Source organism: Streptomyces aureocirculatus (assembly GCF_000720475.1).
GTDB classification, from domain to species: domain Bacteria; phylum Actinomycetota; class Actinomycetes; order Streptomycetales; family Streptomycetaceae; genus Streptomyces; species Streptomyces aureocirculatus.
Genome location: NZ_JOAP01000003.1, coordinates 115,343 through 171,659 on the forward strand (window position 1 = coordinate 115,343; position 56,317 = coordinate 171,659).

A 56,317-nucleotide genomic window follows, 5' to 3' on the forward strand; every position below is an offset into this window, starting at 1 on the left:
GTCGCGGTCGGGGTAGCCGAGCCGTGGCTGCTGCCAGCCGTAGTCGTCCTGAGGCTGCTGCGGCCAGGCGCCGGGGCGCTGATAGCCCGGGTAGGCCGGGCGGGCGGTGGGGAGCTGGTCGCCGCGCGCGCCGTGGTCGTCCGCGGGGCGGCGGCCGTAGCCGTCGTAGGCGTCGTGCGGGTCGCGAGAGTCGCGGGAGTCGCGAGGGGCGTGCGAGTCGTGCGAGTCGTGCGGATCGCGGGTGCCGCGGGTGTCATGCCCCTGACCGGACGAGGGCAGCTCCTGCTCCTCGTAGCGCTGCGGGTGCTCCTCGTACCGGGGAGGCTGGCCGTCGTAGCGGGGCGACTGCTCCTCGTACCGGGAGGACTGCTCGTCGTAGCGCTGCGGCTGCTCCTCGTACCGGGAAGGCTGCTCGTCGTAGCGGGGCTGCTGCTGTGCGGACGGGGCCGGAGGCGGCGCGGGCTCGCCCATGGAGTCGTCGACCGTGATCGCGATGCGGATCGGCCTGCCGCACTCACGGCTCAGCGTCTCGCTGACGACGGGGGCGAGACGGCCCTCGAGGACCCCCTTGGCGAACTCGTTCGGTACGGCGAGCAGGGCCGTGTCGGCGACGAGCGCCAGCGGCTGGCACCGTTTGATCCAGTGCTCGTCCTTCGCCTCTACGTCCTGCCCCCGCCCCTCTCCCAGAAGTTGTTCCAGTACCCGTGGCCACACTGCGGCAAGATCGGCAGGTACGTCAGCCACAGGGCACGCTCTCTCACGGGTCCCACGAACGTGTGGTTCTTGGGACGGGTAGTGACGGAAATCGGGAGGGGCAGGGGGAAGGGAACGAAGACGGAGTTCAGCCACGGTAGTCAGGGCGACGGGTGCGGTTCAAGTTGTTGTCCACAGCCTGTGCACAGTGTCTCTCCAAGGCTGCTGGTTTGACCGGATGGCGTAGCCCCGCGTACCGTAACCAGGTCGAGTTGTCGATGGCTGCTGCCGCCTGCCTCCGATGGGCAAAGATCACGATCTGTGATTGTGAAGCGGTGCACTCGGTGCGTATTCGCGAGCTTCTCGTGGGCGCACGGTGACAGCCAGGCGATGTCCCGCCATCACACACATCATTTCTGGAGCCCCCGAGTGAGCAAGCGCACCTTCCAGCCGAACAACCGTCGTCGCGCGAAGACCCACGGCTTCCGGCTGCGTATGCGCACCCGTGCCGGCCGCGCCGTCCTGGCGTCCCGCCGTAGCAAGGGTCGCGCCCGCCTGTCCGCCTAAGCAATCAGGTCATGACGTCGTGCTGCCTACCGAGCATCGGCTGAGGCGGCGCGAAGATTTCGCGACCGCGGTACGACGAGGTCGTCGGGCCGGCCGCCCGCTTCTCGTCGTCCATCTACGCAGCGGTGCAACGGACCCGCACGTGCCGGGGGAGAGCCTTCCCCCGACACGTGCGGGTTTCGTCGTGAGCAAGGCCGTGGGTGGAGCCGTGGTCCGCAATAAGGTCAAGCGCAGACTTCGCCACCTCATGAGCGACCGGGTGGCCGAGCTGCCCCCCGGTAGCCTGGTAGTCGTACGAGCGTTGCCCGGAGCGGGTGACGCCGACCATGCAAAGCTGGCCCGAGACCTGGACGCCGCTCTTGAGCGGCTGCTGGGAGGGGGCGCGCGATGAAGTACCCGCTGCTGGCGCTGATCAAGCTGTACCAGTGGACGATCAGTCCACTACTGGGCCCGGTCTGCAAGTACTACCCGTCGTGCTCCCACTACGGCTACCTGGCCATCGACCGCCATGGCGCGATCAAGGGCACGGCGCTCACTGCCTGGCGCATTCTGCGGTGCAACCCGTGGTCGCTCGGCGGTGTCGACCATGTCGCCCCGCGCAAGCGTCCGCGGTGGCACGAGATGCTGCGTACCGCCTGGCGCGAACGCAAGGGCGGGCCCTCCGCCGTAGGCGTGCCGTCCGGAGACCTTCCCCCGGCTCCCGCGAGCCCGGCCGCCGAGACCCCGTCCCATGCTCAAGGAGCCTGATTAGTGGACACGATTGCCGGTTTCTTCAGCTTCATCACGACACCCGTCTCTTGGGTCATCGTCCAGTTCCACTCGCTGTACGGTGCGATCTTCGGCCCTGACACGGGCTGGGCCTGGGGCCTGTCGATCGTGTCCCTGGTGATCCTGATCCGTATCTGCCTGATTCCGCTCTTCGTGAAGCAGATCAAGGCGACCCGGGCCATGCAGACGCTGCAGCCCGAGATGAAGAAGATCCAGGAACGCTACAAGAGCGACAAGCAGCGTCAGTCCGAAGAGATGATGAAGCTGTACAAGGAGACGGGCACCAACCCGCTCTCCTCGTGCCTTCCCATCCTGGCGCAGTCGCCCTTCTTCTTCGCGTTGTACCACGTGCTCAACGGCATCGCGTCCAACAAGAAGGTCGGCGTCATCGACCAGCAGTTGCTCGACAGCGCTCGTGACGCCCACATCTTCGGTGCTCCGCTCGCGGTGAAGTTCACGGACAGCGCGGACAAGGTCGCCTCCCTGGGCGCCTCGCTGACCGACGTGCGTGTCGTGACCGCGCTCATGATCATCATGATGTCGGCGTCGCAGTTCTTCACCCAGCGCCAGCTCATGACGAAGAACGTCGACACCACGGTGAAGACGCCGTTCATGCAGCAGCAGAAGATGCTGATGTACGTCTTCCCCATCATGTTCGCCGTCTTCGGCATCAACTTCCCCGTCGGTGTCCTCGTCTACTGGCTGACCACCAACGTGTGGACCATGGGCCAGCAGATGTACGTGATCCGCCAGAACCCGACGCCGGGCTCCAAGGCCCAGGCCGCGTACCTGGAGCGCCTGCAGAAGCACCTGACGGACACCAAGAAGACCCGCAGCCGTGGCCAGGTCCGCGCCGTCAAGGCCGTCGTCGCCAAGGGCCGCGACCGCAACGAGTACGAGCGCAAGTTCATCAACGGCCTGAACAAGGCCGGCCTCGCGGCCCAGCCCGACGGCACGGTCGTGGTCAGCGAGACCGCCGTCGCCACCGCCGAGGACGGCTCCCCCGCCACCGGCGGCGCGCCCAAGCGGCAGCAGCCCAAGCGGCAGAGCAAGGCCAAGCGCCAGGCCGGTCCCGCAGCCGGGGCCGCGAAGACGGACGCGGACACGGACACGGAAACGGACACGGATTCCGGCACGAAGACGTCGCTGAGCAAGTCCGATGACGGGGCCGCCGCCAAGGCCGAGGACAAGCCCGTCGCGACGGCCAAGAGCGCCAAGGGCAAGTCCGGCTCCGGAAACCAGCAGCCCGGCCAGGGCACCCGCAGCAAAGCCAAGTCCGGGCAGCGCAAGGGCCAGCAGCGGCCCAAGCACCCGTCCAAGAAGTAGAAGGAGTCCATCCCGTGACGGAAGGCACCACCACCTCCGCAGTTGAGGCCGGCGACACCCTGACTCGCCTGGAGCAGGAGGGGGAGATCGCGGCGGACTACCTGGAGGGTCTGCTGGACATCGCGGACCTCGACGGTGACATCGACATGGATGTCGAGGCCGACCGCGCCGCCGTGTCGATCATCAGCGACGGCGGCACCCGCGATCTGCAGAAGCTGGTCGGCCGCGACGGTGAGGTCCTGGAGGCCCTGCAGGAGCTGACCCGCCTTGCCGTGCACCGTGAGACCGGTGACCGCAGCCGCCTGATGCTCGACATCGCGGGCTACCGTGCGCAGAAGCGTGAGGAGCTGTCCCAGATCGGCGCCCAGGCCGCCGCCGACGTCAAGAGCTCCGGCGAGCCGGTCAAGCTCAAGCCGATGACGCCCTTCGAGCGCAAGGTCGTGCATGACGCGGTCAAGGCCGCCGGACTGAGCAGTGAGTCCGAGGGCGAGGAGCCGCAGCGCTTCGTCGTGGTCCTCCCGGCCTGATCACACACGTTTTCCCCGGCCCCGTCTGTTCGCAGGCGGGGCCGGTCTTTGTCAGCCTGATACCCAGCGATCCAGCGACCAGTGTGGTACGGAAGGACGGTCCCCGTGACGGAGGCAGCGGAGCTCCCCCCGGCGCCGGAGGAGGCGCGGACGGTTTTCGGCGAGCGGTTCCCGGATGCGGTCCGGTATGCGGAGCTGTTGGCAGAAGCGGGAGTGCAGCGCGGCCTGATCGGCCCTCGTGAGGTGCCCCGGCTGTGGGAGCGGCACCTGCTGAACTGCGCGGTGCTGTCCGAGGTGGTGCCCCAGGGCGTGACGGTCTGCGATGTCGGCTCCGGTGCCGGGCTCCCGGGTATCCCGCTCGCTCTCGTCCGTGAGGACCTGAAGATCACCCTTCTCGAGCCCCTGCTGCGGCGCACGAACTTTCTGAGCGAGGTCGTCGAACTCCTCGGACTCGACCATGTGACGGTCGTCCGTGGCCGCGCCGAAGAGGTCCTCGGCAAGCTGCCGCCCGTCCATGTCGTGACCGCGCGGGCCGTGGCGCCGCTGGACCGGCTCGCGGGCTGGGGTGTCCCCCTGCTGCGTCCCTACGGTCAGATGCTGGCTCTCAAGGGCGACACCGCGGAGGAAGAGGTCAAAGGTGCACGCGCCGCCCTGAACAAGCTCGGGGCGGAGACCGTATCCGTCGTGCACGTCGGTGAAGGCCTCGTGGACCCCCTGTCCACCGTGGTGCGGGTCGAGGTCGGCGAGAGCCCCGGCGGCGTACGGTTCGCCGCCAAGCGAGCCAAGGCCGCACGAGTCGGGCGCGTTCGCCGCCGCCGCTGATCCTTCCTGACGACGAGCCGTACTCCACACAAGCTGCCAAACGTACGCATACCGGGGTGTCGCGCCAGCGGCACCCCGGTCGCCGTGCATCGTGTTTCACGTGAAACGTCGCTCACTGCTGCATGGCATCATCAGTCGCGGCCGCGCTGCGGAACCTCGCGAACGTCGGCCGCTCGGTTCCCTCGATAAGGGCACGGAGTTGTCCACAGAGGGGGATTCGTCCACAGAAGACCGGGCCTCGCTGGTTCACGACCCCGAAAGCATGGGAGGCTCTGTTCATTGCGAGCCTGAAGTCGAGGAGAGTGAATCCTTGCGGTCCGACGCCAACATCGCGGGACCGATGACCGATCCGGTCCCCGGTCCCCGTACCGAGTCGGCGGGGGAGGATGTTTCACGTGAAACACCGAGCCCGATGGACGACACCCCCATCGGTCGTGCCGCCCAGTTGGCGGTGGAAGCTCTTGGCCGTGCCGGCGAGGGGCTGCCGCGACCGGAGCAGACCAGAATCATGGTGGTCGCCAACCAGAAGGGCGGAGTGGGCAAGACGACGACAACCGTCAATCTTGCCGCCTCGCTCGCCCTGCACGGCGCACGCGTTCTGGTGATCGACCTCGATCCGCAGGGCAACGCCTCCACGGCCCTGGGCATCGACCATCACGCCGAAGTGCCTTCCATCTACGACGTGCTGGTCGAGAGCAAGCCTCTCTCCGAAGTCGTACAGCCGGTCCCCGACGTCGAGGGCCTCTTCTGTGCCCCGGCAACCATCGATCTCGCCGGTGCCGAGATCGAGCTGGTGTCCCTGGTGGCACGAGAGAGCCGACTACAGCGGGCCATCCAGGCCTACGAGCAGCCGCTGGACTACATCCTCATCGACTGCCCGCCGTCGCTGGGACTGCTGACGGTCAATGCCTTGGTGGCCGGTGCGGAGGTACTGATCCCGATCCAGTGCGAGTACTACGCACTGGAAGGTCTGGGGCAGCTCCTGCGCAACGTCGACCTGGTGCGGGGACACCTCAATCCACTGCTGCGCGTGTCGACCATCCTGCTCACCATGTATGACGGCCGGACCCGACTGGCATCGCAGGTGGCGGACGAGGTGCGCAACCACTTCGGTGAAGAGGTGCTTCGTACGAGCATCCCGCGCTCGGTGCGCATCTCCGAGGCGCCCAGCTATGGGCAGACCGTACTGACCTACGACCCCGGCTCCAGCGGCGCCCTGTCGTACTTCGAGGCGGCACGCGAGATCGCCCTTCGAGGAGTCGGTGTGCACTACGACGTGCAGCACGCCCAGACGGGCAATCAGAACGAACAGCACAGCATGACGGAGGGGATCCAGTGAGCGAGCGACGGAGAGGGCTGGGCCGTGGCCTTGGGGCTCTGATCCCTGCGGCTCCCACAGAAAAGTCCGCTGCCCCGGCCGCGGGTGGCGGAGCCTCCACCTCCCCCTCGTCCGTGCCGGTCCTCACCGCCGAGCGAGGTGTGGCAGCCGCCAAGGTGACCGCTCTTCCGCAGAGCCCCGTTTCCCGTGAAACCGTTTCACGTGAAACGGAGGAGCCGGTGAACGGTGTCTCCGGGGTGGATCCGGCGAGCGCGGCGGGCGCGCACTTCGCGGAGCTCCCACTCGACTCCATCACGCCCAACCCGCGGCAGCCGCGTGAGGTCTTCGACGAGGACGCTCTCGCAGAGCTGGTGACCTCGATCAAGGAGGTTGGCCTTCTCCAGCCGGTCGTTGTGCGGCAGCTTGGTCCGGCGCGCTATGAGCTCATCATGGGTGAGCGGCGCTGGCGGGCCTGTCGTGAGGCGGGCCTTGAGCGCATCCCGGCGATCGTCCGGGCGACGGAGGACGACAAGCTCCTCCTGGACGCGCTCCTGGAGAACCTGCACCGCGCCCAGTTGAACCCGCTGGAAGAGGCCGCGGCCTACGACCAGCTCCTGAAGGACTTCAACTGCACGCATGACCAGTTGGCGGATCGCATCGGCCGGTCGCGCCCGCAGGTCTCCAACACCCTGCGGCTGCTGAAGCTTTCGGCGACGGTGCAGCGCAGGGTCGCCGCCGGGGTCCTCTCCGCGGGACATGCCCGTGCACTGCTGTCCGTGGAGGACTCGGAGGAGCAGGACCGGCTCGCGCACCGCATCGTGGCCGAGGGACTCTCGGTGCGTGCCGTCGAAGAGATTGTGACCCTCATGGGGTCGCGGCCCCAGAGCAAGCCGAAGGCGAAGGGCCCGCGGGCGGGAGCCCGGCTGTCCCCGGCGCTGTCCGGGCTCGCCAACCGGCTCTCGGACCGGTTCGAGACACGGGTGCGAGTCGATCTGGGGCAGAAGAAGGGCAAGATCGTCGTCGACTTCGCCTCGCTGGAGGACCTGGAGCGCATCCTGTCCACACTCGCCCCTGAGGAGGGCCCGGTCCTCAGGAACGGGATCGCGGAGGCCGAAGCCGCGGAGTCCGCTGAGGACGAGCAGGCGTAAGCAGTCTGGAGCCACGGAGCAAGCTTCCGTGGCCGGTGGGAGCAGGCCGTGTCCGGTGTATGCCGGAACACGGCCTGCTCTTTCCTTTCTTGCGGTATCGGCGCAATCGCTTCGTGGATACGATGCGATCGGGTATGGCGCATCCACCTGACGACACCTCTTAGGGGAGGCAGGAGCCATGCGATCGGTGGGCCGCACAGGACTGATGACAGCAGGGCTGGGGCTCGGAGCGATCGGAGGGTTCGTGGGCAGCCTGCTCCGAGAACGGAGCGCACTGACAGCAGCTCGTGGCGCCGCGAGCGAAGGAAGTGAGGAACCGCCTTCATGGGGCGACGGCTCGTACCGCTCACGCTGGACAACCTTCCGGACCTTCCCAAGCGTTGCCGCACGTGTGTCTTCTGGGAGCTCGACCCGGTCAGTGGCCAGGCCGCGGTAAAGGCCGGGACCCCGGAGCTGGAGAAGGAGGCGTGGATCTCCGCCGTCCTCCTGGAATGGGGATCCTGCGGCCGGGTCGTGTACGTCGATGACGTGCCGGTGGGCTTTGTGCTCTACGCCCCGCCCGCCTATGTGCCCCGCTCCACCGCATTTCCCACGAGTCCCGTCTCGCCGGACGCCGTCCAACTGATGACCGCCTGGATCATGCCGGGCTATCAGGGGCAGGGACTAGGCCGTGTCATTGTGCAGACCGTCGCCAAGGACCTGCTGCGCCGAGGGTTCAAAGCCATTGAGGCGTTCGGTGACGCCCGCTGGGAGAAGCCGGCCTGTGTGCTGCCGGCGGACCATCTGCTGGCGGTGGGCTTCAAGACGGTCCGCCCTCACCCCGCCTACCCCCGGCTGCGGCTGGAACTACGGACGACGCTCTCCTGGAAGGAGGACGTCGAGCTTGCCCTGGACCGGCTCCTTGGTGCGGTCCAGAAGGAACCGGTGCTTCGTCCGCTGTAAGGACCCAGACGACGAATGGGCCAACCCCACGGGGTTGGCCCATTCGTGTTTCACGTGAAACATCGCGCGACGTCATCGCGGTCGGCGCCGATTCACGGCGCCCTACTCGGCGACAACGCCTTCCGCGGTGTGCCCTACTCGGCGATGTAGTCCGCCAGGTCGCGCTCCAAGGCGGCCTTCGGCTTGGCGCCGACGATGGTCTTGGTGACCTCACCGTTCTGGTACACGTTCAGCGTCGGGATCGACATGACGCCGTACTTGGCGGCCGTGCCCGGGTTCTGGTCGATGTTGAGCTTGACGATCTGGATCTTGTCGCCGTGCTCGGCCGCGATGGCCTCCAGGGACGGCGCGATCTGCCGGCACGGGCCGCACCATTCGGCCCAGAAGTCGACCAGTACGGGCTTGTCGCTCTTGAGCACGTCCTCCTCGAAGGAGGCGTCAGTCACGTGCTTCACTACTCCGGCCACGGTGGGCTCCTATCTTGCTGGTGCTGTGAGGCTCAGGTGGGGTCAGGGGTCAGACAGCGGCGGCAGCGGCGGCTGCCTCGCTGTCCACGGAGGCGGCGAGGAAACGCTCGGCGTCGAGAGCGGCGGAGCAACCCGTACCCGCCGCCGTGATCGCCTGGCGGTACGTGTGGTCGACGACGTCACCGGCACCGAAGACGCCGGGTACGTTCGTCCGCGTCGACGGCGCGTCCACCTTCAGGTAGCCCTCGTCGTCGAGCGTGAGCTGGCCCTTGAACAGCTCGGTACGCGGGTCGTGGCCGATCGCGATGAACAGACCGGTCACCGGCAGCTCGGAGGTCTCACCCGTCTGCACATTGCGCAGCGTGAGGCCGGAGAGCTTCGGGTCGCCGTGGATCTCGGCGATCTCGCTGTCCCAGATGAACTTGATCTTCGGGTCGGCGAAGGCACGCTCCTGCATGGCCTTGGAGGCGCGGAGGGTGTCGCGGCGGTGGACCACGGTCACGGACTTGGCGAAGCGGGAGAGGAAGGTAGCCTCCTCCATCGCCGTGTCGCCACCGCCGATCACCGCGATGTCCTGGTCCTTGAAGAAGAAGCCGTCGCAGGTCGCGCACCAGGACACGCCACGGCCGGAGAGGGCGTCCTCGCGCGGCAGGCCGAGCTTGCGGTGCTGGGAGCCCGTCGTGACGATGACCGTCTTGGCGCGGTGCACCGTGCCGGCGGTGTCGGTGACCGTCTTGATCTCGTTGGTGAGGTCCACGGAGACCACGTCGTCCGGAACGAGCTCGGCACCGAAGCGTTCGGCCTGGGCCCTCATGTTGTCCATGAGGTCGGGGCCCATGATGCCGTCCCGGAAGCCCGGGAAGTTCTCCACATCGGTGGTGTTCATCAGCGCACCGCCCGCGGTGACGGCGCCCTCGAACACCAGGGGCTTCAGCGAGGCGCGCGCGGTGTAGAGCGCCGCCGTGTAGCCGGCGGGCCCGGAGCCGATGATGATCACGTTACGGACGTCGGTCACGGCTTGATTCCTCGTCTCTGGGGACTGCTGTGTACTGCCGGGGGCCTGTTCAGGACTCTCACCCCACCCAACGGATCCTACGGGGCGAGCATTCCCGACGTGTCCGAGCACACGGAAGCGGTACGTGCCGAAGGAGGCGAGGCAGGGAGGGGAGGAAGGGCGCATCCGTACGGAATGCGTGTCCGGCCCGACGGCGGGCAGTAGGTCAACACCGGCCGCAGGGTGTCACTGCCGGGGGTAGGACGCGGTGAGCAGCACCTTGCCGGTGGCGTCGGGCGCCGCGGAGGCACTGACGCAGGCGGCGTCGACGACGTAGGCAGAGACCTTGTTGCCGTCGGAGTCGTGCGGCACGACGACGAGGTAGGCGGCCTCGCCCTCGTATGTGCCCTTGTCGGCGGCGAGCGGCGTGCGACCGCCGAGCCCTCGCTCGATGCAGGGAGGCACCACGACGTAGTCCTCGCGCATCGTGGAGCCCTTCGAGGGGCTTCCCCCCGGGCTGGACTTCACGTCGTACGACGGCTGCGAGGGGCCGGGTTTCTTGGAGCCGCCCTGTTCGGTCGCGAGGAGCGTGGAGACCCGCTTCTCCAGCTTGTTCTTCGCGAACGTGCTGTCCGTGTCCGTCGCCGCGCTATTGGGGGACTCCTTCGAGTCATTGCTCCAGGGCTGGATCAGCAAGGTCCCCAGGCCCAGGGCCGCCGCGGTGAATACGGCACCGAGCACGGCTGTCCGACGACGGTGGCGTCGCAGACGGCCCCCACGGCCCGGCCCGGTCGCTGCACGGGGGTGCCCGGCGGGGCCGTTGGTGGCGGAGCCGGTGGGCGATGTTTCACGTGAAACATGCGTGGCGGGTCCAGCGTCCGCTGCGGTCGTCGCGTCCGAGGTGACCGTCGCGTCCGAGGTGACCGAGGCGTTCGAGGCGTTCGAGGCGTTCGACGTCGTCGTGGCGTTCGACGTGGCCGTGGCGTCCGACGTGACCGCAGTGGACGGGACGGAGGCGTCCAGGAGCGCCTCGGCCGCCAGGGCCGCGTCGATGCGCTCCGCGACATCCGTGGGCATCCGGGGCGGTCCTGGCAGAGTGCCGAGCATGCCGCGGATCTCTTCGAGGGATTCGTAGACATCCGTGCAGAGCGAGCAGCCGTCCAAGTGGCGGCGTACATCGTGGGTGCGGGACGGGGAGAGCAGGCCTTCGGTGAGGTCGGAGATCTCGGCGACGTCCGGGTGCCCCGCCGAGTCTGTCGTCGTGGTCACGCTCGCCCACCTCCGCCCTTCACTGCCGCTGAGTCGCTGGGTCCCGCATCCGGAGCAGACTCTGTGTCCTGGGGCTCCGCTGCGGGTGGGACGGTTGTCCCCTGCGTCCGGTTCCGTCCCGGGGCAGAGTTTCTGCTGTCTTCCCCGCCGCCGCTGTCCCCCGTGCCGCTGTCCTTACCGGCGGCACGGGTGTTCCCGCGCCGTGGCGGCGCCTCCGTGCGCAGATGCGTGAGGAGGGGAAGGAGCCTGGCCCGGCCCCGGGCACAGCGGCTCTTCACCGTGCCGGTCGGGATGTCGAGCACGTGGGCCGCCTCGGCCACGGGATAGCCCTGCATGTCCACCAGGACGAGGCAGGCGCGCTGATCGGGCGGCAGGGTGCCGAGCGCCTGCAGGAGCTCGCGGTGCAGATCGCCGCGCTCGACGGGTGCCGCGGCCGACTCGTGCGGTTCGAGGAGCTGGTCCAGGCGTTCGGCGTCGTCGACGGGAGAGGTCTTCCGGGACGCGGCCTTGCGCGCCCGGTCGAGGCAGGCGTTCACGGTGATGCGGTGCAGCCAGGTCGTCACGGCGGACTGCCCGCGGAAGGTGTGGGCGGCGCGGTAGGCGGAGACCAGGGCGTCCTGGACGGCGTCCGCGGCCTCCTCGCGGTCCCCGAGGGTGCGCAGGGCCACGGCCCACAGCCGGTCGCGGTGACGGCGCACGATCTCGCCGAAGGCGTCCTTGTCACCGTCCACGTGGCGCGCCAGAAGGTCATGGTCGCTCAGCTCGCCGAGCTCGGTGCCGTCCACTGCGCAACCCCCTCCCTCGCCCCTCGGCGTCCGCCGGAACAGTCAGCCCTTGAACTTCACTTCCGTGATGCCCTGCTTGTAGCCCGCGCCGTAGTAGCCGTCCGTGCCGGACTCCGGCACGTGCGTCATCCAGAGAAGCACGTACTGCGTCTTCACCGGCTTGTCGGCCTTGATCTTCAGGCTGCTGCCCGTGGTGGTCCCGTCGCCGATCTTCTTCAGCGAGCTGACCGGCCCTGAGGGCGACATCGAGTCGGCCGCGTACAGCTCGACCGTCGTGTCGGGACCCTGGTACTTGAGCCCGAGGGACGCGGTGGAGACGTTCTTCGCGGAGCCGAGGTCGTAGACGATGCCGACGCCCTTGCGGTACGGGGCCAGTCGCGGACCGTCCACGTACGACTTGGTGCGCCAGAGCGTGGAGGCGTCGCCGTCGTACGTCTTCGGGACGTTCTCCGGGTCCTGCGCCTTCCCGCCGAGCAGGGACTCCTGGGCGTTCTGGACGGCGATCGGCCTGCTGGGCTTCGGCTGCTTCTTGTCGTCGCCGTCGGTCGTCCTGGTCGTGCCGGATTCCTTGGACTTGTCCTGGTCGAGCAGGGCGTCGGCGAGCTGCCAGCTACCCAGGCCGAGGGCGGCGATGAGCAGCGCGGAGACGGCCCACTTGAGTGCCTTCCCGGTGCGGCTCTGCAGGGGCGGCGGCGGGGCCGGGACGGGCTGGGTGGCGCCGGGGGGCGGCGCGCCGCGGCCGTAGTTGCCCTGCTGGTACGTCGTGCGCTGGTACTCCGGCGGTGCCGTGAAGGCGGGCTCCGGCGGGCGGATGCGGGGGAGCTCGGCGATCGCCTTCACCAGGTCGTCCGGCGTGGTGCACGCGGGCTCCTGGCGGGACGCCGTCGCGCCGTCGTTGACGAGCGCGCGCATGGCGAGCTCCGACAGGCCGCGGTGCACCCCTGCCCGGACCTGGTCCGGCGAGATCAGGCCGATGTCCTTGGGCAGGCCGGACATCCCGTACGCGTCGTTGTCGTAGGGCCAGCGCTGGGTCAGCGAGGCGTACAGCAGGGCGCCGATGGCCTCGGTGTCGGTGCGCTGGGGCGCCTCGGACGTGATGCCCCGCAGCGCGGCGTTCACCGCGAGGCCGCGGATGCGGTACTGGCCCGAGGACGTGCGCAGAACGGCGCTCGGCGTCAGCCGAAGATGCGCGAGACCCTCCCGGTGGGCGGCGGCCATGGCCTGGCTGACCTGGCTGACGAGCTGGTAGGCGTCATGCGCCTCGATCGGACCCGCCGCGAGCAGCGCGGTGAGTTCCGTGGCGTCGGGGAGCCACTCGTGCACGACGTAGACGAGGTCGTTCTCCTCGACCGCGTCCAGGACCTGGACGAAGCGGGGGTCGCCGAGCAGCGCCGCGGAACGGGCCGCGGCGAGCACCGAGCGGGCCCGGGGGTGGTCGGCGGGGAGCAGGTGCACACCCACTGCCCGGCGCAGTTTCTCGTCGACCGCACGCCAACTGCTGAATCCGTCCAGACGGGTGACGCACTCCTCGAGGCGATAGCGTCTGGCGAGTTTGTGGCCGCTGTGCAGTTCGGGGGGTGTGGTCGCCCCGGACGGACTGGTGGGCTCGTTCGTCTTGGCTGTGCCGTCGTCCGCCGTGTCCCGCTCCCGGGTCTGGGCCTCCCCGTCGGCCGTGGACTGCCCCGCCTGCGCGGTCAGCGGCTTGTCGCCGCTGTTGTCGGCCACGTCGACGGCAGCCGTGCTCCGTTCCGCCACCGTCGTTCCTGCCTCCCCATCCGTTGCGCTTCGTCAGACGCCAAAGCCAATTGTGCCCACAGTCTGGCGCTATGCACGACACACGGTGGCCGACGATGGTTGTGCGGACTCCTTCACATCAGCGTCCCAACCGTCCGCGCACCATACCCACCAGGGAGTTCAGCTCCTGGATCCGCATGCGCCGTGCGGCGAGGAAGAAGACACCGAAGAGGACGGCGAAGCCGACGATCAGCGCGGCGAGGGAGCCGATGATGCCCTGACCGAGCGCCTTCGTGATCGCGTACCCGGCGGCGGCGCCGAGAATCGCCCCCGGAGCGGAGGCCATCGCGAGCCGGGCGTACGTACGGATCACGTTGGCGTCGTCCAGGTCGCCGCCGAGGCGTTTGCGCAGCCGCTGCCAGGCGACGCCCACGCCGATCGCGTAGGCGGCGCCGTACGAGAGCGCCATGCCCGCCACGGCCCAGCGGGCGGGCAGCACCAGGTAGCAAGCCCCGGAGGCGGCCGCGTTGAAGGCGGCCACGATGACCGTGTTGTAGAAGGGGGTGCGGGTGTCCTCGTAGGCGTAGAAGGCACGCAGGACGACGTACTGCACCGAGTACGGAATGAGGCCAAGACCGAAGGCCATCAGCATGTAGCCCATGCGGGTGGCGGCGTTGACGCCGGACGAGCCGAACATCAGGGTGCACATCGGGATGCCGAGTGCGACGAAGCTGAAGGCGATCGGCACGATGGCGACGGCCGAGGTGCGCAGGCCCTGGGAGATGTCGTCGCGGACGGCGCCGTTGTCCCCCTCGTGGGCCGAGCGCGACAGCCTGGGCAGCAGGGCGGCCATCAGGGAGACCGTGATGATGGCCTGCGGCAGCCCCCAGATGAGCTGGGCGTTGGAGTAGGCGGCGAAACCGGTGCCGTCCATGCCGCCGTGCTTGACCGCCGCGGTACCGAGCTGGATCACCACGATCGCGCCCGCCTGGTTGGCAAGGACGAAGAGCATCGTCCACTTGGCCAGCTTGGCGGCCTTGCCGAGTCCCTGGCCCTTCCAGTCGAAGCGCAGCCGGAGCCTGAAGCCGGTCTCGCGCAGATACGGAATCATCGCGAGCGACTGGACGACGAGTCCGAGCAGCACGCCGACGCCGAGGAGCTGCACGCCGTCGTCGGGGATGGACGTGACGCGCATGCCCGACTTCTCGGACGTGCCGTACACCCACAGGAACATGCCGAGCGTCGCGATGATGACGATGTTGTTGAGGACCGGGGTCCACATCATCGCGCCGAACTTCCCGCGGGCGTTGAGGATCTGCCCCATCACGACGTGTACGCCCATGAAGAAGATCGAGGGCAGGAAGTAGCGGACGAAGGTGACGGCGACCTCGTTGGCGGCCGGGTCGCTCGCCACCGGCGTGGAGAGCAGGTGGACAAGTTGCGGCGCGGCGAACCAGCCGAGCAGCGTGAGCACGCCGAGCGCCACCATGACGAGCGTCAGGAGCCGGTTGGCGTAGGCCTGGCCTCCGTCCTTGTCGTCCTTCATGGCGCGGACGAGCTGCGGCACGAACACCGAGTTGAGGCCGCCGCCGACGGTGAGGATGTAGATCATGGTGGGCAACTGGTAGGCCACCATGAAGGTGTCGCCGAGCAGGCCGATGCCCAGGGCCGAGACGATCATGGCCGAACGGACGAAGCCGGTGAGGCGGGACACCATCGTGCCCGCGGCCATCACCGCGCTCGACTTCAGCAGACCCGAGGCCTTACCACCGGACTTCCCCGCGGGGGCCGCGGGGGCGGGCGGCTTGGCCGGGGCGGGCACGGACGGGGCGCCGGCCGGCTCCGCGGACGGACGGGCGACGGTGGCTTGCGGGTCCTGGTGGTAGCCACCCTGATTCGGGTCCGGGTACTGGCCCGGATCCTGGTAGTACCCGCCGCCCTGCTGGTCGGCGTACGGGGCACCCTGCTGCTGGTGCGCGTACTGAGCCGCCTGCTGATGTCCGTAGGCGTCGTTCTGCGCGTACGGCGTGCCGTGCTGGTCGTACCCGGCCTGCTGCTGACCGGCGTACCCGGCCTGCTGGGGGTCCGCGTAGCCCGCCTGACCCTGACCCTGGAGGGGGTCCGCATAGCCTTCCTGGCCTGCCTGCGGGGGGCCCGGAAAGCTCGCCTGGCCGTGCTGCGGCGGATACGCGTAGCCGCCGCCCTGCTGCTGGCCCTGGTACCCGGCGTACTCCTGGTGGCCCTGGCCCTGATAGCCGGGCTGCTGTCCCTCGTAGCCGGCGTGCTGCTGTCCCTGATACCCGGCGTGCTGACCGCCGTGCTGCCCTTGGTAGTCGCCGTGCCCGCCACCCTGCTGGTCCTGGTGGCCGCCGTACGCCTGCTGTCCCTGGTCGGGCTGCTGGCCCTGGTATCCGGCGTGCTGCTGCCCGGGGTACCCGGGGGACTGCTGCGCGCGAGGGTCGCCGTAGGCACCGGCGCCCGGGTCCTGGTAGCCGCCGGCCTGCTGGTCGCGGAAGAGGTGGGCGAAGGCGTCCGGCTGGTGCCGCTCCTCGCCGGCCTGCGTGACGAGGTCGTCCACGCCCACGTACTGCGTGGTGCGCGGGTCGTCGCCGTACGGAAGATGACGGGTCGCGCCGTCCGGCTCGGGGGGCGGGGGCTGGGCCCACACGCGCGGGTCGGGCTGGTACTGCGACGACGGCGGCTGTCCGTAGAGCTGCTGCGGGTCGGGGTAGCTGCCGGGCGCGGGCGGGGGGTGTGCCGAGCGGTCGTAGAGCGCCTCGGCCACCGGGTCCTGGGCCGAGAGGTCCTGGGCCCGGTAGGGGTCCTGGGCGTACGCGTCCTGAAGATAGGCGTCCGGCGCGTGCTGCGGCGGCACCTGACCGTCCTCAGGAGTGCCGGGCGGCGGGCCCCCGGCCGAACCGGAGCTGCCCGCGCCCTGGCCGCGCTCACCGTCGTACGGCGCGTTCATGGTTTACCCCACCTCATGGTCCGCGGGCCCACCGGCCACGACATCGCTCAACGGTCCACTCTCTCACCCGTGTGCGACGGCTCGGTGCTTTCCGGTGCGGTGTCCGGGGTCGGGTCACTCGGCTGCTCGGGATCGTCCGAGCCGGGCTCGGGGTCGGGAGTGGTTCCTGAGGCGTCGCCCGCGTCCCCGTCGGGGCCGCCGTCCGGGCCCGCCTCCGCCCGCCGCTGCGCCGCGCGCTTGCGCTGCGTGTACATACGGAACCCGGCGAGGACGAGGAGCAGGACGCCGCCACCGATGACCAGCATCACGGTGGCGGTGAACTCGGTGACGTTGACGTCGAAGCGGACGGCGGCGCCATAGGGCTGTCCGTCCTCGGTGTAGAGCTGGGCCGAGACCGTGACGGGGCCGTTGGCGTTGGCCGTGGTGGTGAACTTCACGGACTGGGTGTGACCACCGCCGGTGATCTTGACCGGCTGCTCCTCGTAGAGCCCGTCGCCGACCTTCAGACGGGTGGGGTTGGTCGACGTGAGGCGCAGCATGAGGTGGTCGACGCCCTGGACCAGGTTGTTCTGCACCGTGACCGGGATGGTCGCGCTGCGGCCCGACAGTTTCACGTCGGACTTGTTGATCAGCTTCACCTGTCGGGTGAGGCTGGTCAGATAGCCCTGTACGCCCTTGCGGAAGTTCTGTGCCTCCGCCGGGCGGCCGCGCCACGACGCGGCCAGCTCACGGTCCATCGCCCGCCCGAACGGCGTGATGACGCGGTCGGGCTCGGAGAGGATCTGCTTGAAGCGGTCCAGCTTCTCCTGTGTGTCCTGGACCTCCTGGAAGGCCGAGCGGGGCAGCTCCTGCCTGCGCAGGTACGACGGGTAGGCACCGGTCGAGGGGACCTGCGTGGTGGCGGCCGGATCCGGCTGGGCCTTGGCCGCCGCCTGCAGGTCCTGCGGCTGCGACCAGCGCTTGTCGTCGAGGGCGGTCAGCGCCCGCGCCATCGACTGGGCCTGGCTGGCGGTGGGCATGCGCTGCGGCGCCACCACGATGCTGCGCTGCCTGCCCGGGTCCTGCAGCGTGACCATGAGGCTCTGGGCCAGGAACTCCTGGACGGCGAGCGTGGAGTTCTCGGCGCTCGTCATGTCGCCGCGGAAGGCGGTGGAGAGCCGGGAGTCGGCGACCACCGCGGTGGTGCCGCCGCCGATGGGCCGTGCCGCGTTGGGCGTGTACGAAAGGCCGGCCGTCTCACCCAGGCTGTCGCTGCGGGCGATCACCGAGTGCGCGCCCGCGGACGTGGCGATGTCGACGACCGACGGGTCGATCGCCCCCTCGGCCGGCCAGGCGAAGTCCGTGCTGACCTTGGCGGTGAGGATGTCCTTCACCGACTGGGCACCGACCTCGGTGGCCTCCTTGAGGTGGCCGAGGGAGCCGGTGACAGGCCTGCCGTTGTGGGCGAGCGAGGCGAGGTCGGGGTCCGCGAAGGGGAGCGCGACGACCTTCTTGCCCTTCACGGCCTTCTGGAGCTGGTTGAGCCACTGCTTCGCGACGGCCTGGTTCCTGCCCGCGACCGGGGTGCCGTCCGCGCCCTGGACGTCGTAGCTCGTCGTCATCGCATCGACGGAGACCAGCAGGTCGGGGTCCACGACCCAGGTGACGTCGAGCTGGGAGCCGAGCGTCAGAAGCTGCTGCAGGCGTCCGCCAGGCTGGAGCTCCTTGGCCAGGCTCTCGTCCTTGAAGAGCGGAGTCTGCTCCTCGTCCGAACGTGTCCGCGCGGTGAGGTGCGTGGACGAGATGAGCGGCCACAGGAACGTCGTCTTGGTCTTCGTGCCGGCCGCGCCGTCCTGCCACGGCAGGAAGGTCCGCTCGATGCCGAGCACCTGCGGGAAGGGCTGGGCCGCCGTCTGGCCGGTCAGCGTGACCCCGAGCTGGTAGACCCCGTCAAGGCCCAGGTCCAGGGCGCTCACGGGCACGGAGATGCTGAAGTCCTGCCGGACCCCCGGGGCGAGCCGGGAGAACTGCTCGGCGTACTTCCCACCGACCTCACTGCCCTCTGCGCCGGGCTGGTACGAGGTCCGCTTCGCGGCGCTGTCGATGGCTGTGCGGCCGCCGAGGGGGGAACCGATGCGAAGGCCCACCCGGGCGCCGGTGATCGTCTGGCGACCCTCGTTGGTGACCGTGCCGGAGACGGTGACGGTGTCGCCCTCGCGCGGTGCGCTGGGGGTGAGGGAGTTCAGGGACACATTGACGGTGCGGGATCCGGTGGCAGCGGTCTTCGGCCGCGAGGCGGTCTTCTGGCCGCTCACCGCGCCACTGGCCCGGTGTGTGGCGCCGGTCGCGGCCAGGCTCGCTCCGGGGGTGGCCGCGGACGCTGTGGGGCTTGCGGGCGCCTGCAGCAGACCGGCGAGCAGCGGTGCTCCGGCCAGCAGTGCCGCTGTGCGCCGGAACCACCGGCGGGCAGGTGAGGGGCTGGTCCCCGGGAAGTCTGCCGCCTCGGCCACGCGTCGCCCGTCCCTCGTCGTCGTCAGCTATGTCGGTGCTTGTCGTTCGCTGCGTCCACGCATGGTAACGAGGTGCGCCGGGCCTAAGTGCCGCGGACTGCTCCACAAGATCGCAACATCGGTCAGCCGCACCGGCGACGGCCGTGGTGAGCGGTGTGGACACCCCGGACGGGGGCCCTGGAAATCCGGGCGGCCGCGGTGGCCCGGGGCACGTACCCTTTTCTGTTGTGCCGAACGCCAACGAAGACAATCCCCGCGCCCTGAGTCAGGCGCAGCAGCGCGCCGTGAGCGAGCTGCTGCGGGTCTCCCCCGTCGCCGACGACCTCGCCCGCCGCTTCCAGGAGGCCGGGTTCTCGCTCGCCCTGGTCGGCGGTTCGGTCCGGGACGCGCTCCTGGGCCGGCTCGGCAACGACCTGGACTTCACCACCGACGCCCGTCCCGAGGACGTGCTGAAGATCGTCCGTCCGTGGGCGGACGCGGTGTGGGAGGTGGGGATCGCCTTCGGCACGGTGGGCTGCCAGAAGGACGCGCTGGTGGACGGCGCCGAGCAGAGCTTCCAGGTCGAAGTGACGACATATCGATCGGAGGCGTACGACAGGACCTCGCGCAAGCCCGAGGTCTCCTACGGCGACTCCATCGAGCAGGACCTCGTCCGTCGGGACTTCACCGTGAACGCGATGGCCGTGGCGCTCCCGGAGAAGGCGTTCATCGACCCGCACGGTGGCCTGGACGACCTGTCCGAGCGCGCGCTGCGCACGCCGGGCACGCCCGAGGAGTCCTTCTCGGACGATCCGCTGCGGATGATGCGGGCCGCGCGGTTCGCCGCGCAACTGGACTTCGAGGTGGCCCCGGAAGTGGTCGCCGCGATGAAGGCGATGTCCGGGCGGATCGAGATCGTCTCCGCCGAACGGGTCAGGGACGAGCTGAACAAGCTGATCCTGTCCGCGCACCCCGCCAAGGGTCTCGCCCTGCTCGTGGACACCGGGCTCGCCGGCCATGTCCTGCCGGAGCTGCCCGCACTGCGCCTCGAGCGCGACGAGCACCACCGTCACAAGGACGTCTACGACCACTCCCTGATCGTCCTCGAACAGGCGATGGCGCTGGAGACGGAGGGACCGGACCTGACGCTGCGGCTCGCGGCCCTGCTGCACGACATCGGCAAGCCGAGGACCCGCCGCTTCGAGAAGGACGGGCGGGTCTCCTTCCACCACCACGAGGTGGTCGGCGCAAAGATGACCAAGAAGCGCATGACGGCCCTGAAGTACTCGAACGAGCTCATCAGGGACGTCTCGCGCCTGGTCGAGCTGCACCTGCGCTTCCACGGGTACGGCACGGGCGAATGGACGGACTCGGCGGTACGCCGATACGTACGCGACGCCGGTCCGCTGCTCGACCGGCTCCACAAACTGACCCGCTCCGACTGCACGACCCGCAACAAGCGCAAGGCCACCGCTCTCTCACGCGCGTACGACGGCCTGGAGGAGCGCGTCGCCCGCCTCCAGGAGCAGGAGGAGCTGGACTCCATCCGCCCCGACCTCAACGGCAACGAGATCCAGGAGATCCTGGGCGTGGGCCCGGGCCCGGTGATCGGCAAGGCCTACAAGTTCCTCCTGGAGCTGCGCCTGGAGAACGGGCCGATGGAACGGGATGCGGCGGTGGCGGCACTCAAGGAGTGGTGGGCGGCGGAGGACTGATCCGCACGGTGAGGTGCGGAGGCTGACCGGCACGGTGGGGTGTGGGGGTCCGACCTGCGCGGTGGGCGGGGGGCGTGCTGTGTTTCACGTGAAACACAGCACTCTGCTCTGTACGCGTACGCCGAGGGGCGATGTTTCACGTGAAACATCGCCCCTCGGTAGCTGCGGAGACCTACGGCTGCCTGTAGGGCTCCAGGCAGAGCGTGAAGTCGTTGCTGCCACCGGTCTCCCGGTACGTCGCGTACTTCTTGATGTCGCAGGTGCCGCTGTCCTTCTTCTCGGCGACCTTGTACTTGGCGTCCTTGTCGCCGCAGTCCACGATCTTCAGATCGGGGTCCGTCGCGCTCTCCGGGTTCCCGATGCTCATGCAGTCGCCGACCTCGGCGGCAGCCGCCTCGTCCTGGCCCGCCCACACCGCGCCACCCACGATCGCGGCGACGGCCACGACCGCCACGATGCCGAATATCAGCTTCTTCTTGCCCTTACGGGGTGCCGCAGGGTCCGGGCCGCCCTGGTAGAAGGGGACGCCCTGCTGAGGGGCGCCCGGCTGGGGCGGGTAGGGCGCGCCGGGAGCCTGACCGTACGGCGCGCCGCCCTGCTGGGGCTGGCCGTAGGGGGCACCGCCCTGTGGCTGACCGTAGGGCTGCTGGCCCTGGGCGAACGGGTTCTCGCCCTGGGGCGGCGGAGTGGACACGGAAATCCCCCTAAAGAGAGTGCACGGCATGCGGGTTGGTTGCGCGATGGCGCGAATTGACCCCCCGTAAGCTATCGGCCTCCTGTACGCGGACTGAAGCCGGAAAAGGCTCTGTGGCACTGATGTGACACTTACTGATTGTCAAACCTGGTCATAGCGACAGCAATCGCTGCGTAGATCAAGGCCACCGTGACGACCAGCGGCGCCGACCTGCCGTCAGGGGGCAGCATCAACGCCGCCACTCCGGCCGCACTGACAAAGGCGACATTGAACAACACGTCGTACAGAGAGAAGATCCGGCCGCGGAAACCGTCGTTCACGGCCTCCTGGACGACCGTGTCCGTGGCGATCTTCGCGCCCTGAGTCGTCAGACCCAGGACGAAGGCGGCGACGAACATCGGCGCCGGTGCGAAGGGCAGCCCCAGCGCAGGTTCGAGGACGGCCGCGGCTCCCGCGCACAGCACGAGCCAGCCGTGCGGCCCGAACCGCCCGGCCGCCCAGGGAGTGATCAGCGCCGCCACGAAGAACCCGGCGCCGGAGACCGCCACGGCGACCCCGAGCAGCGCGAGCCCGTCGTCCTCCGTGGTCCCCCACGCGTACCGGCACAGCATCAGGACCATGACGGTCAGCGCGCCGAAGCAGAACCGCATCAGCGTCATCGACACCAGGGCGAGCGCGGCGGGGCGACGCGAGGCGAGATGGCGTACGCCCTCCAGCAGGCCGCGCGCGGTCCCCGCGAGCGCCGTGCCCAGGCGGGGCTGCACCATCTCGGGGCCGGGGCCGAGCAGTTCACGGGCGATGCGCAGCGCGGCGAGCGCCGAGCACAGATAGAGCGCGGCGCCGAGCAGGACGACGGCCGCGTCGGAGTCGGCCACCACGATGCGCAGCACAAAGGCGAGGCCCCCGCCCGCGGTGGCCGCGAGCGTTCCGGCGGTCGGGGAGAGGGAGTTGGCGAGCACCAGGCGATCGGCGTCGACGACACGGGGCAGGGACGCCGAGAGTCCGGCAAGGACGAAGCGGTTGACGGCCGTGACGCACAGCGCGGACGCGTAGAAGAGCCAGTCCGGCGCTCCGACGAGCATCAGGGCGGCAGTCGTGCCGGCGAGCGCGGCCCGCAGCACATTGCCGTGGAGGAGGACCTGACGGCGGCGCCAGCGGTCGAGCAGGACACCCGCGAACGGGCCGACCAGGGAGTACGGCAGAAGCAGCACCGCCATGGCGGAGGCGATCGCGGCGGCCGAGGTCTCCTTCTCCGGCGAGAAGACCACGTATGCGGCGAGCGCCACCTGGTAGACGCCGTCCGCGCCCTGGGAGACGAGCCGCACGGCGAGCAGACGCCGGAAGTCCCGCAGCCGCAGCAGAACACGCAGGTCACCGGCGACAGACATGGCGCACAGCCTCACATACGCGAAGGGCCCCCGGGTGCGTATGCCCCGGGGGCCCTCAACTGCCGTTCGGCGTGGCCAGCCCATGGTGTCGGACCAGCGCACAGTCGTACGCGGTACAGCGCACGCCCGTACGCGGTTCAGCGTACGGTCCAGCGCGCGTCTCGCACCGGCAGCGGCGCCGGATCTAGCGCTCGACCTCGCCCTTGATGAACTTCTCGACGTTCTCGTAGGCCTCGTCGTCGAAGTACTGCACCGGCGGGGACTTCATGAAGTACGAGGACGCCGACAGGATCGGGCCGCCGATGCCGCGGTCCTTGGCGATCTTCGCGGCGCGCAGGGCGTCGATGATGACACCCGCGGAGTTCGGGGAGTCCCAGACCTCGAGCTTGTACTCCAGGTTCAGCGGGACGTCACCGAAGGCGCGGCCCTCGAGGCGCACGTACGCCCACTTGCGGTCGTCGAGCCACTGCACGTAGTCCGACGGGCCGATGTGGACGTTCTTCTCGCCCAGCTCGCGGTCGGGGATCTGCGAGGTGACAGCCTGCGTCTTCGAGATCTTCTTGGACTCGAGGCGGTCGCGCTCCAGCATGTTCTTGAAGTCCATGTTGCCGCCGACGTTGAGCTGCATGGTGCGCTCGAGACGGACACCGCGGTCCTCGAACAGCTTCGCCATGACGCGGTGCGTGATGGTGGCGCCGACCTGGGACTTGATGTCGTCACCGACGATCGGGACACCGGCTTCGGTGAACTTGTCCGCCCACTCCTTGGTGCCGGCGATGAAGACCGGGAGGGCGTTGACGAAGGCGACCTTGGCGTCGATGGCGCACTGCGCGTAGAACTTCGCGGCGTCCTCGGAACCGACCGGCAGGTAGCAGACGAGGACGTCGACCTGCTTGTCCTTGAGGATCTGGACGATGTCGACCGGGGCCTCGGCGGACTCCTCGATGGTCTGGCGGTAGTACAGGCCCAGGCCGTCGAGGGTGTGGCCACGCTGGACCTGCACGCCGGTGTTCGGCACGTCGCAGATCTTGATGGTGTTGTTCTCGCTGGCGCCGATGGCGTCCGCGAGGTCGAGGCCGACCTTCTTCGCGTCGACGTCGAAGGCGGCGACGAACTCGACGTCACCGACGTGGTACTCGCCGAACCGGACATGCATCAGGCCCGGGACCTTGGCGTCCGGGTCGGCGTCCTTGTAGTACTCGACGCCCTGGACCAGCGAGGCGGCGCAGTTGCCCACGCCGACGATGGCTACGCGAACCGAACCCATTCCGGTTGCTCCCTGTGTGATCTCGGTATTCCGGATGAGACCCCGCCGAATGCGGGGCCTCACTTGGTGGTGTCGTCGGACGCATCCGGCGGCGGGGTGCTGCCCCGCCGCCGGGGCAGGACGCCCGACTCCCCAGATGTGCTGTTCTGCTGAGCGGAGCCTTCGGGGCCGGACCGTTGCTGGTCGCGTCCCGCGCGCTCGCTCTCGATGAGCTCGTTCAGCCAGCGCACTTCGCGCTCCACGGACTCCATACCGTGCCGCTGCAGCTCAAGCGTGTAGTCGTCGAGGCGCTCCCGGGTGCGGGCCAGGGATGCGCGCATCTTCTCGAGGCGCTCCTCGAGCCGGCTGCGGCGGCCCTCGAGCACCCGCATCCGTACGTCCCGCGAGGTCTGCCCGAAGAAGGCGAAGCGGGCGGCGAAGTGCTCGTCCTCGTACGCATCGGGGCCGGTCTGCGAGAGCAGTTCCTCGAAGTGTTCCTTACCTTCTGCCGTCAACCGATAGACGATCTTGGCGCGACGGCCCGTGAGGGGGGCCGCCAGAACCTCTCCGTTGGCAGTTCCCGACTCCTCGATCAACCAGCCGCTCGCGACCAGAGTCTTGAGACAGGGATAGAGAGTCCCGTAGCTGAAGGCGCGGAACACGCCCAGTGAGGTGTTGAGCCGCTTACGCAGCTCGTAGCCGTGCATCGGAGACTCCCGGAGCAGGCCGAGGACGGCGAACTCGAGGATGCCGGAGCGTCTGCTCATCGCTGCCTCCCGTCTGTTCCAGTTTGCCGCACACGGCCGTTTATGACGAGCTGATGTATCGGCTCGATACATCACGACGATAGAACGACGTTGCGCCTGCGACAAGAGGGGGCACGGTGAACGGCGTCACATCACCGATTCGTAGGAAGTAACTTGCCTGTTTTGGGGTGAACTTCGGTCCTAAGAGGGTTTTGACGGTGCGTAGTCTGTGCGCCATGAATACCGCCGGGAACCAAGTGACGCGTGGTCGCGTCGTCGTTCCCGGTGCAGTGCGGATGAGTGCCGGTACGGCCGCATCCGTACATCGGGGGGTCCGGAAGCCAGCCGCCGTTTCCAGGCGCGGGGGCCCGCGCCTGCCCGAGGAGTAGTCGTTCGATGAGCGAGCACCGTCGCAAACCGCCGCAGCCGCAGGGCGGCGGACGTGCCGCGGCCAGGCGTGGCGCATCCGGCGCGCCGTCGGGCCGCCGCGCAGCACCGCGTGGCGCCACTGGATCACCGGCCTCGCCGCCGGCACACGGACCGGGGGCTCCCGAGGGAGAGGAGCGCCCTTACGGCGGGCGCGCCGAGGCCCGGCGCGCTGCCCGGAACGGCTCCGTGGGAGGTGGTGGCGGCCGCCGCAGGGCCATGGAGAGCGGCGCCGGCCGGGGGCGCGGCAAAGGGAGTGGCCATGATCCCGCCAAGAAGCGCTTCATCGACTACCCGCGTGCGGGCAAGTACGGGGCCAAGCGCTGGATCCCCTCGTGGCGTCTGGTCACCGGCCTGTTCGTCGGTTTCCTCGGCAGCCTGATGGCGGTCGCGGGCATCGCGTACGCCCTCGTCGAGGTCCCGGAGGTCGCCAAGGCGGCCAAGGCCCAGAACAACGTCTACTACTGGGCCGACGGCTCGCAGATGGTCGCGACGGGCGGTGAGACCAACCGCCAGATCATCAAGTACGCGGACATCCCGAAGGCCATGCGCAACGCCGTCATCTCGGCGGAGAACAAGTCCTTCAACAAGGACAAGGGCGTCGACCCGATGGGCATCGCCCGCGCCTTCGTCAACATGGCGAAGGGCGGTCAGACCCAGGGCGGCTCGACCATCACGCAGCAGTACGTGAAGAACGCCCGCCTCGACGACCAGTCGCAGACGTTCACCCGTAAGTTCAAGGAACTGTTCATCTCCATAAAGGTAGGCCGGGAGGTGAGCAAGGAAGACATCATGGCGGGGTACCTGAACACCGCCTACTACGGCCGCAACGCCTACGGCATCCAGGCCGCCGCGCGCGCCTACTTCGGCAAGGACGCGGAGAAGCTGAACCCGAGCGAGTGCGCCCTCCTGGCGACGGTGCTCAAGGGCGCCACGTACTACGACCCGGCCGGCTACCCGGAGATCGATCCCGCGGCCAGCCCGAAGGCCAACAAGGAGCGCGCCGAGAAGCGCTGGAAGTGGGTCCTCGACGAGGAGGTCAAGGACGGCCGTCTGAGCGCCGAGGTCCGCAACAAGTACACCGAGTTCCCGAAGCTGCAGAGCCCCCGCTCCAACGTGAAACTGAGCGGTCAGATCGGTTACCTGGTCTCGCTCGCCAAGGCGTACGTCATCAACACCAGCGACGGGAAAATCACCGCCAGTCAGCTCGAACAGGGTGGCTACGAGATCCACACGACCTTCGACAAGAAGAAGGTCGCGCAGCTCGAGAAGGCCGTGCAGAAGGTCCGCAAGGCCAAACTCGATCCCAAGCTGCGCCCGGACAAGGACACGCACGTCCAGTTCGGTGGCGCCTCGGTGAACCCGAGGACCGGCGCGATCGAGGCCATCTACGGCGGTGAGGACGCGACCAAGCACTTCACCAACAACGCGGACATCACCGGCGCCCAGGTCGGTTCGACGTACAAGCCCTTCGTGCTCGCGGCGGCCTTCAAGAACGGCATCCGCAAGGAGACCGGCGGCGAGGTGCAGAGCGACGGCGAACGCACCGTCGTCAACCCGAAGAGCCTGTACAGCGGCAAGAACAAGCTCAAGATCAAGAAGTACGACGGCACGGTCTGGCAGGACAAGAACGGCAAGGAGTGGCTGCAGACCAACGACGGCCAGAGGTCGTACAACGCGCCGACCTTCAAGATCGACCTGCGCGAGGCGATGCGGGAGTCGGTCAACTCGGCCTACGTCCAGCTCGGCATGGACGTCGGGCTCGACAAGGTGAAGCGTGCGGCCATGGACGCCGGCCTCAGGGACGACCGGACCATGGCGGGCGCCACCTACCCGTCCTTCTCCCTCGGTACCTCGTCACCCAGCGCCATCCGCATGGCCGGTTCCTACGCCACGTTCGCCGCCAGCGGCAAGCAGCGGGACCCGTACTCCGTCAAGGAGGTCGAGAAGGAGGGCGAGACGATCTTCACCCAGGACGTCGACACCAAGAGTCCCTTCTCCCCCGAGGTGGCGGACAACGTCACCGACGTGCTCCGGACCGTCGTCGAGAAGGGCACCGGCTCCGCGGCGCAGCTCCCCGGCCGCCAGGTGGCGGGCAAGACCGGTACGACCGACGGCAACAAGTCCGCCTGGTTCGTCGGCTACACCCCGCAGTTGTCGACGGCGATCAGCATGTACAGGCTGGACGACGACGAGAACAACAGCAAGCGTGAGTTCCTGGAGATGTTCGGCACCGGTGGCGAGAAGAAGATCCACGGCGCCTCGTTCCCCGCACAGATCTGGCGGGACTACATGAGTGACGCGCTCAAGGGAGAGCCGGCCCTGAAGTTCCCCGTGCCGCAGCCGATCGGTGAGGTCGTCGGGGATACCCCGCCGCCCCCCTCTCCGACACCGACCAAGGAGACCGAGGAGCCGAGCGATCCTCCGTCGCCGACCAAGGAGACCAAGAAGCCGAGTGAGACCCCGTCGACGCCGACGAAGTCGCCCGACCCCACCGAGACCTGCAAGGACTGGGAACCGGGCTGCGGCAACGACGGTGGCAACAACAACGGCGGTGTGGAGAACGGTGGCGTCAACGGTGGACCCGGCGGAGGAGAGCCCACACCGACCACAGGACCGCCGAACGGCGGCAACGGCAACGGCAACGGCGGGAACAACGGCAACAACGACAACGAGGGCGGATGGTTCGGCGATCCGAACGACTGACCCTCCGCCGTGCGTACGTTTCACGTGAAACGGCGTGTTTCACGTGAAACAAGGCCGCCGCACCTGGTGAGGTGCGGCGGCCTTGTGTATCCCACCCGGAGCGACGCAGGGGGACATCACGCGGCCCGGATCTACCTGTCGGGGCGAAACCGGGACTTCTCGGGCACGTTCCATCGGAGTTCTCAGACCTGTACGGCAGGATGTGCGCCATGCCCAGCGCAGAGAAGATGCCCCCCACACGCGCGCATCAGCCAGCAACCGAGCGAGCGCCGCAGCCTGTGCTGCCCACGCAACAGGACAAGGTCGCCACGGCAGGCAGTGAACTGTTCGGTGGACCGATCGGCCGCAGAGCCCTGCTGGCGACGAGTCGGCTGACCCCCGTACGCGTCATCGCACTGGTCGCCATCGGGATGTTCGCGCTCGGGATGGTGCAGAAGGCACCGTGCTACAACGGCGGCTGGTTCGTGGGCGCGAGCTCGCAGTACACGCACGCCTGCTACTCCGACATCCCGCATCTCTACCAGGGGCGGGGCTTCGCCGACGGGCTTGTGCCGTACTTCGACCGGCTGCCCGACGACGTCGGCATGGAGTACCTGGAGTATCCGGTGCTTACCGGCCTGTTCATGCAGGTGGCGGCCTGGCTGACGCCGGACGGCGGGAGCATTCAGCACCAGGAGAAGTTCTACTGGATGGTCAACGCCGGAATGCTGATGGTCTGCGCCGTCATCATCGCCGTCTGCGTGGCCCGCATCCACCGCCGCCGCCCCTGGGACGCCCTGCTCGTCGCCCTGGCTCCCGCCTTCGCGCTGACGGCCACCATCAACTGGGATCTGTTCGCGGTCGCCCTCACGGCCCTGGCCATGCTGATGTGGTCACGGGAGCGGTCGGTCTCCGCGGGCATCCTGATCGGTCTCGCAGCCGCCGCGAAGCTGTACCCGGCGCTCCTGCTCGGGCCCCTGCTCGTACTGTGCTGGCGTACGGGGCGGTGGCGGGCCCTCTGGGCCACTGCCGCGAGCGCGGTGGGCGCCTGGCTCGCGGTGAACCTGCCCGTGATGATCAGCCATGACGCGGCGGGCTTCCACGTCCGCGAGGGCTGGGCGAAGTTCTATACGTTCAGCCAGGAACGCGGGGTCGACTTCGGCTCGTTCTGGCTGATCCTCTCCCAGCGCATGGACGACCCGCTGACCACGGACACGGTCAACTCGCTCGCGACCGCCCTGATGCTGCTCTGCTGCCTGGGGGTGGCCGCGCTCGGGCTGACCGCGCCCCGTCGCCCGCGGCTCGCGCAACTGGTCTTCCTGGTCGTCGCCGCCTTCGTCCTCACCAACAAGGTCTACTCGCCGCAGTACGTGCTGTGGCTGATTCCGCTCGCCGTGCTGGCCCGGCCGCGGTGGCGGGACTTCCTCATCTGGCAGGTGTGCGAAGTCGCGTACTTCCTGGGGATCTGGATGTACCTCGCCTTCACGACGAGCGGCGACGCCCACAAGGGGCTGCCCACCGAGGGTTATCAACTGGCCATCGCCGTCCACCTGTTGGGGACGCTGTACCTGTGTGCCGTGGTCGTACGTGACATCTACATGCCGGAGCGGGACGTGGTGCGCAGGACCGGGGAGGACGATCCCTCCGGAGGGGTCCTTGACGGCGCCCCGGACGTGTTCGTGCTCGGCCCGGCGGCACGTCCGCGACGCCAGGAGGCGCACGAGGGCGCGGGAGCGTATGTGACGTGGGGGACGGCTCCCGACGGAAAGTCGTGAGCGCGGAAGCACGGGACGGCGCCGAGGGGACCGCTGCGCCCTGAACCGCCGGAGGGCCGGTACGCGCGAGTCGCGCGTACCGGCCCTCCGGCGTGTGCCTGTGCGGCCTCTCAGCCGCTCCCGCTCACCCGCCCCGTGCGGGTCAGTGGTCGAGGATCCGGTCGAACTGGGTGGTCGTGTGCCGCAGGTGCGCCACGAGTTCCTCGCCCACCTGGGGCTCCGGCGCGTCCGACGGCACGAAGAGCAGCGACACCTGCATGTGCGGCGGCTCGGCGAACCAGCGCTGCTTGCCGCCCCAGACGAACGGCGACAGATTGCGGTTGACGGTCGCGAGGCCGGCGCGGGCGACGCCCTTGGCTCGCGGCATCATGCCGTGCAGCGCCTTCGGGGCCTCCAGACCGACACCGTGCGACGTGCCGCCCGCGACGACGACCAGCCAACCGTCGGACGCCGCCTTCTGCTGGCGGTAGCCGAAACGGTCCCCCTTGGCGACCTGTGTGACGTCCAGGACGGCACCGCGGTACTCGGTCGCGTGGTGGTCGCCGAGCCACAGCTTCGTGCCGATCCGCGCGCGGAAGCGGGTCTGCGGGAACTGCTGCTGCAGTTGGGCGAGTTCGTCCGCCTTGAGGTGGCTGACGAACATGGTGTGCAGCGGCAGGCGGGCCGCGCGCAGCCGGTCCATCCAGCCGATGACCTCCTCGACGGCGTCCGAGCCGTCGGTGCGGTCGAGCGGAAGGTGGATCGCGAAGCCTTCGAGGCGCACGTCCTCGATGGCGGCGTGCAGGTGGGGCAGGTCCTGCTCGCTGACGCCGTGACGCTTCATGGAGGACATGACCTCGATGACGACACGGGCGCCCACGAGGCCGTGCACACCGTCGAGCGACGACACGGAGCGGATGACACGGTCGGGCAGCGGCACCGGCTCCTCGCCACGCCTGAACGGCGTCAGGACCAGCAGGTCACCGCTGAACCAGTCCTTGATCCGGGCGGCCTCGTAGGTCGTGCCGACGGCGAGCACGTCGGACCCGAAGCGGGTGGCCTCCTCTGCGAGCCGCTCGTGACCGAAGCCGTAGCCGTTGCCCTTGCAGACCGGGACGATGCCCGGGAACTGCTCCAGCATGTGCTTCTGGTGTGCCCGCCAGCGCGCGGTGTCGACATAGAGCGTGAGCGCCATGGCTGGTCCCGGAACCTTTCTGGTGTCTGCGGTAACAGAGGTGTGGAAGGAGATGCGGAAGGAACTGCGGAAGGGACTGCGCAGACGACTGCGCAAGAAGACGGCGCGGGATCAGCGGCGCGACATGTAGATGTCGAGGGCCTTGTGAAGCAGCTTGTTCAGCGGGAAGTCCCACTCGCCGACGTACTCCACGGCTTCGCCGCCGGTGCCGACCTTGAACTGGATCAGGCCGAAGAGGTGGTCGGTCTCGTCCAGCGAGTCGGAGATGCCCCGCAGGTCGTAGACGGACGCGCCCAGCGCGTAGGCGTCGCGCAGCATCCGCCACTGCATGGCGTTGGAGGGCCGGACCTCACGCCCGATGTTGTCGGACGCCCCGTAGGAGTACCAGACGTGCCCGCCCACGACCAGCATGGTCGCTGCCGAAAGGTTCACGCCGTTGTGGCGTGCGAAGTACAGCCGCATGCGGTTGGGGTCCTCGGAGTTGAGGGCCCGCCACTGCTGCTGGAAGTAGCTCAGCGGCCGCGGCCGGAACTTGTCGCGGATCGCCGTGATCTCGTACAGGCGCTGCCATTCGGCCAGGTCCTGATAGCCGCCCTGGATGACCTCGACGCCGGCCTTCTCGGCCTTCTTGATGTTGCGGCGCCAGAGCTGGTTGAAGTTCTTGAGCACGTCCTCCAGGGAACGGTTGGCCAGCGGCACCTGGAACACATAGCGGGGCTGAACGTCACCGAAGCCGGCGCCGCCGTCCTCGCCCTGCTGCCAGCCCATCCGGCGCAGCTTGTCCGAGACCTCGAAGGCACGCGGCTCGATGGTCGTGGGCTCGATGTCGCGCAGCCGCTTCACGTCCGGGTTCTGGATACCGGCCTTGATCGCGGGAGCGTTCCAGCGGCGGATGACGACCGGCGGGCCCATCTTCACCGAGAAGGCGCCCTGCTTCTTGAGGTGCGCCAGCATCGGCTGGAGCCACTCGTCCAGATTCGGGGCGTACCAGTTGATGACCGGACCCTCGGGCAGATACGCGAGATAGCGCTTGACCTTGGGCAACTGGCGGTACAGCACCAGACCCGCACCGACAAGATGACCGGTGCGGTCGTCGAACCAGCCCAGGTTCTCCGAGCGCCATTCGCTCTTCACATCTGCCCATGCGGGGACCTGGCAATGGCTGGCCGAGGGCAGGCTCTGGATGTACGCCAGATGTTGCTCTCGGCTGATGGTCCTCAGGGTCAGGCTCATTCGCGGCGCTCCTCGGGCTGGTGTGTCCCCATGGGTTCAGGGGCTCCGGCTCTCGCGCCGAAGCCTACTGCGCCCTGTGAGCGCCCCGTCTGGGCGTATGGAACCTTTGCTCCCTGTCGGCCCCTGCCCGGCGGCCGTGGAACCCTTCAGCGACCGGTCCGGCCCCCGCCGGGGGCCGGACCGCGGCCGGGCGCGGGCTGGGTCACCAGAGCCCGCCGAAGAGCCCTCCGTGTGCCATGCCCAGGAAGAAGCCGATCGCTGCGGCGCCGAGGCCGACGATCAGGAAGAACCGCTCGCGGGTCGTCACCGAGATGAACTGGCCGTAGGCCCCGGTGAAGATCCCCACCAGACCGGTCCAGGAGCTCAGCAGATGCAGGTGGTGGAACATCGCGGTCACGAACGCGATGGCCCCGAGCACCAGCGTCACACCGAGCAGGGTGTCCTGGAGCGGGTGGGATTTGCCGTCGGTGGAGAAGAGAGAACTTGCGGTGTTGCGTCGCATTGCTTGTGCCATGGAGGCACCTCCTGCGGAAGGCGGCGCATCGTAGCGCCATACACACCCGATGTGTACAGATTCTGCCCGTCCGCCGCCGGATTTCAACCGGAAGCCCAGGTGCAGGTACTCTGTACCGTCTGCACCGGTGTCTGCCCAGGCCACAGTACGAGCTCCCGTTCGCGGGAGCCGATTGTCAGTGGCTGCCGATACCGTTGCGTACGCATCACGACCCTCCTGCCACGGAACGACCGTGGCCGCTGAGTCCAAAGGAGGTGGGTTCCACATGCGTCACTACGAAGTGATGGTCATCCTCGACCCCGACATCGAGGAGCGCGCTGTCTCCCCGCTGATCGAGAACTTCCTCTCCGTCGTCCGTGAGGGCAACGGAAAGGTCGAGAAGGTCGACACCTGGGGCCGTCGTCGTCTCTCGTACGAGATCAAGAAGAAGCCCGAGGGCATCTACTCGGTCATCGACCTGCAGGCCGAGCCTGCGGTCGTCAAGGAGCTCGACCGCCAGATGAACCTGAACGAGTCGGTCCTCCGGACCAAGGTCCTCCGCCCCGAGATGCACTGAGCCTCCTGGCTCAGACCCGTTGAGCCTCACCGCTCGACGGAACTCGGGATCCGAGTAGCAGCAACACAAGCAGCCAGCAGCAAACCCGCCGAGAGGTTCCCCCAATGGCAGGCGAGACCGTCATCACGGTTGTCGGCAATCTTGTCGACGACCCCGAGCTGCGCTTCACCCCGTCCGGTGCGGCGGTCGCGAAGTTCCGTGTCGCGTCCACCCCCCGCACCTTCGACCGGCAGACCAATGAGTGGAAGGACGGCGAGAGCCTGTTCCTGACCTGCTCGGTCTGGCGTCAGGCGGCGGAGAACGTCGCCGAGTCGCTCCAGCGAGGCATGCGCGTCATCGTGCAGGGCCGGCTGAAGCAGCGGTCCTACGAGGACCGTGAGGGCATCAAGCGCACGGTCTACGAGCTGGACGTCGAGGAAGTCGGCGCCAGCTTGAAGAACGCCACGGCCAAGGTCACCAAGACCACCGGTCGCGGCGGCCAGGGTGGGTACGGCGGCGGCGGTGGCGGCGGCCAGCAGGGCGGCGGCTGGGGCGGTGGCCCCGGTGGCGGTCAGCAGCAGGGTGGCGGCGGCGGTGCTCCCGCCGACGACCCCTGGGCGACCGGTGCGCCGGCCGGCGGCGGCCAGCAGGGCGGCAGTGGCGGCGGTGGCGGCTGGGGCGGCAGCTCCGGCGGCTCCGGCGGCGGCTACTCGGACGAGCCCCCCTTCTAAGCCCTGGGCCCCCGGGCCCGGGACGAGAAGGCGGGTCGTACCCACACTTCTTGATCACACAGGAGAAACACCATGGCGAAGCCGCCTGTGCGCAAGCCTAAGAAGAAGGTCTGCGCTTTCTGCAAGGACAAGGTCACGTACGTGGACTACAAGGACACGAACATGCTGCGGAAGTTCATTTCCGACCGCGGCAAGATCCGTGCCCGCCGCGTGACCGGCAACTGCACGCAGCACCAGCGTGACGTCGCCACGGCCGTGAAGAACAGCCGTGAGATGGCGCTGCTGCCCTACACGTCCACCGCGCGATAAGGGAAGGGTGACTGACACATGAAGATCATCCTCACCCACGAGGTCTCCGGCCTCGGTGCCGCTGGCGAGGTCGTAGACGTCAAGGACGGCTACGCCCGCAACTACCTGATCCCGCGGAAGTTCGCTATCCGCTGGACCAAGGGTGGCGAGAAGGACGTCGCGCAGATCCGTCGTGCGCGCAAGATCCACGAGATCGCGACCATCGAGCAGGCCAACGAGATCAAGGCCCAGCTCGAAGGCGTCAAGGTCCGCCTGGCCGTCCGCTCCGGCGACGCCGGTCGACTCTTCGGCTCCGTCACCCCGGCCGACGTCGCTTCGGCGATCAAGGCAGCCGGTGGCCCCGAGGTCGACAAGCGCCGCATCGAGCTGGGCTCGCCGATCAAGACGCTGGGCGCCCACGCGACGTCCGTGCGTCTGCACCCCGAGGTGGCCGCGAAGGTCAACGTCGAGGTCGTCTCTGCCTGAGCGGCAACATTGCGCTCGCAGGGCTTGCAGGACTGAGTGAAGGGGCCGCACCCACGGGTGCGGCCCCTTTGCCGTGTTCTGCCGTCTTCGATGTCTTGCCGTTGTTTCACGTGAAACTTGCCGCGGTTCCGCGTGAGACTTGGGTGTTTCACGTGAAACATGGTGCCCGAGACGTACGTCAGCGTTCGAGGACGTGAGCTTCTGAAACGTCAGCGCTCCGAAACGTCAGCGGGTCGCGCCCGTGACGACCCACCGGCCCGAGCGTGTCCGCCCCCACAGCGTCAGTGCGCGCACGGCCATCATGAGGGTCATCGCGGCCCACACAGCGGTGAGTCCGCCGCCGAGGCTGGGGACGAGAAGTGCGGCGGGTGCGAAGACCGCGAGCGTGACCAGCATGGCCCAGGCGAGATAGGGGCCGTCCCCCGCGCCCATCAGGACGCCGTCTAGGACGTAGACGATGCCGCAGATGGGCTGGGCGAGGGCTATCACCATGAGCGCGGGCAGCGCCGCGTCCTGGACGGCGGCATCTCCGGAGAACAGCGGGACGAACACGGGCCGGGCCGCGACTACCAGCAGGCCCAGAACGGCGCCCGAGACGAAGCCCCACTGGACCATGCGCCGGCAGACGTCCCGAGCGCCTTGGGGATCGTCGGCCCCCAAGTACCGGGCGATGATCGCTTGCCCGGCTATTGCGATGGCGTCGAGGGCGAAGGAGAGCAGGCTCCACAACGACAGGACGATCTGGTGGGCGGCCACGTCGGCGTCGCCGAGGTGGGCTGCCACTGCGGTGGCGATGAGCGCGATGGCGCGCAGCGCGAGGGTGCGGACCAGCAGGGGGACACCGGCCTGGGCGCAGGCTCTGATGCCGGCCGCGTCGGGGCGCAGGGAGGCGCCGTGACGCTTGGCGCCGCGAACGACGACGTACAGGTAGATGGCTGCCATGCCGCACTGGGCGAGCACGGTGCCCCAGGCGGAACCGGCGATGCCGAAGTCGAAGCCGTATACGAGGAGCACATTCAAGGCGCCGTTGGCGACGAAGCCGCCGACGGCGACGTACAGCGGGGTCCTGGTGTCCTGCAGGCCACGCAGCACACCGGTGGCGGCGAGCACGACGAGCATCGCGGGGATGCCGAGGATGGATATGCGCAGATAGGTGACTGCGTACGGGGCGGCCGAGGGGGAGGCGCCGAAGAGGTCGACGAGTGCGGGTGCGGTGGGCAGGGCGATGGTGATGACGGCGGCGCCGAGGAGCAGGGCGAGCCAGATGCCGTCCATGCCCTGGCGGATGGCGGCCTGCAGATCTCCGGCGCCGACACGGCGGGCGACGGCGGCCGTGGTGGCGTAGGCGAGGAAGACGAAGATGCTGACGGCCGTCCCCAGGAGGGCCGAGGCGATGCCGAGGCCGGCGAGCTGGGCGGTGCCGAGATGGCCGACGATGGCGCTGTCGGCCATCAGGAAGAGAGGCTCGGCCACGAGTGCGCCGAAGGCGGGAACGGCGAGGGCGACGATCTCTCGGTCGTGCCGTCGGCGGGCGGCCTTGGGCGCCGCGGGAGCCTGTGTCATGAGCACCAATCTAATCTTCCACAGGTAAGAGATGCAATTGCCTTAGGACCCTTACTTTGCCCGAGTCGGCGCAGCGGGTGGGGTGCTGTTCGCCAAGTTCTTGGGCCGACTGGGAAAGTTTTTCTTCTGCACAGCCGGTGGACGGGAAAAGTGCAGGTCAGGGTGTGTGTGGAAAGTGGGCTGAGGGCTTGTTCACAGGGCTGTCCACCGACCCGTGCACAGGTTTGGCGAGGTTCTCCACAGCATCGGGCCCGTCATCCACAGTGCCTGTGGATAACCAGATTGGCTGACGGTGCCCGCAGGCCTACCGTGGACCGGCGCCCGCCTCGTCCTGCCATCGCGGAAACCCCGCAAATCCGACGCGTCAGAGCCGGAGTTGGGCCCCCTTATTTGTCAGTGTCGTGCCCTAAGAAAGAGGTGCACGGCGAGGTCCGCGCGGCGGACGGGAGGAGGTGGCCCGGTGAGTATTTCCGAGCCCTTGGACGACCCGTGGGCCGACAGCGGTCCAGGTGACCGTCTGCCCGTCTCCCGGCCGCGCCGTGACTCAGGCCGCGGTCGCGAGGAGCAGCACGAGCGAGGTCGCGAGAGCACCTGGGACAACGGGGGCACGTCCTTCGAGCGGGTGCCGCCACAGGACCTCGACGCCGAGCAGTCCGTGCTCGGCGGCATGCTGCTGTCCAAGGACGCCATCGCGGACGTCGTCGAGGTGATCAAGGGCCACGACTTCTACCGCCCGGCGCACGAGACGATCTTCACGGCGATCCTCGACCTGTACGCGCGCGGCGAGCCGGCCGACCCCATCACCGTCGCCGCCGAGCTGGTCAAGCGCGGTGAGATCACCAAAGTCGGCGGCGCCTCGTATCTGCACTCGCTCGTCCAGACCGTCCCGACGGCCGCGAACGCCGAGTACTACGCGGAAATCGTCCACGAGCGCGCTGTCCTGCGCCGCCTGGTCGAGGCGGGCACGCGCATCACCCAGATGGGGTACGCGGCGGACGGCGACGTCGACGAGATCGTCAACAGCGCCCAGGCCGAGATCTACGCCGTCACCGAACAGCGCACGAGCGAGGACTATCTGCCGCTCGGCGACATCATGGAGGGCGCACTCGACGAGATCGAGGCGATCGGTTCGCGCAGCGGCGAGATGACAGGTGTGCCCACGGGTTTCACCGACTTCGACTCGCTCACGAACGGCCTGCACCCCGGCCAGATGATCGTCATTGCCGCCCGCCCCGCCATGGGTAAGTCCACGCTGGCCCTCGACTTCGCGCGGGCCGCCTCCATCAAGCACAATCTGCCCAGCGTCATCTTCTCCCTGGAGATGGGGCGCAACGAGATCGCGATGCGCCTGCTGTCCGCGGAGGCGCGGGTGGCCCTGCACCACATGCGTTCCGGCACGATGACGGACGAGGACTGGACGCGGCTCGCGCGCCGGATGCCCGAGGTGTCGGCGGCTCCGCTCTACATCGACGACTCCCCGAACCTGTCGATGATGGAGATCCGCGCCAAGTGCCGCCGGCTCAAGCAGCGCAACGACATCAAGCTCGTGATCATCGACTATCTGCAACTGATGCAGTCCGGTGGTTCGAAGCGCGCCGAGAGCCGCCAGCAGGAAGTCTCGGACATGTCGCGAAACCTGAAGCTGCTCGCCAAGGAGCTGGAGGTCCCGGTCATCGCGCTCTCACAGCTCAACCGTGGCCCCGAGCAGCGCACGGACAAGAAGCCGATGGTCTCCGACCTCCGTGAGTCCGGCTCCATCGAGCAGGACGCGGACATGGTCATCCTGCTGCACCGCGAGGACGCGTACGAGAAGGAGTCCCCGCGTGCGGGTGAGGCCGACATCATCGTCGGCAAGCACCGTAATGGCCCGACCGCGACGATCACCGTGGCGTTCCAGGGCCACTATTCACGGTTCGTGGACATGGCCCAGACCTAAAATGGGGCCATGGGGGAAGCAGAGCGACACAGTGTGTCCCTGGGCGGTCGGCGGTTGTCCTGCCTGGACTTCGGGGGGCAGGGGCGGCCGCTCCTCGCCCTGCACGGCCACTTCGACGACGGGTGGACGTTCGCCGCGCTGGCGCGTGACCTCGCGCCGGACTGGCGGGTCCTCGCCCTCGACCAACGAGGCCACGGGCACTCGGAGCGGACGGCGGACTACTCCCGCGAGGGTTATGTCAGCGACGCCGCGGCGGTACTCGCCCACTTCGGCGTCACCGACGCCGTGGTCCTCGGTCACTCCCTCGGGGGCATCAACGCCTACCAGCTCGCGGCCCGGCACCCTCAGCTCGTGCGTGCGCTCGTCGTCGTGGAGATCGGCGCGGAAGTCCACGGTGACCTGTCCTTCTGCCTGGGCTGGCCCGACCGTGCCTCCACGCGGGAAGCCCTGGAGGACGCCTTGGGGGACTCGGCGTACTACCTCGCGCACGCGATTCGGGCGTATCCGGACGGCTGGGGTCTGGCATTCGCGCCGCGTGACATGGTCAAGTCGCAGGAACAGGCCAACGGGGACCACTGGGGCGACTGGCTGGCCAGTGAGTGCCCCGCGCTCCTCGTCCACGGCACCCGGAGCCGTGTCCTCAGTGGACGGCATGCCAAGGACATGGCGGCTCGGCGCCCGCGCACACATCTCGTCGAGCTCGCGGCCGGGCACACCGTGCACGGGACCGACCCGGCAGGCTTCGCCGCGGCGGTCCGCGCGTTCCTCAGGGGCTTGTGACGTCGGCAGTGCTCCCTGTGGACTTGCCCCATGACTTACGAAGAGCTGCTTCCCAGTACGTGTCGCTCCCTGACCCATCGCATCGCCACCGCCCAGGCGGAGGGGCGGGCACCTTCCGTGGTCGCCGCGGTCGTGCGGGAGGGCGAACTGGTGTGGAACGGAGCCCGCGCGTCGGTGGCGGGCCAGGCAGCCGACGAGAACGTCCAGTACCGCATCGGTTCGCTCACCAAGATGTTCACCGCGGTGCTCGTGATGCGGTTGCGGGACGAAGGCGTCCTCGACCTCACGGACCCTCTGGAGAAGCACCTGCCGGGCACCGGCGTGGGCGAGTCGACGATCGCGGAACTCCTCTCGCACACCGCCGGGTTGGCTGCGGAGTCGCCCGGCGTGTGGTGGGAGCGCAGTGCGGGGTCGTTGCGTCCCGAACTGCGCGACGTGCTCGGGGCGCAGCCGCTCAAGCACCCGCCGGGGCGTCGGTACCACTACTCGAACCCCGGGTACACCCTGCTCGGGTCGCTGGTGGAGGCCCTGCGCGGCGAACCCTGGGAGGACGTCCTGCGCCGGGAGGTCCTGGAGCCGCTCGGTCTGCGCCGTACCAGCGGCCACCCGCAGGCCCCGCACGCCGACGGGTGGGCGGTCCACCCCTGGGCGGACGTACTGCTGCCGGAGCCCAGTGAGGATCTGGGGCTGATGGCACCGGCGGGTCAACTGTGGTCCACGACCGTCGACTTGGCGCGGTTCGCGGTCTTCCTCACGCAGGGCGACGACCGGGTGCTGAGCGCGGACTCGGTGTGTGAGATGAGGACACCTGCGGCACCGGCGGGCGCCGGGGACTGGGAGCGTACGTATGGGCTCGGGGTGGAGCTCATCGTCCGGGACGGGCGCGTGCTGGCCGGCCACTCGGGTTCGCTGCCCGGGTTCATCGCTGCGCTCCTGACGAGCGAGAAGGACGGGTTGGCGGCGGTGGCCCTTGCCAACTGCACCTCAGGGGTGCCGATGATCGCCTTGGCAGCGGATCTCGTGCGCATCGTGGCGGAGGCCGAACCGCGCATCCCCGAGCCGTGGCAGCCGCTGCCGGACGTCGACCGGTCCGCTCTGGAGCTGACGGGACCCTGGTACTGGGGGACCGGTGCCTACGTGCTGCGCCTCGCCAAGGACGGCTGGATCGAACTGGGGCCCCTCTTGGGCGCGGGCCGTGGCTCACGGTTCCGGCCCAACGGGGACGGCACGTGGACGGGGCTCGACGGGTACTACGCGGGAGAGCGGCTCGAAGCCGTGCGGCGCGAGGACGGCTCGGTGAGCCATCTCGACCTGGCGTCGTTCGTCTTCACCCGCGAGCCGTACGAGGCGGAGGCGCCGGTGCCCGGCGGGGTGGATCCGGAGGGCTGGCGTGGTTTGGCGTGAGGTGTGCGGGGGTCGGGGGCGGCCGCCCGGGAGGCCACAACAGCCGGGATGCCTGGGACCGAGTGAAACCGAGTGAAACCGAGTGAAGGGGTGCCCTGTTTCACGTGAAACAGGGCACCCCTTCACAGGGCACCCCTTCCTCGCGCACCCCTGCACCGCACTCGACGTCCGCTGCCCTTCGACGTCCGCCACGTTCGACGTCCGCTGCGCGCCCGGTGTCGTCAGAGCTCAGAGCTGCAACTTGAAGCCCACGTGGGACGCCGTGAACCCCAGGCGCTCGTAGAAACGGTGGGCATCGGTACGGGTGGCGTCCGAGGTGAGCTGCACGAGCTGGCAGCCCACGCGGCGGGACTCGTCGACGGCCCACTGGATGAAGCGCGTACCGAGCCCGCTGCCCCGCTCATCGGCGTGCACGCGGACGGCCTCGATGATGGACCGGGTCGCGCCCTTCCGAGACAGGCCCGGCACGATTGTGAGCTGCAGCGTGCCCACCACGCGCCCTTCGCGGACGGCGACGACGAGCCGTTGGTTGGGGTCCTGGGCGAGTCGCTCGTACGCCTCGCCGTAGGGCGTGAGGTCGTCCGGGGACTCGCGTTCGGCGCCCAAGGGGTCGTCGGCGAGCATGGCCACGATCGCGGGGATGTCGTCGGCTGCGGCGGGTCGTATCTCAAGATCTCCCATGGCGGCAGCCTAGAGCCCGTCCCAGGGGCTCCGGGCGTGTGTGGCGGCCCCCTGGCGTCTTTCCTGCCGGCCTCGGGCGCCTGACCTGCGGGCCCCTGGGCGCTACGCGGGGGTGTGGACCGCCTCGACTGCCCGGACCAGCGGGGCCAGCTCGGGCCGCTTGGCGGCCTCGTCCAGGGCTTCGCGCAGCGCCGCGTCATTGGTGGGCCGCGCCTCGGCGAGGAGCTGGGCGCCGCTCTCGCTGACGTCCGTGTAGATGCCGCGCCTGTCGGTGGGACACAGGTAGCGGGAGAGGAGCCCTCGCTCCTCGAGGCGGGTGACCAGGCGTGTGGTGGCGCTCTGGCTGAGGACGACGGCGTCGGCCACCTGCTTCATCTGGAGGTGGCCCCCCTCGCCGTCGTGCTGACGGTTGAGGACGTCCAGCAGGCTGTACTCCCGCACGCTCAGGCCGTGCTTCGCCTGGAGGGCTCGCTCGACATGAGCCTCGATCTTTCCGTGGAGGAGGGAGAGAGCACACCAGCCCTGGGCGAGGGCGGTGAGTGCGGGGTCTGTCGCTGTCATGACTGTTCCTCCGTCTTCCTGCGGCCCGACTTGCTCCAGGATAAGCCACCCGTGCAATATCCCGCGCTTGCAATTAACCCGCGTCTGCAACTATTGTGGACGCACGTTAAGCGCACCTGCAACCGTCTGGAAGGTAGCTCCATGCCTCTCGCGCTTCTGGCCCTCGCGATCGGGGCCTTCGGTATCGGGACCACGGAATTCGTGATCATGGGATTGCTTCCCGAGGTCGCGGGTGACTTCGACGTCTCCATCCCCACCGCCGGTCTGCTCGTCACCGGCTACGCCCTCGGGGTCGTCGCCGGAGCCCCGCTCATGACCGTTCTCGGTCAGCGGATCTCCCGCAAGCGGATGCTGATGCTCCTGATGGGTCTGTTCATCGTGGGCAATCTGCTCTCCGCCGTGGCTCCGTCGTTCGGCGTCATGCTCGCCGGACGCGTCGTCGCCTCGCTCGCCCACGGTGCCTTCTTCGGCATCGGTTCGGTCGTCGCCGCCGAGCTCGTCGCCCCGGAGAAGAAGGCCGGCGCGATCGCCCTGATGTTCACCGGACTGACCGTGGCCAATGTGGTCGGTGTGCCGCTCGGCACGTTCGTCGGCCAGGCCATCGGCTGGCGCATCACGTTCGTCGTCGTCGCCGCCCTCGGCGTGATCGGCCTCGCCGGTGTCGCCAAGCTCGTGCCTGACCTGCCCAAGCCCGAAGGCGTACGGCTCCGTGACGAGGTCGGAGCCTTCCGCAATGTCCAGGTGCTCCTGGCCATGGCCATGACCGTCCTCGGCTTCGGCGGCGTCTTCGCGGCCATCACCTACATCACGCCGATGATGACGGACGTCGCGGGCTACGCCGACTCCTCCGTGACCTGGCTGCTCGTCCTCTTCGGCCTCGGCATGGTCGGCGGCAATCTGATCGGTGGCCGGTTCGCGGACCGCGCCCTGATGCCGCTGCTGTTCATCTCGCTGGGCGCACTCGCCCTGATGCTCGCGCTGTTCACGGTCACCGCGCACGACAAGTTCACGGCCGCCGTCTCCGTCATGCTGATCGGTGCGTTCGGCTTCGCCACCGTGCCGCCGCTGCAGAAGCGGGTCCTCGACCAGGCCGCTGCCGCCCCGACGCTTGCGTCCGCCGCCAACATCGGCGCCTTCAACCTCGGCAACGCCCTCGCCGCCTGGCTCGGCGGACTCGTGATCTCCGGCGGGTTCGGCTATACGGCTCCGAACTGGGTGGGCGCCGCGCTGGCCGCTTCCGCACTCGCCCTGGCCCTCCTCTCGGCCACCCTGGAACGGCGGTCCACCGGCCCCAGCACGGTCGTCACCGGTGCTGCTCCCGGCGTCGAGCCCCGCACGGCCGAGGTCTCCGCGCCCGCCCCCGCCCATCACTGACCACGCGCACCCCCACGCCGCCCAGACGGAACCGCCTCTCCGGCGCGGGCGGAATACCTCCCCGCCCCGTCGGAAACACCTCCGCGGCCCGGGCGAAACCGCCTCTCCGCCCCGGTCTCAGCCCTGCAAGAACCACCGAGGAGCCCCCATGAGCACCACCTCCGCCACGGCCGTCGCCCCGCTGACCACCACCGACGCCGAGGCCCTCGTCACGGCCGCCCGGCGTGCCGCCGAAGCAGCGGACGTCACGGTGAGCGTCACCGTCCTCGACGCGGGCGGTCACCTCCTGGCCTTCCGGCGCGACGACCGCGCCGTGCTGATCTCCGGGGAGACCAGCACCCGTAAGGCGTACACCGCCCTCCAGTTGAACGCCCCGACCGCCGACCTCGTCGACGCGGTACAGCCCGGCGCGCCGTTCCACACCCTGCCCACGGCGCTCGACCGGCCGCTCCTGTTCATCGCGGGCGGCCTGCCGGTCCACCGTGACGGGCGCCTGATCGGTGCCATCGGTGTCGGCGGTGGCGCCCCGCAGCAGGACCACGAGTTCGCCACAGTGGCCGCGCGGTCCCTCGCATAGCGAATCGCCGACCGGGGCGGCCACAGATCTCGTACTCCCCCCGTAGTACGAGCGAGCCCGGTACCCGCCCGCGGCTACGAAGCCCGACTCCGGGCGCCCACAGGAACATGGCGCTCGGAGGCGGGCTTCGACGTGTGTGCGGCCGGTGGTCCGCTCAGCCGGCCGCCACCGTCAACGGCGCGAAGCGGCGCGTCCAGTCGCCGGGCAGCTCCGTGATGCCGTACGTCATCACGGCATTGAAGGCGACGGACCCCAGGCCGCGCGCCTTCACCCAGGCGAGCAGTTCCTCGTGGCGCACGTCGATGTCGGTGCGCAGCGGTCGATCGGTGCGGGTGCCGAGCGATGCGATGAGCGCCTTCGCCGTCTGTGTGTCCCGGGCGAAAAGAGGGCCGACGACGTGGGTCTCCATGTTCGGCCACGCGCCCGCGCAGCCGACGATCTCACCGTCCGCCTCCGCGACCCGCAGTTGGTCGGTGAATGCCGGAAGGCGGGTGAGTACGTGGGTGCGGTCCAGGCCGAAGATCTCTGTGTCGAGTCTGATGAGGGTGGGCAGATCCTCCGCGGTCGCCGCCCGGGTGGTGACCCCCGCCGGTGACTCGGTGTCCGAGGCGTCCGGAGTGAAGCGGCCCTTGACCATTTCGGCGCGGCCGGTCGTCTTGAAGCCGAGCTGTTCGTAGAGGGGGCGGCCGTTCGGGGTCGCGTGCAGGGTGAGCGGAGTGGTGCCCGCGGATTCGATGACGTTCCGCATCAGGTGGCGGCCGATGCCTTTGCGGGCATGGCGCTCTGCGACAAGGACCATGCCGATCGCCGAGAGTTCGGGGTTTTCGAGGGGGCCGTACTGGGTCACGACGCACGCGGCGATCAGTCCGGGGGCGTCGGGGTCGTCGATGCCGTAGCCCGTTCCGGCCGTGAGGAGCAGGCCCCATTTGTGCTCTTCACGGGGCCAGCCACGGTTCTCGGACAGATCGGCGCAGGCTGTGAGATCGCGGGGAGTCAGCCTGCGGATGGGCAGTGCGGAGAGGGAAGGTGTCGACACGCGGGTCAGGCTGTCTGACGCATGACCTCGGCGTCCACCTTTTTGTGGGTAGAAGCACGTTGCTTTTGGCCACGTTGCTTCCGGTCGGGCTGATGCGAGGTGCGTAGGCGCCGTCCTCGGCGGGTCAGTCCCCAGGGCTTGAGGACCGAGATGACCGTCATGAACAGATACGCGCTCAGCGAGACGATCGGACCGGCGATGAGGTCGGTCGAGGCTGCCAGGGGCTCTCCGGCGGACACGGTCGCTGCCGTGTCGTTGATGCCAGGACGCAGGGCGAAGGTCGTGGCGGTGGTCGTGGCCAGGGTCAGCCAGAACTTCGTATGGACCCAGCGGTGCCGTGCCAGCCCCCAGGGCGTGCCGAGGGAGAGCAGGAGCCCGCTCAGCAGGGTCAGGAAGGCCAGCGGGAGGACGAGCCAGTCGGTGAACACCTTCATCGCGCGGACGGAGGCCTCGACTGTCGGGTGGGAGTCGGTGGTGATGGCCGCCGCGGCGAGCGCGACAAGACCGAGCGTGAGCCCGAGCCAGCCGGCGGAGGCGGCGACATGGACGACGAGGGTGGCCCGGCGTGCGGGGCGGCGTAGTTTCACGTGAAACACGGTGCCGGGAGCGCGCGGCCGGGGCGTCTGACGGCGGGAGTAACCGCGGGTACTAGCCTCGGCGTACATGGCACGCCTGCATCTTTTCGATCTGGACGGAACGCTGCTGTACGGCACCGCCGCGCCCGTGGAGATTTCCCGCCAGCTCGGCCTGGAGCGGGAGATCGCGGAGCTGGAGCGGGACTTCGTCGCGGGGTGCATCGACTCCGGGCAGTACGCGGTACGGGTGCACGCCCTGTGGGAGGGGCTCACCGACACGCATGTGACGGCTGCCTTCGACGGGGCGCCCTGGCTGACCGGGATTCGGGAGACCTGGGAGGCGATCCGCGCGAACGGTGACTACTGCGCCGTTGTCTCGCTCTCTCCGTCCTTTTTCGTGGAGCGGTTGCTGGAGTGGGGCGCCCACGCCGCTCACGGCTCGTTGTTCCCGGCTGTGCCGTTCACCGAGCCGGTCGATCCCGCGGGTGTGCTCACCGCGGCCGCCAAAGTGGAGATCGCGAACCGGCTCTGTGAAGAGTTCGGGGTGCGGAAAGCCGACTGTGTGGCGTACGGAGACTCGCTGTCCGACCTGGCTCTCTTCGCCGCCATGCCCGTTTCCGTCGCGGTGAACGCGGACTCCCGGCTGGCCGACCTGGCCACACATACGTATGTCGGGCGAGATTTGTGGAAGGCGTACGAACTGGTGCGCATTCCGGTGATCGAGGCGCTCGCCGAGGGTGGAGCCTTGAATTCCGAGTGACGGAAGGGGACTTGTGCGCTGAGCTGCGGCCGGTAGGGTCGAATCCGGTTCGAGCCACGGGTGAAGGCGATTCGAGCCAGGCGTGGAAGTGCGCACCGAGGGGGCGTGGACGCAGGTCAACAAAGCCTATCGAGGCGGCGAGATCGAGAACCCGCACTTCCCGGTTTGCGGGCTGGGCAAGCGGCGCGGCTGCGATGCTGCGATTGAGGTGACTGCGGTCAATGTCACATTCCTCCCTACTTGTCCGTAACTCTTGGGGCACCAGGGTTCAATGTGGTCGATATGGGCTGCCGGGGCAGAGCGGGGAACGCACGCACCTTCCGTTGCGGAAGTGCACGGACCGACTGAGAGATGTTCGAGGCGAGGCACAGCATGGACGCTCCGACCACCACGTCGGCGGGCAACGGCACTTCCGGGGACAACGGCGGTTCTGGCGGCTGGTTCACGCCGCGGGTGGCGCCGCGGCGTCGGGAGGAGCGGGAGGGCGCGGAGTCGCCCGACTCCGCGCCGCAGACGGGGCAGGCGCCCGCCGACGAGGGCGGGCAGCGGGAGGCACCGCCGGGCCGACGGGTGTCGACAATACGTCCGGTCGGCAGGCCCGGGCCCTCCGGCGATGCGGAGCCCGGGCCTGGAACCGGACGAATACGCCCTGCGGAGACAGAGGCCCGCCCCGTGGCCAGGGTGGAGGCAGAGGCCGAGCCCGTGGTCGGGGCAGAGACAGAGGCGGAGACCTTGGCCGGGTACGGGGCCGAGGCCGAGACCTTGGTCGGGTACGAGGCCGACGGATCCGCGGGTGCGAACGAGGCAGACGAGGCCGACGGATCCGCGGGTGTGAACAAGGCAGACGAGGCCGACCGTGCGTACGTAGTCGACGAGATCGACATCGCTGAGGGTGCGTACGAGGCCGACGGTGCCGAGATCGCCGATGTCACGGAGGAGGCCGTGGGTGCGGACCGGGGTGAGGACGCCCCCGGAGGCCTCGAAGCCCACCCAGACCCCGCTGAGGGCGCCGCAGCCCCACCCGAGCGCTCTGAACGCGCTGACGCCCGACAAGAACCCCCGGAAGCCGCTCTCGCCCCCGCCGTAGCCGCTCCCGCCCCCGCCGAAGCCGCCCCCCACACCCCGAAGGCGTCCCCCGACGCCATCCTCGTACAGCGCACGATGGCCGAGATCGCGCCGATCTCCGACAAGGTCACCTCGTACTTCTACGCGCTGCTCTTCACCCGCCACCCCGACCTGCGTGCCCTGTTCCCGGCGGCGATGGACACCCAGCGTGACCGGCTGCTCAAGGCACTGCTCACCGCCGTGGAGCACATCGACCACACCGACACGCTCGTCGGCTATCTGCGCAACCTCGGGCGCGGGCATCGCAAGTACGGCACCAAGGCCGAGCACTACCCGGCCGTCGGTGAGTGCCTGATCGGCGCGCTGAGCCGGTACGCGAGTCCGGTCTGGGACGACGACACCGAGGCCGCCTGGGTCCGCGCGTACACGACGATCTCGCAGATCATGATCGACGCGGCTGCCGAGGACGAGCTGCGCGCGCCCGCCTGGTGGTACGCGGAAGTCGTCGCGCACGATGTCAGGACGCCCGACATCGCTGTCATCACCGTCCGCCCCGACCAGCCCTACGCCTTCCTCGCGGGGCAGTACACGAGCCTGGAAACCCCGTGGTGGCCACGCATCTGGCGGCACTACTCCTTCGCGTCGGCGCCGCGCTCCGACGGGCTGCTCTCGTTTCATGTGAAGGCGGTCCCGGCGGGCTGGGTCTCCAACGCTCTTGTGCACCACGCCCGCCCGGGCGATGTGCTCAGGCTCGGTCCGCCCGCCGGTTCCATGACCGTGGACCACTCGACCGACAGCGGCCTGCTGTGCCTGGGCGGCGGGACCGGCATCGCGCCGATCAAGGCGCTCGTGGAGGACGTCGCCGAGCACGGCAGGCGACGCCCGGTCGAGGTCTTCTACGGCGCACGCACCGATCACGACCTGTACGACATCGACACGATGCTGCGCCTCCAGCAGAGCCACCCTTGGCTGGCCGTCCGCCCGATCGTCGACAACCGGGCGGCCCAGTTGCCCGACGCCGTGCGCGAGTACGGACCGTGGAACGAGTACGACGCCTATCTCTCGGGCCCGCCCGGCATGATCCGCAGCGGAGTGGACGCCCTGCGGGACGTGGGCATTCCCGCGGGCCGCATCCGGCACGACTCGGTGGAGGAACTGGTGGCGGCGGGCGACCAGCTCGCGTGACACAGCCCCACATGGTGACGCCTCGCGGGCATCAGCCCAGGTCGGGTGCGTGCATCGCGCGTACGCCCTCGATGTTGCCGTCCAGGTAGTGGCGCAGGGACAGCGGGACGAGGTGGACCGAGGCGATCCCGACGCGTGTGAACGGCACCCGCACGATCTCGTATTCGCCGGCGGGCTCGTCCACTTCGGGTCCGTGTCGCTGCCCCGTGTCCATCGATTCCAGACGGCAGACGAAGAAGTGCTGCACCTTCACACCCGTCGCGCCGCCGTCCTCGCCGATGTGCTCGACCGTGTCCACGAAGCACGGCACCACGTCGGTGATCTTGGCGCCCAGCTCTTCGTGCACTTCCCGGTGAAGCGCGTCGACCACAGTCGCGTCCTCCGCCTCCACACCACCGCCCGGGGTGATCCAGTACGGATCCACACCGGGCTTGGTCCGCTTGATCAGGATCAGATGGTCCCCGTCCAGGAGGACGGCACGTGCGGTGCGCTTGACCACGGGTCGGACGGTCATGGGAGAAATGTGGCCCGGACTGTTCCACGTGAAACATCGCGAGCCGCGTGGAGACCACCTCAGGTCCAGTCACTGGCAGCACGCCGCAACCACTCGTGCGCCCGCGCGATGTGCGGCATCGCGAGTGTGCCGGTGCGGACGACCAGGAAGTACGTACGCAGTGGTGGAACCGCAGGGTCGAGCAGGGCCACGACGTCTCCGCGCTCCAGAGCGTCGGCGCACAGATAGCGGGGCAGTACGGCGAGCCCGGCGCCGGTGGTGACACAGGCCAGCACCGCCCGCAGTTCCGGCACGATCACGGCGCCCGAGGCGGCCGGCCGGGAGTCGAAGACGGCGGCCCAGTAGCGCGAGACGAGCGGCAGCGACTCGTGGACCTCGACCACCGGCAGGTTCTCCACGGCCCCGGCACCCTTGCGGCGCAGCTTGCCGGGGCCGATGCGGACGGCCCAGCGCGGGGCGGCGACGAGCACATGCTCCTCGTCGCACAGAGGGGTCGCGGTGAGCAGCGCGCCGCGCGGCCGGGCCGTGGTGAGGGCCAGGTCGTGATGGCCTGCGGCAAGGCCCTCCAGGACCTCCTCCGCGTTGCCGAAGGAGGCGCGCAGGGCGAACCCGTGGCCGTCGTCGCCAGTGAGTGCGGTGAGGGCGGGAAGGGCGCGCCCTGCGGTGAACTCCGGTGGTCCGGCGAGGTGCAGCGTACGGTCCGAAGAGTCCTCGTGGAGTCCTTCCTCGGTGATCTCGACGAGGGCGTCGAGGTGCGGGGCGGCCTTATGGGCGAGCTCGTCGCCCATGGTCGTGGGGGTCACGCCCCGGGCCTGGCGCAGAAAAAGCGGTCGGCCCAGTTGCCGCTCCAAGGTGCGGATCTGGGAGGTCACGGCGGGCTGGGAGAGTCCGAGGAGAGCTGCCGCGCGCGTGAAGGACCCGGCCCGGTGGACGGTCACGAAGGTGCGCAGCAGGGCCAGATCCATGGTGCAGCCGTCCTCTCCAGTCAGCCCCCGCGCACCGCACACCTATAAATTTGTCGATAGGTTGCTGTCGCTACTGTGATTGGACACTGACACAGAGTCAACTAGCCTTGTTTGCGCGGTTCTTCGCGCGCAGAACCGGGGACGGCCCGAGCCACGAGGGGGGAGGTTCGGGCCGTCCGTTGTGCGTAGGCGGCCCTCCCCCTGGGGCCCGTCGGATTCCCATGCCCCGGGTGGCCGCGAGCCTGCCGCGGTCGGACCGGCCTCAGTCCGCCGACTCGTCCAGCGCCCGCAGTACGTCCGCCACGAGATCCTCGGCGTCCTCCGCCCCCGCGGAGAAGCGGATGAAGCCCTCCGCGACGGCGTCCCCGCCCCACCGGCCGCGCCGCTCGGCGGTGGAACGTACGCCACCGAAGCTCGTCGCGTCGTCCACGAGCCGCAGTGCCGCGAGGAAACGCTCGGCACGCGCGCGTGAGGGCAGTTCGAACGACACCACGCACCCGAAGCGCAACATCTGCTTCTGCGCGATCTGGTACGAGGGGTCGCCGGGCAGCCCCGGATAGCGCAGGCCGGTCACCTCGGCGCGAGATCGCAGCGCCTCGGCAAGAGCCAGGGCGTTCGCGTTCTGCCGGTCGACGCGCAAGGGGAGTGTGGCGAGCGAACGGTGTGCCAGCCAGGCCTCCATGGGGCCCGGAATCGCCCCGACGATCTTGCGCCAGCGCCGTACGGAGGCCATGAGCCCGGCATCGCGGCCCGTCACGTACCCGAGCAGGATGTCGCCGTGACCGGTGAGCTGCTTGGTGCCGCTGGCCACGGAGAAGTCGGCGCCGAGGTCGAGGGGGCGCTGGCCGAGCGGGGTGGCGAGGGTGTTGTCGACGGCGACCAGGGCGCCGCGCGCGTGGGCGGCGTCGGCCAGGCGGCGCACGTCACAGACGTCGAGGCCGGGGTTGGACGGGGTCTCGATCCACAGGAGGCGGGCGCCGTCGAGCACGTCGAGCTGCGCGTCGCCGCCGGTGGGCGCGGTACGGACCTCGATGCCGTACGCGATGAGCTGCTCCCGCACGAGCGGCAGCGCCTGGTAGCCGTCGTCGGGCAGCACCACGACGTCACCCGCGCGGAGCTGGGAGAAGAGCACCGCGGAGATCGCCGCCATGCCGGACGCGAAGACGAGCGTCTCCACGGCGGGAGCGCTCTTCCCGGCCGTGCCTTCCTCGGCGTCACCGTGGGCGGTGCCGTGCCCGCCGGGCGGCTCCGGGGACTCGAGTTCCCCGATGGCACGCTCCAGATGGGTCCAGGTCGGGTTGGAGTCGCGGCCGTACGTGTACGGGCCGGTGGGCTCGCCGGAGAGGTGGAAGTGGGCCGCGAACACCGGGCCAGGCAGCGTGGGCTCGTACTGCGCGGGCTCGGGCAGCCCGGCGCGCACGGCACGGGTGCTGTCTCCGGCGCCTTTGGGGCTCCGCGCTGTAGGGGTGTTGGCCCCGGCGCCTTCGGCCCCCCGCGCCGCACGGGTGGTGCCCGCAGCGGCCTCATCGGCCCGCGCCTCACGGGTGCCGTCCCCGGCGTCCCCGGCGTCCCCGGCGTCCTCGCCGCCCCGCGGCGCGTGGGCGACGTCCGCCGCGCCGGGCGCGTGCTCCTGTGTCGGTGTCGGTGTCGGTGTCGGCTCGGGTATCCGCTCCGCGTCCGTCATGCCGCTCGTCCTTCCACCGCGTCCCGTACCGCTTCGAGCAGGCCTTCGCTCGCCGCCTCCACCATTGTCAGGCACTCCTCGAACCCGTCGCTCTCCCCGTAGTAGGGGTCGGGAACGTCCAGATCAACGCCTGCCGACGTGTCGTACGAACGCAGCAGACGGACCTTGTCGGCGTCCTCCGGCGTCGACGCCAGCCGGCGCAGGGACCGCTGGTGACCCCGGTCCAGGGCGATCACCAGGTCGAGCCGGGCGAACCAGTCCGCCTGGAACTGGCGGGCCACATGCTCGGTCTCGAACCCGGCGGAGTCCAGGACGGCGACGGTACGCGGGTCGGCACCGTCTCCCTCGTGCCAGCCGTCGGTGCCCGCGCTGTCCACCACGACGAACCCGTCGAGGCCCGCGTCACGCACCCGCGCGCGGAACACCGACGCGGCCATGGGCGACCGGCAGATGTTGCCGGTGCACACGAAGCAGACGGTGAAAGCCCTGGGAACGGACGTGCCGGGCGGCACGGGCGTTCCGGACGGCGCGGGCGGCACGGGGGCGGAGGAATGGGGCATGGCGTGTGGTCAGTCCTTGTGGTCGGGGAGCGCGACGTTCAACGCCCAGGACACGATCGAAATGATCAGGCCACCCAGTACGGCGGTCCAGAACCCCTCCACGTGGAAGCTGACGTCCAGCTTGTCGGCGAGCCACGAGGTGAGGAGCAGCATCAGGGCGTTGACCACCAGTGTGATCAGGCCGAGTGTCAGGATGAACAGGGGGAAGGTCAGGACCTGAACGATCGGCTTGACCAGGAAGTTCACCAGGCCGAACAGCAGGGCGACCGCGAGCAGCGTGAGAGTCTTCTTGCCCGTGCTGTCGCCGGTGAGCGTGATCTTGTCGAGCAGCCACACCGCGACGGCCAGGGCCACCGCGTTGGCGAGCGTCTTGACTACGAAATTCTTCATGTGTCTGATCGTGGCAGACGAAGGTCAACAGTGGCCGGTACGCGACCTGGGGCAAGGGGCAGACAGAGCGATGAAGGCTTTCCGACTGGACGAGCTGGAAGCGGAGCGGGCCGCGAACGACGGCGCGTATCTGCAATTTCTCCGTGAGCGAAACATGTCGGTAGGGCTGTACGCGCTGAATGCGGGCGAGAACGACCCGCAGCAGCCGCACCGGCAGGACGAGGTGTACATGGTCGTCAGTGGCCGGGCCTCGATAACGGTCGGGATGGAGACGACGGAGGTCGCGCGCGGCAGTGTCGTGTACGTGCCGGCCGGGGTGCCCCACAAGTTCCACCACATCAGCGAGGACCTGCGGGTTCTGGTCGTGTTCTCGCCGCCGGAGCGGTGAGCAGGGACGGGGCAAGGCCCTCCCCGAGCACTCAGGCCCTCCCCGAGCGCTCACCCTCCCCGAGCACCCGGCCCCGGGCCCAGGTCTCGGGGCTCCGGTCTCGGGGCTCCGGTCTCGGGGTTCCCTAGGGGGAGAGTCAGGGGAGGACAAGGGCTCACGCCGCCCCGAACTGGCTTTTTCCGCCTTAGCATCGAATGCGTGAAGTGGGAAATCTGCACATGAGCGGAGTTCCCGGAAGCTGCGGAGAAAGGTGAGGCAAGGCAATGCGAGAGATCTTCGCGGGTATGCCGTGGTGGGTGAAGTGGATCGCGGTGCCGGTCATCGCCCTGGTCGTCTTCGGCAGCCTGATAGCGAGCGTCATCGGCTTCGTCTTCAGCCTGCTCTTCAAGCTGCTGCTCTTCGTGGCCCTGGTCGGCGGAGTCGTGTACGTGGTACGGAAGTTCATATCCAGCTCATCGGCGTCACGCAGCGACTGGTGAGGGGGCAAACGCCGATTCCCTCCCCAGGGGGAAGTTTTCCGCCACGGCGCCCCACGCCGCGGGCCAGGGGCTAGAGTCCGAAAACCGACGCGGGGCCACCCCCGCAGGCGGGCCCACTGCGCCACTCTCATGCCTCCGGGCAGGAGTGGACCCCCATGTGCTCCGGGAGTGACCCATGGCCGCGGTTGACGACGCACCCCGTGACACCCAGCCGAGCGACCGCGCAGGTGAAGCACCTTCGAGCGATGGTGGCCCGTCAACTCCGCCGAGCAGTAAGCGCGTTCCACCGCCCCCTCTCAGAGGATCCGCCACCACCACAGCGCCCAAGGGTGTCGGCCCCACCCTCATCGGCTCCGTGCAGCGTGCGATGCGTCTCCTGGAGGCAGCCGCCACGCACCCGGACGGGGCGCCCGCGAAGCAGTTGGCCCGCGAGGCCGGCCTCGCACTGCCGACGGCGTACCACCTGCTGCGGACGCTGAACCACGAGGGGTACCTGCGCCGAGAGAAAGGGGTGTTCGTGCTCGGTGCCGCGACCGAGCGGCTCAGCGCCGGAGCGGCGGAGCAGAATCGTCGCGGCATGATCGCAGAGACCCTGGCGCACTGGTGTGAGCTCATCGGGGTGCCCGTGTACTTCGCGATCTACCGGGACGGTGAGATCGAAGTCGTGTCCGTGGCCGACACCGTGGGCAGTCCGGCGGTGGAGGAGTGGGCCGACTTCCGGGAGACGGGTCACGCCCACGCGATCGGGCAGTGTCTGCTCGGTCAACTCGACGACGAGGCGCGACGGAACCACCTGGATCGCCACCCGGTGCGCTCGCTCACGCCGAACACGGTGCGTGACGACAGGACGTTGCTGCGCCGCCTTGAAGCGCTGGGGCGGATGACTCCGGTGGTGGAGCAGCAGGAGTACGCGCTGGGGACGGTGTGCGCCGCCATTCCGGTCACGGTGGGCACGACCGCGGCCACGATGGCCATCTCGGTGCCGTCGTCGCAGGCCTACCGGTTGAAACCGGCGACGCGCCTGTTGCAGGAGGAGACGGGAAAGCTACTAAGGACACTCGCCTTCTCTATCAGCATCTGAAAACTCACTCCTTGTGATCTGGTGTGCACGTTAAGCAAGATGCCAAGAGTGTCAGGGAGTTGGTTCCTGCCACCTCAAAGCTACTGACGGGGTAGACGGCGATGCGAGAGTCGGTCCAGGCAGAGGTCATGATGAGCTTCCTTGTGTCGGAGGAGCTGTCGTTCCGTATCCCGGTGGAGCTGCGCTATGAGACGTGCGATCCCTATGCCGTGCGGCTGACCTTCCACCTCCCCGGAGACGTCCCGGTGACCTGGGCGTTCGGGCGGGAACTGCTGGCGGACGGGGTGGGCAGGGCGTGCGGGGACGGGGATGTGCGCATCTCACCCACGGGTGCCGATCCGTTGGACGAGGCGTTGATCCGGCTGCAAGTGGGGCATGACCAGGCCCTGTTCAAGGTGGGCATTCCGCCGTTGCTCGCCTTCCTCGACCGGACGGACAAGCTGGTGCCGCTGGGGCAGGAGCGGTCGCTGGTCGACTTTGAGACGCATCTCGACGAGGCCCTGGACCGGATCCTCGCGGAACAGAGCGCGGGCTGACCCGGCGTTCTCAACAAACCCTGGTATGTGGCAGATCAAGGCATTTCGTGGCACCTGGACCACGCCGGTGCCGGTGCCGGTCCCTGTGCCGTGGGATCACATCTTGCGGCGGCGGCCCTTGCCTGCCAGGGAGGGACGACGAGGTGCCGGGCGGCCCGGAGCGGCGGGGGGCATCGTTCCGGGCGGGGTCGAAGACGGGGGCGGGGGCGTGGAGGTGGACGTCGAGGAGGTGGCGGGGCCGGGGCGGTCGGCGGAGACGACCAGGGCCGCGAGCGCGGTGGTGACGGGGACGGAGGCGACGAGACCGATGGAGCCGATGAGGGTGCGGACGATCTCCTCCGCCACGAGCTCGCTGTTGGCGACGGTGCCGACACTGCTCTGGGCGATGGAGAAGAGCAGCAGGAGGGGGAGCGCGGCGCCCGCGTAGGCGAGGACGAGGGTGTTGACGACGGAGGCGATGTGGTCGCGGCCGATGCGGATGCCCGCGCGGTACAGACCGCGGCGGCCCATCGTCGGGTTGGCCTGGTGGAGTTCCCAGACCGCCGAGGTCTGGGTGACGGTGACGTCGTCGAGCACGCCGAGGGAGCCGATGATGACGCCGGCGAGCAGCAGGCCGCTCATGTCGATGTCGGGGTACAGGCCGTGGATCAGGCCGGTGTTGTCGTCCGTGTTGCCGGTGAGGGAGGCCCAGCCGATGAACAAGGAGCCGAGCAGGCCGATGAGCAGGAGGGAGACCAGGGTGCCGAGCACCGCGACGGAGGTGCGCGCGGTCAGACCGTGGCACATGTAGAGCGCGCACAGCATGATGGCGCTCGCCCCGACCACGGCGACGACGAGCGGGTTCGAGCCCTGCAGGATCGCCGGGAGGATGAAGAAGGTGAGGACCAGGAAGCTCACCGCGAGGGCGACCAGGGCCATGACACCCCGGAGGCGGCCCACGGCGACGACCGCGAGGGCGAAGATGCCGGCGAGCAGGGCCATGGGGAACTTGCGGTTCACATCGGTGACCGAGTACTGCAGGTCCTTGGGGGCCTTGGGCTCATAGGCGACCACCACGTCCTGGCCCTTGCGCAGTTGTCGGGGGGCGTCGGGCTGGACGATCTCCGTGAAGGTGCGGCCCTTGTCGGGTCCGCTGGTGACCTTGATCGTGGCTCTGCCGCAGGTGCCCTGGGTGCGGGCCTCGGCGGACTGGCCCTCGGCGGTGGAGGTGTCACCGCCCGGCGGGGTCTGCGAGGGGTTGAGGTCCTTGCAGGAGAGCTTGTCCAGCTTGGTCACGGTGGCCGAGTAGGTCTGCCGGTCGAAGCCGACACCGGTGCGCTCGTGGGCGGGCGCGCCGCCGGGCCACAGCACCACAAGGCCGACGAGGACCGCCGCGGCGAAGGGGATCAGGACGGCGGCGATGACCTTGCGCAGGTGCTGGGACACGGGGGCTGCGGGGCCATGGCTGTGGGTATGGCCGTGCGGCTCCGGGGTGGGGGGCCCGGTGGGCGTAGGTGTCGTCGTCACGGCCCGATCATCGCAAGAACGGTGGGGGCCCTCTGTTCACCGCGCCCGATGGGACGCTAGCGTGGGGGCACCTTTGCAATCGCGGGAGCTCGGAGCACCGGGCTGAGAGGGCGCTGACCTCCGTACGAACGGGCAGATACCGGTTCGGACCGTACGGAAACGGCTGCGTCGACCGCCGAACCTGTTACCGGGTAATGCCGGCGTAGGGAGTAGGTCTCATGACCACATCGGACGCACGCACGCCTGCCTCCAGCACCGAGGGTGCTGAGGGCGGGAAGTCCAACG

At 69.1% G+C, this 56,317-nt stretch carries 54 protein-coding genes (2 of these 54 cut by a window edge); 28 read left to right on the forward strand and 26 right to left on the reverse strand.

Annotated elements, in window-relative coordinates:
* Nucleotides 1–744: the 5' end (the start) of a chromosomal replication initiator protein DnaA gene (gene dnaA, locus IG78_RS0103645; RefSeq protein ID WP_030559679.1), read on the reverse strand. The gene continues 1,413 nt to the left of window position 1, outside the view; only the first 744 of its 2,157 coding nucleotides appear in the window; it begins with the start codon at nt 742–744; its stop codon lies beyond the left edge, outside the window.
* 378 nt (nt 745–1,122) lie between these two features.
* On the opposite strand from dnaA, the gene rpmH reads away from it, so the two are divergent.
* The 9 genes from rpmH to IG78_RS0103695 all read left to right on the forward strand — a co-directional run bounded on the left by rpmH (nt 1,123) and on the right by IG78_RS0103695 (nt 8,111).
* Nucleotides 1,123–1,260: a 50S ribosomal protein L34 gene (gene rpmH / locus IG78_RS0103650; protein ID WP_016644655.1), complete on the forward strand. Its 138-nt coding sequence runs from the start codon at nt 1,123–1,125 to the stop codon at nt 1,258–1,260.
* A gap of 19 nt (nt 1,261–1,279) precedes the next feature.
* Nucleotides 1,280–1,651, forward strand: a complete 372-nt coding sequence (gene rnpA / locus IG78_RS45240; protein WP_078964786.1) for a ribonuclease P protein component — start codon at nt 1,280–1,282, stop codon at nt 1,649–1,651.
* Nucleotides 1,648–2,007: a membrane protein insertion efficiency factor YidD gene (gene yidD, locus IG78_RS0103665; RefSeq protein ID WP_030559683.1), complete on the forward strand. Its 360-nt coding sequence runs from the start codon at nt 1,648–1,650 to the stop codon at nt 2,005–2,007. The genes rnpA and yidD overlap by 4 nt, the downstream gene beginning before the upstream one ends.
* A 3-nt stretch (nt 2,008–2,010) precedes the next feature.
* On the forward strand, nt 2,011–3,354 hold the full coding sequence (gene yidC / locus IG78_RS0103670; RefSeq protein WP_030559684.1) for a membrane protein insertase YidC: 1,344 nt from the start codon (nt 2,011–2,013) through the stop codon (nt 3,352–3,354).
* 14 nt (nt 3,355–3,368) lie between these two features.
* The gene (locus IG78_RS0103675) at nt 3,369–3,881 is read left to right on the forward strand and encodes a Jag family protein (RefSeq protein ID WP_030559686.1); all 513 of its coding nucleotides are present in this window, start codon (nt 3,369–3,371) and stop codon (nt 3,879–3,881) included.
* A 105-nt stretch (nt 3,882–3,986) separates the two neighbouring features.
* Complete coding sequence (gene rsmG / locus IG78_RS0103680; RefSeq protein ID WP_030559687.1) at nt 3,987–4,703, forward strand: 16S rRNA (guanine(527)-N(7))-methyltransferase RsmG; 717 nt, start codon at nt 3,987–3,989, stop codon at nt 4,701–4,703.
* 262 nt (nt 4,704–4,965) lie between these two features.
* A complete protein-coding gene (locus tag IG78_RS0103685) occupies nt 4,966–6,042 on the forward strand; it encodes a ParA family protein (RefSeq protein WP_078964787.1) in 1,077 nt (358 codons plus the stop codon).
* Nucleotides 6,039–7,169, forward strand: a complete 1,131-nt coding sequence (locus IG78_RS0103690) for a ParB/RepB/Spo0J family partition protein (protein WP_030559690.1) — start codon at nt 6,039–6,041, stop codon at nt 7,167–7,169. The genes IG78_RS0103685 and IG78_RS0103690 overlap by 4 nt, the downstream gene beginning before the upstream one ends.
* Nucleotides 7,170–7,493: 324 nt before the next feature.
* On the forward strand, nt 7,494–8,111 hold the full coding sequence (locus tag IG78_RS0103695) for a GNAT family N-acetyltransferase (RefSeq protein ID WP_030559692.1): 618 nt from the start codon (nt 7,494–7,496) through the stop codon (nt 8,109–8,111).
* 134 nt (nt 8,112–8,245) lie between these two features.
* On the opposite strand, the gene trxA is transcribed toward IG78_RS0103695, so the two are convergent.
* The 7 genes from trxA to IG78_RS0103730 form a co-directional block, all read right to left on the reverse strand.
* Nucleotides 8,246–8,578: a thioredoxin gene (gene trxA, locus IG78_RS0103700; RefSeq protein WP_030559693.1), complete on the reverse strand. Its 333-nt coding sequence runs from the start codon at nt 8,576–8,578 to the stop codon at nt 8,246–8,248.
* 49 nt (nt 8,579–8,627) lie between these two features.
* Nucleotides 8,628–9,593 (reverse strand): thioredoxin-disulfide reductase, encoded by a 966-nt coding sequence (trxB, locus tag IG78_RS0103705; protein WP_030559694.1) that lies wholly within the window; start codon nt 9,591–9,593, stop codon nt 8,628–8,630.
* 225 nt (nt 9,594–9,818) lie between these two features.
* Complete coding sequence (locus IG78_RS0103710) at nt 9,819–10,841, reverse strand: anti-sigma factor family protein (protein ID WP_030559695.1); 1,023 nt, start codon at nt 10,839–10,841, stop codon at nt 9,819–9,821.
* The gene (gene sigM, locus IG78_RS0103715) at nt 10,838–11,626 is read right to left on the reverse strand and encodes an RNA polymerase sigma factor SigM (RefSeq protein ID WP_030559696.1); all 789 of its coding nucleotides are present in this window, start codon (nt 11,624–11,626) and stop codon (nt 10,838–10,840) included. The genes IG78_RS0103710 and sigM overlap by 4 nt, the downstream gene beginning before the upstream one ends.
* Before the next feature lie 42 nt (nt 11,627–11,668).
* Nucleotides 11,669–13,381, reverse strand: coding sequence for a protein kinase family protein (locus tag IG78_RS0103720; protein WP_030559698.1), 1,713 nt, complete (start codon nt 13,379–13,381; stop codon nt 11,669–11,671).
* Nucleotides 13,382–13,499: 118 nt separating this feature from the next.
* The gene (gene murJ / locus IG78_RS0103725; protein ID WP_030559699.1) at nt 13,500–16,328 is read right to left on the reverse strand and encodes a murein biosynthesis integral membrane protein MurJ; all 2,829 of its coding nucleotides are present in this window, start codon (nt 16,326–16,328) and stop codon (nt 13,500–13,502) included.
* Nucleotides 16,329–16,375: 47 nt separating this feature from the next.
* The gene (locus IG78_RS0103730; RefSeq protein ID WP_030559700.1) at nt 16,376–18,817 is read right to left on the reverse strand and encodes a DUF6049 family protein; all 2,442 of its coding nucleotides are present in this window, start codon (nt 18,815–18,817) and stop codon (nt 16,376–16,378) included.
* A gap of 227 nt (nt 18,818–19,044) precedes the next feature.
* Here IG78_RS0103730 and IG78_RS0103735 point away from each other — a divergent pair, with 227 nt between their 5' ends.
* Nucleotides 19,045–20,511, forward strand: a complete 1,467-nt coding sequence (locus tag IG78_RS0103735; protein WP_030559702.1) for a CCA tRNA nucleotidyltransferase — start codon at nt 19,045–19,047, stop codon at nt 20,509–20,511.
* 172 nt (nt 20,512–20,683) lie between these two features.
* On the opposite strand, the gene IG78_RS0103740 is transcribed toward IG78_RS0103735, so the two are convergent.
* The 4 genes from IG78_RS0103740 to IG78_RS0103755 all read right to left on the reverse strand — a co-directional run bounded on the left by IG78_RS0103740 (nt 20,684) and on the right by IG78_RS0103755 (nt 24,606).
* Complete coding sequence (locus tag IG78_RS0103740) at nt 20,684–21,205, reverse strand: LppU/SCO3897 family protein (RefSeq protein ID WP_030559703.1); 522 nt, start codon at nt 21,203–21,205, stop codon at nt 20,684–20,686.
* A gap of 131 nt (nt 21,206–21,336) precedes the next feature.
* A complete protein-coding gene (locus IG78_RS0103745; RefSeq protein WP_030559705.1) occupies nt 21,337–22,593 on the reverse strand; it encodes an MFS transporter in 1,257 nt (418 codons plus the stop codon).
* A 184-nt stretch (nt 22,594–22,777) separates the two neighbouring features.
* The gene (locus IG78_RS0103750; protein WP_030559706.1) at nt 22,778–23,860 is read right to left on the reverse strand and encodes an inositol-3-phosphate synthase; all 1,083 of its coding nucleotides are present in this window, start codon (nt 23,858–23,860) and stop codon (nt 22,778–22,780) included.
* A 59-nt stretch (nt 23,861–23,919) separates the two neighbouring features.
* A complete protein-coding gene (locus IG78_RS0103755) occupies nt 23,920–24,606 on the reverse strand; it encodes a PadR family transcriptional regulator (RefSeq protein WP_030559707.1) in 687 nt (228 codons plus the stop codon).
* A gap of 375 nt (nt 24,607–24,981) precedes the next feature.
* On the opposite strand from IG78_RS0103755, the gene IG78_RS0103760 reads away from it, so the two are divergent.
* Both IG78_RS0103760 and IG78_RS0103765 read left to right on the forward strand, forming a co-directional pair.
* Nucleotides 24,982–27,717, forward strand: coding sequence for a transglycosylase domain-containing protein (locus IG78_RS0103760; protein WP_078964788.1), 2,736 nt, complete (start codon nt 24,982–24,984; stop codon nt 27,715–27,717).
* 200 nt (nt 27,718–27,917) lie between these two features.
* Nucleotides 27,918–29,471, forward strand: a complete 1,554-nt coding sequence (locus IG78_RS0103765; protein WP_030559710.1) for a glycosyltransferase family 87 protein — start codon at nt 27,918–27,920, stop codon at nt 29,469–29,471.
* A gap of 142 nt (nt 29,472–29,613) precedes the next feature.
* Here the strand turns inward: IG78_RS0103765 and IG78_RS0103770 are convergent, their stop codons facing one another.
* The 3 genes from IG78_RS0103770 to IG78_RS0103780 form a co-directional block, all read right to left on the reverse strand.
* Nucleotides 29,614–30,645, reverse strand: coding sequence for an alanine racemase (locus IG78_RS0103770; RefSeq protein ID WP_030559711.1), 1,032 nt, complete (start codon nt 30,643–30,645; stop codon nt 29,614–29,616).
* 111 nt (nt 30,646–30,756) lie between these two features.
* Nucleotides 30,757–31,878, reverse strand: coding sequence for a lipid II:glycine glycyltransferase FemX (locus IG78_RS0103775; RefSeq protein ID WP_030559712.1), 1,122 nt, complete (start codon nt 31,876–31,878; stop codon nt 30,757–30,759).
* Between the two features lie 202 nt (nt 31,879–32,080).
* The gene (locus IG78_RS0103780) at nt 32,081–32,392 is read right to left on the reverse strand and encodes a hypothetical protein (protein WP_030559713.1); all 312 of its coding nucleotides are present in this window, start codon (nt 32,390–32,392) and stop codon (nt 32,081–32,083) included.
* 265 nt (nt 32,393–32,657) lie between these two features.
* Between IG78_RS0103780 and rpsF the strand changes: the two genes are divergently transcribed.
* The 4 genes from rpsF (at nt 32,658) to rplI (ending at nt 34,432) form a co-directional block, all read left to right on the forward strand.
* Entirely contained in the window at nt 32,658–32,948 is a 291-nt protein-coding gene (rpsF, locus tag IG78_RS0103785; RefSeq protein WP_030559714.1) for a 30S ribosomal protein S6, read from the forward strand.
* 104 nt (nt 32,949–33,052) lie between these two features.
* The gene (locus IG78_RS0103790) at nt 33,053–33,658 is read left to right on the forward strand and encodes a single-stranded DNA-binding protein (protein WP_030559715.1); all 606 of its coding nucleotides are present in this window, start codon (nt 33,053–33,055) and stop codon (nt 33,656–33,658) included.
* Nucleotides 33,659–33,730: 72 nt separating this feature from the next.
* Nucleotides 33,731–33,967, forward strand: a complete 237-nt coding sequence (gene rpsR, locus IG78_RS0103795; RefSeq protein WP_003949403.1) for a 30S ribosomal protein S18 — start codon at nt 33,731–33,733, stop codon at nt 33,965–33,967.
* A gap of 18 nt (nt 33,968–33,985) precedes the next feature.
* On the forward strand, nt 33,986–34,432 hold the full coding sequence (gene rplI / locus IG78_RS0103800; RefSeq protein ID WP_030559716.1) for a 50S ribosomal protein L9: 447 nt from the start codon (nt 33,986–33,988) through the stop codon (nt 34,430–34,432).
* Nucleotides 34,433–34,657: 225 nt separating this feature from the next.
* On the opposite strand, the gene IG78_RS0103805 is transcribed toward rplI, so the two are convergent.
* Nucleotides 34,658–35,995 (reverse strand): MATE family efflux transporter, encoded by a 1,338-nt coding sequence (locus IG78_RS0103805; RefSeq protein WP_030559717.1) that lies wholly within the window; start codon nt 35,993–35,995, stop codon nt 34,658–34,660.
* 460 nt (nt 35,996–36,455) lie between these two features.
* On the opposite strand from IG78_RS0103805, the gene dnaB reads away from it, so the two are divergent.
* Genes dnaB through IG78_RS0103820 form a run of 3 tightly spaced genes read left to right on the forward strand, consistent with a single transcriptional unit; the run spans nt 36,456 to nt 40,115 of the window.
* Nucleotides 36,456–37,931 (forward strand): replicative DNA helicase, encoded by a 1,476-nt coding sequence (gene dnaB / locus IG78_RS0103810; RefSeq protein WP_030559718.1) that lies wholly within the window; start codon nt 36,456–36,458, stop codon nt 37,929–37,931.
* Between the two features lie 9 nt (nt 37,932–37,940).
* Nucleotides 37,941–38,711, forward strand: coding sequence for an alpha/beta fold hydrolase (locus IG78_RS0103815; RefSeq protein ID WP_030559720.1), 771 nt, complete (start codon nt 37,941–37,943; stop codon nt 38,709–38,711).
* 30 nt (nt 38,712–38,741) lie between these two features.
* Nucleotides 38,742–40,115, forward strand: coding sequence for a serine hydrolase domain-containing protein (locus tag IG78_RS0103820; protein ID WP_030559721.1), 1,374 nt, complete (start codon nt 38,742–38,744; stop codon nt 40,113–40,115).
* A 228-nt stretch (nt 40,116–40,343) separates the two neighbouring features.
* Here the strand turns inward: IG78_RS0103820 and IG78_RS0103825 are convergent, their stop codons facing one another.
* Together IG78_RS0103825 and IG78_RS0103830 are read right to left on the reverse strand one after the other, a co-directional pair.
* Nucleotides 40,344–40,796 carry a GNAT family N-acetyltransferase gene (locus IG78_RS0103825; RefSeq protein ID WP_030559722.1) on the reverse strand — a complete coding sequence of 151 codons (453 nt, stop codon included), beginning with the start codon at nt 40,794–40,796 and terminating at the stop codon, nt 40,344–40,346.
* A 102-nt stretch (nt 40,797–40,898) separates the two neighbouring features.
* A complete protein-coding gene (locus IG78_RS0103830) occupies nt 40,899–41,357 on the reverse strand; it encodes a MarR family winged helix-turn-helix transcriptional regulator (RefSeq protein ID WP_030559724.1) in 459 nt (152 codons plus the stop codon).
* 141 nt (nt 41,358–41,498) lie between these two features.
* Between IG78_RS0103830 and IG78_RS0103835 the strand changes: the two genes are divergently transcribed.
* The gene (locus IG78_RS0103835) at nt 41,499–42,731 is read left to right on the forward strand and encodes an MFS transporter (protein ID WP_030559725.1); all 1,233 of its coding nucleotides are present in this window, start codon (nt 41,499–41,501) and stop codon (nt 42,729–42,731) included.
* 148 nt (nt 42,732–42,879) lie between these two features.
* The gene (locus IG78_RS0103840) at nt 42,880–43,308 is read left to right on the forward strand and encodes a GlcG/HbpS family heme-binding protein (protein ID WP_030559726.1); all 429 of its coding nucleotides are present in this window, start codon (nt 42,880–42,882) and stop codon (nt 43,306–43,308) included.
* Between the two features lie 154 nt (nt 43,309–43,462).
* On the opposite strand, the gene IG78_RS0103845 is transcribed toward IG78_RS0103840, so the two are convergent.
* Together IG78_RS0103845 and IG78_RS0103850 are read right to left on the reverse strand one after the other, a co-directional pair.
* Nucleotides 43,463–44,344: a GNAT family N-acetyltransferase gene (locus IG78_RS0103845; RefSeq protein WP_030559727.1), complete on the reverse strand. Its 882-nt coding sequence runs from the start codon at nt 44,342–44,344 to the stop codon at nt 43,463–43,465.
* A gap of 5 nt (nt 44,345–44,349) precedes the next feature.
* Complete coding sequence (locus IG78_RS0103850) at nt 44,350–44,931, reverse strand: hypothetical protein (protein WP_030559728.1); 582 nt, start codon at nt 44,929–44,931, stop codon at nt 44,350–44,352.
* 76 nt (nt 44,932–45,007) lie between these two features.
* Here IG78_RS0103850 and IG78_RS0103855 point away from each other — a divergent pair, with 76 nt between their 5' ends.
* Entirely contained in the window at nt 45,008–45,679 is a 672-nt protein-coding gene (locus tag IG78_RS0103855; RefSeq protein WP_037685030.1) for an HAD family hydrolase, read from the forward strand.
* Between the two features lie 672 nt (nt 45,680–46,351).
* Nucleotides 46,352–47,929, forward strand: coding sequence for a globin domain-containing protein (locus IG78_RS45245; protein ID WP_318657777.1), 1,578 nt, complete (start codon nt 46,352–46,354; stop codon nt 47,927–47,929).
* 31 nt (nt 47,930–47,960) lie between these two features.
* Here the strand turns inward: IG78_RS45245 and IG78_RS0103865 are convergent, their stop codons facing one another.
* From IG78_RS0103865 to IG78_RS0103885, 5 genes are all read right to left on the reverse strand, one after another.
* Entirely contained in the window at nt 47,961–48,443 is a 483-nt protein-coding gene (locus IG78_RS0103865) for an NUDIX domain-containing protein (RefSeq protein ID WP_030559733.1), read from the reverse strand.
* A gap of 59 nt (nt 48,444–48,502) precedes the next feature.
* The gene (locus IG78_RS0103870; RefSeq protein ID WP_030559734.1) at nt 48,503–49,408 is read right to left on the reverse strand and encodes a LysR family transcriptional regulator; all 906 of its coding nucleotides are present in this window, start codon (nt 49,406–49,408) and stop codon (nt 48,503–48,505) included.
* 262 nt (nt 49,409–49,670) lie between these two features.
* Nucleotides 49,671–51,092 (reverse strand): cystathionine gamma-lyase, encoded by a 1,422-nt coding sequence (locus tag IG78_RS0103875; protein WP_225881966.1) that lies wholly within the window; start codon nt 51,090–51,092, stop codon nt 49,671–49,673.
* Nucleotides 51,089–51,652 (reverse strand): low molecular weight protein-tyrosine-phosphatase, encoded by a 564-nt coding sequence (locus IG78_RS0103880; protein ID WP_078964789.1) that lies wholly within the window; start codon nt 51,650–51,652, stop codon nt 51,089–51,091. Before IG78_RS0103880 ends, IG78_RS0103875 begins: the two co-directional genes overlap by 4 nt.
* 9 nt (nt 51,653–51,661) lie before the next feature.
* Nucleotides 51,662–52,042, reverse strand: coding sequence for a phage holin family protein (locus tag IG78_RS0103885; RefSeq protein ID WP_030559739.1), 381 nt, complete (start codon nt 52,040–52,042; stop codon nt 51,662–51,664).
* Between the two features lie 70 nt (nt 52,043–52,112).
* On the opposite strand from IG78_RS0103885, the gene IG78_RS0103890 reads away from it, so the two are divergent.
* From IG78_RS0103890 to IG78_RS0103905, 4 genes are all read left to right on the forward strand, one after another.
* Nucleotides 52,113–52,430: a cupin domain-containing protein gene (locus IG78_RS0103890; protein ID WP_030559740.1), complete on the forward strand. Its 318-nt coding sequence runs from the start codon at nt 52,113–52,115 to the stop codon at nt 52,428–52,430.
* Between the two features lie 263 nt (nt 52,431–52,693).
* The gene (locus IG78_RS0103895) at nt 52,694–52,909 is read left to right on the forward strand and encodes a DUF5326 family protein (protein WP_030559741.1); all 216 of its coding nucleotides are present in this window, start codon (nt 52,694–52,696) and stop codon (nt 52,907–52,909) included.
* Nucleotides 52,910–53,264: 355 nt separating this feature from the next.
* A complete protein-coding gene (locus IG78_RS0103900) occupies nt 53,265–53,990 on the forward strand; it encodes an IclR family transcriptional regulator (RefSeq protein WP_037685033.1) in 726 nt (241 codons plus the stop codon).
* Between the two features lie 101 nt (nt 53,991–54,091).
* Nucleotides 54,092–54,526: an SsgA family sporulation/cell division regulator gene (locus IG78_RS0103905; protein ID WP_030559744.1), complete on the forward strand. Its 435-nt coding sequence runs from the start codon at nt 54,092–54,094 to the stop codon at nt 54,524–54,526.
* Between the two features lie 96 nt (nt 54,527–54,622).
* Here the strand turns inward: IG78_RS0103905 and IG78_RS0103910 are convergent, their stop codons facing one another.
* On the reverse strand, nt 54,623–56,032 hold the full coding sequence (locus tag IG78_RS0103910) for a YibE/F family protein (protein WP_030559745.1): 1,410 nt from the start codon (nt 56,030–56,032) through the stop codon (nt 54,623–54,625).
* Between the two features lie 218 nt (nt 56,033–56,250).
* Here IG78_RS0103910 and thiC point away from each other — a divergent pair, with 218 nt between their 5' ends.
* Nucleotides 56,251–56,317, forward strand: the 5' portion of a protein-coding gene (gene thiC, locus IG78_RS0103915; RefSeq protein WP_030559746.1) for a phosphomethylpyrimidine synthase ThiC. It continues 1,721 nt past the right edge of the window; 67 of the gene's 1,788 nt are visible here — the first part of the coding sequence; its start codon is at nt 56,251–56,253; the stop codon falls past the right edge of the window.

What these genes read in the sequence shown, in the direction of transcription:
- yidD (WP_030559683.1), top strand. Translation starts at nt 1,648, where the DNA reads ATGAAGTACCCGCTGCTGGCGCTGATCAAGCTGTACCAGTGGACGATC.
- IG78_RS0103685 (WP_078964787.1), top strand. Translation starts at nt 4,966, where the DNA reads ATGGGAGGCTCTGTTCATTGCGAGCCTGAAGTCGAGGAGAGTGAATCC.
- IG78_RS0103695 (WP_030559692.1), top strand. Translation starts at nt 7,494, where the DNA reads ATGGGGCGACGGCTCGTACCGCTCACGCTGGACAACCTTCCGGACCTT.
- murJ (WP_030559699.1), bottom strand. Translation starts at nt 16,328, where the DNA reads ATGAACGCGCCGTACGACGGTGAGCGCGGCCAGGGCGCGGGCAGCTCC.
- IG78_RS0103745 (WP_030559705.1), bottom strand. Translation starts at nt 22,593, where the DNA reads ATGTCTGTCGCCGGTGACCTGCGTGTTCTGCTGCGGCTGCGGGACTTC.
- IG78_RS0103750 (WP_030559706.1), bottom strand. Translation starts at nt 23,860, where the DNA reads ATGGGTTCGGTTCGCGTAGCCATCGTCGGCGTGGGCAACTGCGCCGCC.
- IG78_RS0103755 (WP_030559707.1), bottom strand. Translation starts at nt 24,606, where the DNA reads ATGAGCAGACGCTCCGGCATCCTCGAGTTCGCCGTCCTCGGCCTGCTC.
- IG78_RS0103760 (WP_078964788.1), top strand. Translation starts at nt 24,982, where the DNA reads ATGAGCGAGCACCGTCGCAAACCGCCGCAGCCGCAGGGCGGCGGACGT.
- IG78_RS0103765 (WP_030559710.1), top strand. Translation starts at nt 27,918, where the DNA reads ATGTGCGCCATGCCCAGCGCAGAGAAGATGCCCCCCACACGCGCGCAT.
- IG78_RS0103770 (WP_030559711.1), bottom strand. Translation starts at nt 30,645, where the DNA reads ATGGCGCTCACGCTCTATGTCGACACCGCGCGCTGGCGGGCACACCAG.
- IG78_RS0103775 (WP_030559712.1), bottom strand. Translation starts at nt 31,878, where the DNA reads ATGAGCCTGACCCTGAGGACCATCAGCCGAGAGCAACATCTGGCGTAC.
- IG78_RS0103780 (WP_030559713.1), bottom strand. Translation starts at nt 32,392, where the DNA reads ATGGCACAAGCAATGCGACGCAACACCGCAAGTTCTCTCTTCTCCACC.
- rpsF (WP_030559714.1), top strand. Translation starts at nt 32,658, where the DNA reads ATGCGTCACTACGAAGTGATGGTCATCCTCGACCCCGACATCGAGGAG.
- IG78_RS0103790 (WP_030559715.1), top strand. Translation starts at nt 33,053, where the DNA reads ATGGCAGGCGAGACCGTCATCACGGTTGTCGGCAATCTTGTCGACGAC.
- rpsR (WP_003949403.1), top strand. Translation starts at nt 33,731, where the DNA reads ATGGCGAAGCCGCCTGTGCGCAAGCCTAAGAAGAAGGTCTGCGCTTTC.
- rplI (WP_030559716.1), top strand. Translation starts at nt 33,986, where the DNA reads ATGAAGATCATCCTCACCCACGAGGTCTCCGGCCTCGGTGCCGCTGGC.
- IG78_RS0103805 (WP_030559717.1), bottom strand. Translation starts at nt 35,995, where the DNA reads ATGACACAGGCTCCCGCGGCGCCCAAGGCCGCCCGCCGACGGCACGAC.
- IG78_RS0103815 (WP_030559720.1), top strand. Translation starts at nt 37,941, where the DNA reads ATGGGGGAAGCAGAGCGACACAGTGTGTCCCTGGGCGGTCGGCGGTTG.
- IG78_RS0103820 (WP_030559721.1), top strand. Translation starts at nt 38,742, where the DNA reads ATGACTTACGAAGAGCTGCTTCCCAGTACGTGTCGCTCCCTGACCCAT.
- IG78_RS0103825 (WP_030559722.1), bottom strand. Translation starts at nt 40,796, where the DNA reads ATGGGAGATCTTGAGATACGACCCGCCGCAGCCGACGACATCCCCGCG.
- IG78_RS0103830 (WP_030559724.1), bottom strand. Translation starts at nt 41,357, where the DNA reads ATGACAGCGACAGACCCCGCACTCACCGCCCTCGCCCAGGGCTGGTGT.
- IG78_RS0103835 (WP_030559725.1), top strand. Translation starts at nt 41,499, where the DNA reads ATGCCTCTCGCGCTTCTGGCCCTCGCGATCGGGGCCTTCGGTATCGGG.
- IG78_RS0103840 (WP_030559726.1), top strand. Translation starts at nt 42,880, where the DNA reads ATGAGCACCACCTCCGCCACGGCCGTCGCCCCGCTGACCACCACCGAC.
- IG78_RS0103855 (WP_037685030.1), top strand. Translation starts at nt 45,008, where the DNA reads ATGGCACGCCTGCATCTTTTCGATCTGGACGGAACGCTGCTGTACGGC.
- IG78_RS0103865 (WP_030559733.1), bottom strand. Translation starts at nt 48,443, where the DNA reads ATGACCGTCCGACCCGTGGTCAAGCGCACCGCACGTGCCGTCCTCCTG.
- IG78_RS0103870 (WP_030559734.1), bottom strand. Translation starts at nt 49,408, where the DNA reads ATGGATCTGGCCCTGCTGCGCACCTTCGTGACCGTCCACCGGGCCGGG.
- IG78_RS0103875 (WP_225881966.1), bottom strand. Translation starts at nt 51,092, where the DNA reads ATGACGGACGCGGAGCGGATACCCGAGCCGACACCGACACCGACACCG.
- IG78_RS0103880 (WP_078964789.1), bottom strand. Translation starts at nt 51,652, where the DNA reads ATGCCCCATTCCTCCGCCCCCGTGCCGCCCGCGCCGTCCGGAACGCCC.
- IG78_RS0103885 (WP_030559739.1), bottom strand. Translation starts at nt 52,042, where the DNA reads ATGAAGAATTTCGTAGTCAAGACGCTCGCCAACGCGGTGGCCCTGGCC.
- IG78_RS0103890 (WP_030559740.1), top strand. Translation starts at nt 52,113, where the DNA reads ATGAAGGCTTTCCGACTGGACGAGCTGGAAGCGGAGCGGGCCGCGAAC.
- IG78_RS0103895 (WP_030559741.1), top strand. Translation starts at nt 52,694, where the DNA reads ATGCGAGAGATCTTCGCGGGTATGCCGTGGTGGGTGAAGTGGATCGCG.
- IG78_RS0103905 (WP_030559744.1), top strand. Translation starts at nt 54,092, where the DNA reads ATGCGAGAGTCGGTCCAGGCAGAGGTCATGATGAGCTTCCTTGTGTCG.